The 57671-nt window shown below is 63.9% G+C and carries 46 protein-coding genes and 1 riboswitch (2 of these 47 running past the window's edge); of the genes, 30 read left to right on the forward strand and 16 right to left on the reverse strand.

Translation table 11 applies throughout. The annotated features are described in order from the left end of the window. The 4 genes from rimK to ABB29_RS07740 form a co-directional block, all read left to right on the forward strand. Positions 1-333 carry the final stretch of a 30S ribosomal protein S6--L-glutamate ligase gene (rimK, locus tag ABB29_RS07725; protein ID WP_057658039.1) on the forward strand. It extends 579 nt beyond the left edge of the window, so the window shows 333 of its 912 coding nt (coding positions 580-912); its start codon lies beyond the left edge, outside the window; it ends in the stop codon at positions 331-333. A 310-nt stretch (positions 334-643) separates the two neighbouring features. Then, the gene (locus tag ABB29_RS07730; protein ID WP_157062550.1) at positions 644-1135 is read left to right on the forward strand and encodes a hypothetical protein; all 492 of its coding nucleotides are present in this window, start codon (positions 644-646) and stop codon (positions 1133-1135) included. A gap of 13 nt (positions 1136-1148) precedes the next feature. Next, positions 1149-1832 carry a response regulator transcription factor gene (locus ABB29_RS07735; protein ID WP_057658041.1) on the forward strand — a complete coding sequence of 228 codons (684 nt, stop codon included), beginning with the start codon at positions 1149-1151 and terminating at the stop codon, positions 1830-1832. Continuing rightward, positions 1819-3177, forward strand: a complete 1359-nt coding sequence (locus ABB29_RS07740; protein ID WP_057658042.1) for a sensor histidine kinase — start codon at positions 1819-1821, stop codon at positions 3175-3177. The genes ABB29_RS07735 and ABB29_RS07740 overlap by 14 nt, the downstream gene beginning before the upstream one ends. A 162-nt stretch (positions 3178-3339) precedes the next feature. Here the strand turns inward: ABB29_RS07740 and ABB29_RS07745 are convergent, their stop codons facing one another. Both ABB29_RS07745 and metF read right to left on the reverse strand, forming a co-directional pair. Further along, positions 3340-3936, reverse strand: a complete 597-nt coding sequence (locus ABB29_RS07745) for a hypothetical protein (protein ID WP_083487631.1) — start codon at positions 3934-3936, stop codon at positions 3340-3342. 49 nt (positions 3937-3985) lie between these two features. Beyond that, positions 3986-4813, reverse strand: a complete 828-nt coding sequence (gene metF / locus ABB29_RS07750; RefSeq protein ID WP_057658043.1) for a methylenetetrahydrofolate reductase [NAD(P)H] — start codon at positions 4811-4813, stop codon at positions 3986-3988. 136 nt (positions 4814-4949) lie between these two features. Between metF and ABB29_RS07755 the strand changes: the two genes are divergently transcribed. Next, a complete protein-coding gene (locus ABB29_RS07755) occupies positions 4950-5507 on the forward strand; it encodes a DUF3228 family protein (protein WP_057658044.1) in 558 nt (185 codons plus the stop codon). A gap of 245 nt (positions 5508-5752) precedes the next feature. On the opposite strand, the gene ahcY is transcribed toward ABB29_RS07755, so the two are convergent. Further along, positions 5753-7198 carry an adenosylhomocysteinase gene (gene ahcY, locus ABB29_RS07760; protein WP_057658045.1) on the reverse strand — a complete coding sequence of 482 codons (1446 nt, stop codon included), beginning with the start codon at positions 7196-7198 and terminating at the stop codon, positions 5753-5755. Between the two features lie 51 nt (positions 7199-7249). Then, a riboswitch (S-adenosyl-L-homocysteine riboswitch) is annotated at positions 7250-7347 on the reverse strand. 79 nt (positions 7348-7426) lie between these two features. Here ahcY and ABB29_RS16340 point away from each other — a divergent pair. Beyond that, positions 7427-7585 carry a hypothetical protein gene (locus tag ABB29_RS16340; RefSeq protein WP_157062551.1) on the forward strand — a complete coding sequence of 53 codons (159 nt, stop codon included), beginning with the start codon at positions 7427-7429 and terminating at the stop codon, positions 7583-7585. A gap of 45 nt (positions 7586-7630) precedes the next feature. Next, a complete protein-coding gene (ppc, locus tag ABB29_RS07765) occupies positions 7631-10354 on the forward strand; it encodes a phosphoenolpyruvate carboxylase (protein ID WP_057658046.1) in 2724 nt (907 codons plus the stop codon). Positions 10355-10592: 238 nt separating this feature from the next. On the opposite strand, the gene ABB29_RS07770 is transcribed toward ppc, so the two are convergent. After that, complete coding sequence (locus tag ABB29_RS07770; protein ID WP_057658047.1) at positions 10593-12476, reverse strand: ATP-binding cassette domain-containing protein; 1884 nt, start codon at positions 12474-12476, stop codon at positions 10593-10595. Between the two features lie 153 nt (positions 12477-12629). Continuing rightward, positions 12630-13841: a methionine adenosyltransferase gene (gene metK, locus ABB29_RS07775; RefSeq protein ID WP_057658048.1), complete on the reverse strand. Its 1212-nt coding sequence runs from the start codon at positions 13839-13841 to the stop codon at positions 12630-12632. Positions 13842-14085: 244 nt separating this feature from the next. Between metK and ABB29_RS07780 the strand changes: the two genes are divergently transcribed. Together ABB29_RS07780 and ABB29_RS07785 are read left to right on the forward strand one after the other, a co-directional pair. Further along, a complete protein-coding gene (locus tag ABB29_RS07780; protein WP_057658049.1) occupies positions 14086-14934 on the forward strand; it encodes a UDP-2,3-diacylglucosamine diphosphatase in 849 nt (282 codons plus the stop codon). A 76-nt stretch (positions 14935-15010) separates the two neighbouring features. After that, positions 15011-16120 carry a metal-dependent hydrolase gene (locus ABB29_RS07785; protein ID WP_057658050.1) on the forward strand — a complete coding sequence of 370 codons (1110 nt, stop codon included), beginning with the start codon at positions 15011-15013 and terminating at the stop codon, positions 16118-16120. Here ABB29_RS07785 and dusB read toward each other — a convergent pair. After that, complete coding sequence (gene dusB / locus ABB29_RS07790) at positions 16066-17079, reverse strand: tRNA dihydrouridine synthase DusB (protein WP_057658051.1); 1014 nt, start codon at positions 17077-17079, stop codon at positions 16066-16068. The genes ABB29_RS07785 and dusB overlap by 55 nt on opposite strands. Positions 17080-17206: 127 nt before the next feature. On the opposite strand from dusB, the gene ABB29_RS07795 reads away from it, so the two are divergent. Further along, positions 17207-19483, forward strand: coding sequence for a patatin-like phospholipase family protein (locus ABB29_RS07795; RefSeq protein WP_057658052.1), 2277 nt, complete (start codon positions 17207-17209; stop codon positions 19481-19483). Between the two features lie 18 nt (positions 19484-19501). Here the strand turns inward: ABB29_RS07795 and ABB29_RS07800 are convergent, their stop codons facing one another. The 6 genes from ABB29_RS07800 to ABB29_RS07825 form a co-directional block, all read right to left on the reverse strand. Next, entirely contained in the window at positions 19502-20188 is a 687-nt protein-coding gene (locus tag ABB29_RS07800; protein ID WP_245622567.1) for an MliC family protein, read from the reverse strand. A gap of 101 nt (positions 20189-20289) precedes the next feature. Continuing rightward, on the reverse strand, positions 20290-21369 hold the full coding sequence (locus ABB29_RS07805; RefSeq protein ID WP_057658053.1) for a PepSY-associated TM helix domain-containing protein: 1080 nt from the start codon (positions 21367-21369) through the stop codon (positions 20290-20292). Next, positions 21369-23501, reverse strand: coding sequence for a TonB-dependent receptor (locus ABB29_RS07810; protein WP_157062552.1), 2133 nt, complete (start codon positions 23499-23501; stop codon positions 21369-21371). The genes ABB29_RS07805 and ABB29_RS07810 overlap by 1 nt, the downstream gene beginning before the upstream one ends. A gap of 128 nt (positions 23502-23629) precedes the next feature. After that, positions 23630-24595: a ribokinase gene (locus tag ABB29_RS07815; RefSeq protein ID WP_057658055.1), complete on the reverse strand. Its 966-nt coding sequence runs from the start codon at positions 24593-24595 to the stop codon at positions 23630-23632. A gap of 117 nt (positions 24596-24712) precedes the next feature. After that, positions 24713-26011: a NupC/NupG family nucleoside CNT transporter gene (locus ABB29_RS07820; protein ID WP_057658056.1), complete on the reverse strand. Its 1299-nt coding sequence runs from the start codon at positions 26009-26011 to the stop codon at positions 24713-24715. A 107-nt stretch (positions 26012-26118) separates the two neighbouring features. Then, positions 26119-26691 carry a TMEM165/GDT1 family protein gene (locus ABB29_RS07825; RefSeq protein WP_211260705.1) on the reverse strand — a complete coding sequence of 191 codons (573 nt, stop codon included), beginning with the start codon at positions 26689-26691 and terminating at the stop codon, positions 26119-26121. A 412-nt stretch (positions 26692-27103) separates the two neighbouring features. Here ABB29_RS07825 and hemP point away from each other — a divergent pair, with 412 nt between their 5' ends. The 11 genes from hemP to ABB29_RS07875 all read left to right on the forward strand — a co-directional run bounded on the left by hemP (position 27104) and on the right by ABB29_RS07875 (position 37274). After that, complete coding sequence (hemP, locus tag ABB29_RS16110) at positions 27104-27244, forward strand: hemin uptake protein HemP (RefSeq protein WP_157062566.1); 141 nt, start codon at positions 27104-27106, stop codon at positions 27242-27244. Between the two features lie 142 nt (positions 27245-27386). Continuing rightward, positions 27387-29603: a TonB-dependent hemoglobin/transferrin/lactoferrin family receptor gene (locus tag ABB29_RS07830; RefSeq protein WP_057658057.1), complete on the forward strand. Its 2217-nt coding sequence runs from the start codon at positions 27387-27389 to the stop codon at positions 29601-29603. Between the two features lie 4 nt (positions 29604-29607). Beyond that, the gene (locus ABB29_RS07835) at positions 29608-30249 is read left to right on the forward strand and encodes a hypothetical protein (RefSeq protein WP_083487639.1); all 642 of its coding nucleotides are present in this window, start codon (positions 29608-29610) and stop codon (positions 30247-30249) included. Further along, positions 30246-31238 carry a DUF6607 family protein gene (locus tag ABB29_RS07840; RefSeq protein ID WP_057658059.1) on the forward strand — a complete coding sequence of 331 codons (993 nt, stop codon included), beginning with the start codon at positions 30246-30248 and terminating at the stop codon, positions 31236-31238. The genes ABB29_RS07835 and ABB29_RS07840 overlap by 4 nt, the downstream gene beginning before the upstream one ends. 128 nt (positions 31239-31366) lie before the next feature. Further along, positions 31367-32323, forward strand: a complete 957-nt coding sequence (locus tag ABB29_RS07845) for an SPFH domain-containing protein (protein WP_057658060.1) — start codon at positions 31367-31369, stop codon at positions 32321-32323. Positions 32324-32326: 3 nt separating this feature from the next. Further along, the gene (locus tag ABB29_RS07850) at positions 32327-32761 is read left to right on the forward strand and encodes an NfeD family protein (protein WP_057658061.1); all 435 of its coding nucleotides are present in this window, start codon (positions 32327-32329) and stop codon (positions 32759-32761) included. Between the two features lie 112 nt (positions 32762-32873). After that, positions 32874-33980 carry a glycine cleavage system aminomethyltransferase GcvT gene (gcvT, locus tag ABB29_RS07855; protein WP_057658062.1) on the forward strand — a complete coding sequence of 369 codons (1107 nt, stop codon included), beginning with the start codon at positions 32874-32876 and terminating at the stop codon, positions 33978-33980. A 3-nt stretch (positions 33981-33983) separates the two neighbouring features. Then, positions 33984-34607, forward strand: coding sequence for a 2-hydroxychromene-2-carboxylate isomerase (locus ABB29_RS07860; protein ID WP_057658063.1), 624 nt, complete (start codon positions 33984-33986; stop codon positions 34605-34607). A 74-nt stretch (positions 34608-34681) separates the two neighbouring features. After that, positions 34682-35077 (forward strand): glycine cleavage system protein GcvH, encoded by a 396-nt coding sequence (gcvH, locus tag ABB29_RS07865; RefSeq protein ID WP_057658064.1) that lies wholly within the window; start codon positions 34682-34684, stop codon positions 35075-35077. Positions 35078-35879: 802 nt separating this feature from the next. Then, complete coding sequence (locus tag ABB29_RS07870; protein ID WP_211260706.1) at positions 35880-36533, forward strand: hypothetical protein; 654 nt, start codon at positions 35880-35882, stop codon at positions 36531-36533. A 174-nt stretch (positions 36534-36707) separates the two neighbouring features. After that, a complete protein-coding gene (locus ABB29_RS07875; RefSeq protein ID WP_057658066.1) occupies positions 36708-37274 on the forward strand; it encodes an SRPBCC family protein in 567 nt (188 codons plus the stop codon). An 89-nt stretch (positions 37275-37363) separates the two neighbouring features. Here ABB29_RS07875 and ABB29_RS07880 read toward each other — a convergent pair whose 3' ends face one another. Beyond that, positions 37364-38752, reverse strand: coding sequence for a serine hydrolase (locus tag ABB29_RS07880; RefSeq protein WP_057658067.1), 1389 nt, complete (start codon positions 38750-38752; stop codon positions 37364-37366). 86 nt (positions 38753-38838) lie between these two features. Between ABB29_RS07880 and ABB29_RS07885 the strand changes: the two genes are divergently transcribed. The 4 genes from ABB29_RS07885 (at position 38839) to ABB29_RS07900 (ending at position 43275) form a co-directional block, all read left to right on the forward strand. Next, entirely contained in the window at positions 38839-39435 is a 597-nt protein-coding gene (locus ABB29_RS07885) for a LemA family protein (protein WP_157062568.1), read from the forward strand. 48 nt (positions 39436-39483) lie between these two features. Next, positions 39484-41382 carry a M48 family metallopeptidase gene (locus ABB29_RS07890; RefSeq protein WP_057658069.1) on the forward strand — a complete coding sequence of 633 codons (1899 nt, stop codon included), beginning with the start codon at positions 39484-39486 and terminating at the stop codon, positions 41380-41382. Between the two features lie 96 nt (positions 41383-41478). After that, positions 41479-42831: an NTP/NDP exchange transporter gene (locus ABB29_RS07895; RefSeq protein WP_057658070.1), complete on the forward strand. Its 1353-nt coding sequence runs from the start codon at positions 41479-41481 to the stop codon at positions 42829-42831. A gap of 90 nt (positions 42832-42921) precedes the next feature. Continuing rightward, on the forward strand, positions 42922-43275 hold the full coding sequence (locus tag ABB29_RS07900) for a DUF1304 domain-containing protein (protein ID WP_057658142.1): 354 nt from the start codon (positions 42922-42924) through the stop codon (positions 43273-43275). 34 nt (positions 43276-43309) lie between these two features. On the opposite strand, the gene ABB29_RS07905 is transcribed toward ABB29_RS07900, so the two are convergent. From ABB29_RS07905 to ABB29_RS07915, 3 genes are all read right to left on the reverse strand, one after another. Then, complete coding sequence (locus ABB29_RS07905; RefSeq protein ID WP_057658071.1) at positions 43310-43777, reverse strand: hotdog fold domain-containing protein; 468 nt, start codon at positions 43775-43777, stop codon at positions 43310-43312. 75 nt (positions 43778-43852) lie between these two features. After that, complete coding sequence (locus ABB29_RS07910) at positions 43853-46333, reverse strand: acyl-CoA dehydrogenase (protein WP_057658072.1); 2481 nt, start codon at positions 46331-46333, stop codon at positions 43853-43855. Beyond that, entirely contained in the window at positions 46330-47304 is a 975-nt protein-coding gene (locus ABB29_RS07915) for an alpha/beta fold hydrolase (protein WP_083487641.1), read from the reverse strand. Before ABB29_RS07915 ends, ABB29_RS07910 begins: the two co-directional genes overlap by 4 nt. A gap of 146 nt (positions 47305-47450) precedes the next feature. Here ABB29_RS07915 and ABB29_RS07920 point away from each other — a divergent pair, with 146 nt between their 5' ends. From ABB29_RS07920 to ABB29_RS07940, 5 genes are all read left to right on the forward strand, one after another. Beyond that, positions 47451-48074 (forward strand): TetR/AcrR family transcriptional regulator, encoded by a 624-nt coding sequence (locus tag ABB29_RS07920; protein WP_057658073.1) that lies wholly within the window; start codon positions 47451-47453, stop codon positions 48072-48074. 312 nt (positions 48075-48386) lie between these two features. Beyond that, complete coding sequence (locus ABB29_RS07925) at positions 48387-51374, forward strand: TonB-dependent receptor (RefSeq protein ID WP_083487643.1); 2988 nt, start codon at positions 48387-48389, stop codon at positions 51372-51374. A gap of 379 nt (positions 51375-51753) precedes the next feature. Next, a complete protein-coding gene (locus tag ABB29_RS07930) occupies positions 51754-54753 on the forward strand; it encodes a TonB-dependent receptor (protein WP_057658075.1) in 3000 nt (999 codons plus the stop codon). Between the two features lie 69 nt (positions 54754-54822). Beyond that, complete coding sequence (locus tag ABB29_RS07935; protein ID WP_057658076.1) at positions 54823-56385, forward strand: tetratricopeptide repeat-containing sulfotransferase family protein; 1563 nt, start codon at positions 54823-54825, stop codon at positions 56383-56385. A gap of 75 nt (positions 56386-56460) precedes the next feature. Further along, on the forward strand, positions 56461-57671 hold the 5' portion of the coding sequence (locus tag ABB29_RS07940; RefSeq protein WP_170185856.1) for a tetratricopeptide repeat-containing sulfotransferase family protein. Its footprint extends 361 nt past the window's final position; only the first 1211 of its 1572 coding nucleotides appear in the window; the start codon lies at positions 56461-56463; its stop codon lies off the right edge, out of view.

Here is a 57671-nt window from a genome sequence, read left to right on the forward strand (position 1 = left end):
GGTGATCGGGTGGTCGCGGCGATGCGCCGGCAGGCGCCGGAGGGCGACTTCCGCTCCAACCTGCACCGCGGCGGCAGCGCACTGGCGGCCGAGGCCAATGCCGGGGAGCAGGCGGTGGCGGTCCGCGCCGCGCAGGTGCTGGGGCTGGGCGTGGCCGGGGTCGACCTGATCCGCTCGCAGCGCGGGCCGCTGGTACTGGAAGTCAATTCGACCCCGGGCCTGGAGGGCATCGAGTCTGTCTGCGGGGTCGATATCGCCGGCGCCATCGTCGATCACGTGGCCGCCCACTGCCATCAGCCACGGACCGGGCAGGGCCGGCGCCGCCCAAGCTGAATTTACGAAAATTTAACGCTGGTTTTTAACGATGGTTTAATCGCCACCCGCGTAGCCTTCCCCGAACCGCAGCTCTGCGTTCCTCTCTGTGGAATGGATTCTGGAAGCACAGAATTACGGTAATCGGGGCAATCCTTTGGCCCAGGCCGGCAAGCAGTCGGCCTGGGTTTTTTTGTGGCCCGGCCCATGCTGTGGCTATCACGGCGAGTTATGTAAGAATCGCGAGGCAACTTTCATGCCGTCCCGGGGTCATATGTGGACCGACCCGCCGGACACTTCAACGATTACCACAAAAAACGGGGAATACAGGATGTACAGGAATTTCCATGCATTGGCTCTGGCTCTGGCTCTGGCTCTGGCAATGGTGGCGGGCAGTGCCCATGCCAGTAGCGGATCGACGGTGCTCGACGTGAAAGGCCAGGCCAGCTTCCAGCAGCAGCGTGTGCAGATCGAGAAGGATTTTGCCAGCGGCAACTACAGCGAACTGGCCAGCGAGGACCGGCTCAAGGTCAATGCCGCGCTCGACCGCATTTCTTCCAGCGTGCAGGGCGTCGATGACGTCAGGCAGTTGTCGACCCAGAAAAGCACCGAGGTATTCAACGATCAGGAACTGGTCAACGAGCTGCTGACCCAGGCTGCCGTCGACAGCCGCCTGGTCTGCAAGCGCGAAGCGAAAATAGGCAGCAACATGAAAACCACTACCTGCCTGACCGCGGCCGAGCGTCGCCGGCAGAAGGAAGATGCAGCGTCGCAGTTCACCGAAAATCGCCCCAATCGCGGCCAAGTAGAACTTCTCAATTGAACAAGGCTCCCTGATGCGAATTCTGGTCATAGAAGACAACAGCGACATTGCCGCCAACCTCGGCGACTATCTTGAAGAACGCGGGCATACCGTCGACTTCGCCGCCGACGGCGTCACCGGCCTGCACCTGGCGGTGGTGCATGATTTCGATGCCATCGTGCTGGACCTCAACCTGCCCGGCATGGATGGGCTGGAGGTCTGTCGCAAGCTGCGCAATGAAGCCCGCAAGCAGACGCCGGTGTTGATGCTGACCGCGCGCGATACCCTGGACAACAAGCTGGCCGGGTTTGATTCGGGGGCCGACGACTACCTGATCAAGCCGTTTGCCTTGCAGGAAGTGGAAGTGCGTTTGAACGCACTGTCGCGACGTGGCAAGGGCGTGCAGACCCGGGTGCTGGAAGTCGGCGACATGGAATACAACCTGGATACGCTCGAGGTCCGCCGCGAAGGCAACCTGCTGCAACTCAATCCGACCGCGCTGAAGATCCTGCAGGCGTTGATGGAAGCCTCGCCGGCGGTGGTGACCCGCCAGGAACTGGAAACCCGGGTCTGGGGCGAGGAACTGCCGGACTCCGATTCGCTGCGCGTGCATATCCATGGTCTGCGCGCGGTCGTCGACAAGCCGTTCCCGACCCCGTATATCCAGACCCGCCACGGCATCGGATACCGGATCGCCGCGCCAGATGCCTCCAGCTGAACCGATTCGCCGCACGTCGCGCGCCGTCAAGGTGCGCCGACGCCTGCGCAGCCGCATCATCCTGTCGTTTGCATTGCTCGGCTTCGTGTTGACGCTGCTGCTAGCGTTTTCCGCCAATTGGGTCCGCAACCGGGTTGAAGAAGACATCGTGATAGACGCGATGTCGCGCAACATCAATGAATACCAGCGTCGTTTTTTCGAGTCCAACGGCAAGCAGCGGGACCTGCCGATCCAGCAATGGCGCGCCTTCGTATTCACCCCTGACAAGTTTGACCAGCTGAAAGTCGAAGAACCGGATTGGTGGGATTTGCCGGACGGCCTGCATCGCCTCAACGGTATCGATGAGGATGGAGAACCGTTCAACTACGCACTGACCGTGCGTAAAACGCCGCAAGCCTGGTTCTTCCTTGCATACAACACAACCGAGTCCGCACGCGGCAAGGAAAAGTTCAATAATTCCTTGATCGCGGTGGTGGTGGTCTTCACTGCGCTGTCATTGCTGATCGGCTGGTGGTCGGCCTCGAAAGTCATGAGCCCGGTGTCCGAACTGGCATCACGGCTGCGCGCCTATCGCGGCAGCAGTGATCCACAGCCGCTGGCGCCGCATTTTCCCGAGGACGAAGTGGGTGAGCTGGCGCAGGCGCTGGATGACTACTCCGATCGGCTGACCGATGTGGTCCAGCGCGACCGCGAATTCAATGCCGACGTCAGCCATGAACTGCGCACGCCGCTGGCGGTGATTCGCGGCTCGGTCGAACTGATGCTGTCACGCTCGGATCTGGACGAGAAAACCAAGGCCCGCCTGCAGCGCATCCAGCGTGCCGAGCAGCAGGGTACCGATCTGATCAGCGCGCTGCTGCTGCTGTCGCGCAGCGAACGCGGACATGGCAATACCGACGTCGCCAGGGTAGTTGAACAACTGCTCGAATCGCACCGCGCCCAGCTCGGCAGCAAGGCGCTGGTACTACGGATGGAAGGCAAGTGTGGTCGCGTGGTCGATGCGCCCGAGGCGGCATTGTCAGTGGCACTGGGCAATCTGATCGGCAACGCGGTCAAATACACCAAGCAGGGTGAGGTGGTGGTGCGCCTGCTGGCCGACGGGGTGGAGGTGATCGACTCTGGTCCGGGGCTCAGCGCCGAAGATGCCGCGCGTCTGTTCGAGCGGGGCTACCGTGGCAGCCATGCCGGCCATTCGCAGGGCGGTGGCATCGGCCTGTCAATCGTCAGCCGCCTGTGTGCGCTGTATGGCTGGCAGGTCAACGTCCGGCCCGGCGAGGTCACCGGCGTTATCGCCACGCTCAGTTTCCTGCCGCGCGCGGACACCGACACCGACAGCAGTACGTGATACCTCGCGTAGAGCGGAGCTTGCTCCGCTAAGCCTGGTGCACCTCGTCGCCCCGCGCTGAAAGGCCTCCGTTACATCGCAATCATGGCCAGGCCACAGCGCCGGCTACAGGCACAGCCACGGCCACAGCCAAAGCTTTTCCACAGCGTGCCTGCAAGGTGCCTACAACGTGATCCAGAAGCACTTGTAGCTGCGCCGCAGCTGCAGCACCGTGCTCGACGGGGTCGCGCTGTTGCGCAGGGTCTGCTGCAGGCGCAGCGCCACCGGCCGGTCTCTCTGTGAACTCTGTGGGTAGTAGCCGTCGGCATTGTCGTCGACCACATTGCCGGATGCGTCCAGTATTGGTGGCGGCGCCGGGCGTATCGGGTCGATGCTGATCAACGGTCGTTCCACCACCGCCTCCAGTCGATCCAGGATGCGGTTGGCCGAGGCATTGGAGACACCGCTCCACCAGTAGATGCTGGCCAGCCGGTTGACGTCGCGCGCGTCCGCCGCGGCGGTGATCTGGCGGACCAGATCGCTCAGCGTGCGCGAGCAGCTGTCGCGATACAGGCTGTTGCGCGTCGCGCCGACGGTTGCCGACGGATCCGGCAGGCGATCCATCGCACCCACATCTTCGCAGCGTTTGTCGGTGTAGACCGTCTTGCCGTCCATGCCGGTGCACCGCTGCACGGTCTGTGCCGACAACGGCCAGACGGTGGCGGCGAACGACACGATGGCCAGCAGGGCCAGGCACGACAGGAAAGACAATCGGGGCATCCGCTCAGGGTAGCGGTGAACCGCCGCGCATACCATCGGCGGCGGCGCTTCAGCTGGTCAGGCGAGAGAGGACGTTCTGGGTCGGTCTGGCCAGGTTGAGGGTGTAGAAATGCAGCGCTGGCGCGCCGCCTTCAAGCAGGCGCCGGCACAGCCCAGCGACCACGTCGGCACCGAACTCACGCACGCTCTGGGCGTCGTCGCCGTAGGCCTGCATGCGTTTGCTGATCCAGCGTGGAATCTCGGCGCCGCAGGCCTCGGAAAAGCGCCGCAGCTGGGTGAAGTTGGAGATCGGCATGATCCCCGGGATGATCGGAATGTCGACGCCCAGCCCGCGCACCTCGTCGACGAAGTGGAAATAGGCATCGGCGTTGTAGAAATACTGCGTGATCGCCGCGTCGGCGCCAGCATCGACCTTGGCCTTGAAATAGCGCAGGTCGCGCAGGGCGTCGTCAGCCTGCGGATGGGTTTCCGGATAGGCACCGACTTCAATGCGGAAATGATCGCCATGCTCGGCACGGATGAACTCGATCAGCTCGGAGGCATAGCGCAGGTCGCCAGGATGGCCCATGCCCGAAGGCAGGTCGCCACGCAGGGCGACAATCCGGCGGCAGCCGATGGCGCGGTACAGCTTGAGCAGCTCGCGGATTTCCTCGCGGCTGCCGCCGACACAGGAAAGATGCGGGGCGGCGGCAAAGCCATGTTTCTGGCCCAGATGGCGCACCGTCTCGGAGGTATAACTGAGGGTCGAACCACCGGCACCGAACGTGCACGACACGTACTCCGGCGCATGCACCTTGAGCTTCTCGGCAGTGCGGTCCAGCTGCGCGCGCTGGTCGTCGGTCTTGGGCGGATAGAACTCGAAACTGAGGCTGATCATGGGCGGGCTGCGGGCGGGCGAGTGGTCATCATATCTCTTCATCGCGATGAAATAGAAGTCCTTTGTTCCCGAACTGCGCTGGCCGGCGCCAGCTGGCCCGGCTACGCTGTGGCCAAACGCCCAGCCCGCAGGTTCCATGTCGATCGTCCTCACCCCGTTTGCCCGTACCCGCCTGTTCCCACGCACACCGCGCGGCAACACCATCCAGGACTGCAGCGCCGAGCAGTTTGAAGCCCACCTCAATAGCCACGCCCCGCTACGGGTGCTGGAGGGTTACGCGCCGTTCTGCAAGCTGCATGTGCACCGCAACTGGACCTCGACCCGCTGCCTGACCGTGCCGATTCGTGACGATAACCGGCACCTGCTGCGCAGTGCCTATGAGGCGCGAAGTCGCGAGGAACTGCCGGTGCTGGTGCGCTGGTTCGAAGGCGTGGAGTCCCCGATTGCCGATTACCTGATCGTGATCCTGTACAGCGCCGCGCAGCTGGCGCTCGAAGGCGCACCCATCGACGCCGACTGGGGCGTGGTCGGTTGTCTGTATACCGCCGAGCCGGAAGAGCTGCCGATGGCGCCGATTACGATGATGCGCAATGCGTTGGGAGTGGAGGAGGGTGGTTCCGGCGTGGCCCTGGACCGTGATGCTTATCTGCGTGCGGTGGCATTCTGGGACAACAATGCCAACTGGCGGCCGTGAGGTGACAGCTCAACGCTGAATGCTGGACCCCGGCGTTCGCCGGGGTGACGAATCAAAAAGGGCTGGTTACTCAAAGAGGGCTGGTTACTCAAAGAGGGTTGGCTACAAGAAGACGGCTGTCGTCAGAAGAAGTGTTTTCCACAAAAAAACGGGCACCATTCGGTGCCCGTTTTTTTGCGGTAAGGCTGCCGCGATATAACGTGGCGAGCTTGACGATTAGACGTTGCCGAAAAATGCAGGCCTGATCAATAGCGGTAATGATCCGGCTTGTACGGACCTTCGACCTTGACCCCGAGGTAGTCGGCTTGGGCCGGGGTCAGCCTGGTCAGCTTGACGCCGATCTTTTCCAGATGCAGGCGCGCGACTTCCTCGTCCAGTGCCTTCGGCAGGATGTAGACCTTTTTCTCGTAGCTGTCCTTGTTGGCCCACAGATCAATCTGGGCCAGGGTCTGGTTGGCGAACGAGTTGGACATCACGAAGCTCGGATGGCCGGTGGCGCAGCCGAGGTTGACCAGACGGCCTTCGGCCAGCAGGAAGATCGCATTGCCGTTGGCGAACACGAACTTGTCCACCTGCGGCTTGATGTTGATCCGCTCCACGCCCTTCAGCGCGTACAGCGCATCGACCTGGATCTCGTTGTCGAAGTGGCCGATGTTGCAGACGATGGCCTGATCCTTCATCGCCTGCATATGCTCGACGGTGATGATGTCCTTGTTGCCGGTGGTGGTGACGTAGATGTCGGCGATGCCGAGGCTGTCTTCGACCGTGCCGACCTGGAAACCTTCCATCGCCGCCTGCAACGCGCAGATCGGATCGATTTCGGTGACGATGACGCGGGCGCCATAGGCACGCAGCGAATGCGCCGAACCCTTGCCGACGTCGCCGTAACCGCAGACCACGGCAACCTTGCCGGCCAGCATCACGTCCATCGCCCGCTTCAGGCCATCGGCCAGCGATTCACGGCAGCCGTACAGGTTGTCGAACTTGGACTTGGTCACCGAATCATTGACGTTGATAGCCGGGATCAGCAGCTTGCCGGCCTCGGCGATCTGGTACAGGCGGTGCACACCGGTAGTGGTTTCCTCGGACACGCCCTTCCAGTCCTTGACCACGGTGCCCCAGTAACCGGGACGCTCCTTGGCTACCCGCTTGAGCAGGTTCTTGATCACCTGTTCCTCGTGCGAGGACGCCGGTTCGTCGACCCAGGTCGAACCGTTTTCCAGTTCGTAGCCCTTGTGGATCAGCAGGGTCACGTCACCGCCATCGTCGACCACCAGCTGCGGGCCGAGATAGCCGCCCTTGCCGTCGGGGAAGCTCAGCGCATCCAGCGTGCAGTCCCAGTATTCCTCCAGGGTTTCGCCCTTCCAGGCAAACACCGGGGTGCCGGTGGCGGCGATCGCGGCGGCGGCGTGGTCCTGGGTGCTGAAGATGTTGCACGACGCCCAGCGCACGTCGGCGCCGATGTCCTTCAGGGTTTCGATCAGCACCGCGGTCTGGATGGTCATGTGCAGCGAGCCGGTGACGCGGACGCCATCCAGCGGCCGGTTGGCGGCGTGCTTCTTGCGGATCGACATCAGGCCAGGCATTTCATGCTCGGCGATGTCGATTTCCTTGCGACCCCAGTCGGCCAGGCTGATGTCGGCGATCTTGTAGTCGCCGTCGGTGGAAAAAGTACGGACTTGTGCGTTCATTCGATAGAGCTCCGGTGGTTGGGCGGCAGGCCGGTACAGGCCGCGCGCGAACTTGACCGGGCGCCGTTACACGGAACGTTTCGTCGAGCCTGGCCCGAAAACCGCGATGCAACGCACCGGCGGCCAAGGTCGCAGCGCCCCTCGACGAACAGCCATTATATCGCTTGCTCCGGATACAGCGATAGCTTGTCCAGGCAACGCGGGCGGGGCATTCAGGCGGCTGGCGCGATGGCGCCGGCCACCCGGCCGGTGCTCGCCGGCAGCCGCGATGACGAGGCAATCGTTGCAGATGAAATCAGCGTTTTCACGGTGTTTCCGCGGCTTTTCGCGATCCCGGAGGCGTTGAATTGGTCTTGTGTCGCGTCGCACAAAATCGACGCGAAGTGAGTTAGTGTTCGACGCTGGGTTCAGAAACCGGAATTGCTTCAGCTCATGAATCATCCCCACAGTCTGGAATTCGCCGCACCCGATGTACCGCTGCGCGAGGACGTGCGCCATCTTGGCGCGGTCGTCGGCGAGATGTTGTCCGAACAGGTATCGCCGGCCTTCCTGGCCGAGGTCGAACGCGTCCGCACCACCGCCATTGCCCGCCGCCAGAGCGAACAGCCGCCGCAGTCGTTGGCGGCACTGGTCGGTGGCCTGCAACCGCATGACGCCGAGTCGCTGATCCGTGCTTTCAGCACTTATTTCCAAGTCGTCAACATTGCCGAACGGGTCCACCGCATCCGCCGCCGTCGCGACTACCAGCGCACGGGTGGTGGCACCCCGCAACCGGACGGGTTGCTGGATGCACTGACCCGGTTGAAGGCGCAAGGCGTGGAACTGGATGAACTGGCGCAGTGGCTGCCGCGCATCGACATCGAGCCGGTGTTCACCGCCCATCCGACCGAAGCGGTACGCCGCGCGTTGCTGGAAAAAGAACAGCTGATGGTCGCCAGCCTCATCAGCGGACTGGACGGGCAGCGCACGCCGGGCGAACAGGCATCGGATCAGGCCCGCTTCCGGATGGCGCTGACCTCGGCCTGGCAGACCTCGGATTCATCGCCGGTGCGACCGGGCGTGGATGACGAGCGCGAGCATGTCGGGTTCTATCTGACCGAAGTGCTGTACCGGGTGATGCCGGTGCTCTACGAGACCCTGGAAAGCGCGATCACCGAAGTCTACGGCCCGGCCCCGGAGGTCACCGGCAATCTGCCGCGGCTGCTGCGCTTCGGTACCTGGGTCGGCGGCGACATGGATGGCAATCCGAATGTCGATGCCAACACGATCCGCGAAACCCTGCGTGCGCAGCGCAAGGCGATCCTGTTGCGTTATCTGAAGGAACTGCGCCAGCTGACCACCCTGCTCAGCCAGTCGACCGAAGTGGTCGGCGTGTCCGACGAGGTGCTGGCGCGGGTCGAGGAGTATCGCGCGCTGTTGCCGGAAGCCGCGGCGCGTTCGCGGCCGCGACATGGCGACATGCCGTACCGGCTGTTGAATGACCTGATGCGTGCGCGCTTGCAGGCCACCCTCGATGATCAGCCGCAGGGCTACCAGGGGCCTGATGAATTCTCGCGTGACGTGGCGATGATCCTGCACAGCCTGGAAGCCAACAAGGGCATCCATGCCGGCTGGTTCGCGGTGCGCCGGCTGGCGTTGCGGCTGCGCAGTTTTGGTTTCCACCTGGCGCGGCTGGATGTGCGCCAGGAGTCCAGTGTGCATGCGCGGGCAGTGGCCGAGGCGCTGGGCGACGACGATTGGGAAGGCCATGATGTCGCCGGCCAGGCCGCGATCCTGGCGCCGTTCGCCGGCGGTGAACAAGTCCTGCCCAGCCATGCCGGCGATGCCAACACGCGGCTGGATGCGGTGTTCGCGGCGCTGGCGCAGGCGCGCCAGCAACATGGCACCGATGCACTCGGCGCCTACATCATCAGCATGGCCCACAACCGTGCCGACGTACTGACCGTGCTGGCCCTGGCGCGGCGCGGCGGCCTGGTTGACGCCGATGGCAACGTGCCGCTGGATATCTCGCCGCTGTTCGAAACCGTCGACGACTTGCAGCATGGTCCGGACACCCTGCGCGATCTAATGGCCGACCCGGTCTATCGCCGCCATCTGGCCGCGCGCGGCAACGTGCAGATGGTGATGCTGGGCTACTCGGACAGCGGCAAGGATGGTGGCATTGCCGCATCGCGCTGGGGACTGCAGCGTGGCCAGGTCGAGTTGATGCAGGCGGCCAGCGAGCTGGGCATCAAGCTGACCTTCTTCCACGGCCGTGGCGGTTCGATCAGCCGGGGTGGCGGCAAGACCACGCGTGCGGTCGATGCCTCGCCGCGTGGCAGTGTCGACGGCCGGCTGCGGGTCACCGAGCAGGGCGAAGTCATCCATCGTCGCTATGGCATCCGCGCGCTGGCTTTGCGTTCGCTGGAACAGGCGGTGGGCGCGGTGCTGGTGTCGAGTCTGCGTCCGCGTCCGGCCGAGCCACGCGAAGCGAAGTGGCGGGCGGTGATGGATATCGTCGCCAGCGCCAGCAGCCAGGCCTATCGCGAATTCGTCCAGTCACCACGCTTCATGGATTATTTCCGCAGCGCCACGCCGATCGACGTGATCGAGCGGATGACCTTGGGCTCGCGGCCATCGCGTCGTCTGGGCCAGGACGCGGCGCTGAGCAATCTGCGGGCGATTCCGTGGGTGTTCGCCTGGAGCCAGGCGCGCGCGGTGATCCCCGGCTGGTATGGCGTCGGCACCGGACTGAAGGCGGCGATCGATGCCGGTAAACATGAAACTCTCAAGGAGATGGCCCGCGACTGGGCATTCTTCCGCACCTTCCTCGATGACATTTCGATGGTGCTGGCCAAGGGTGATCTGAGCATCGCCGAGATGTTCTCGCGCGAGTCCGGCGATCTGCATGGATCATTCTTTCCGCGAATCCAGGCCGAACACGCGTTGACCAGGCAGTGGGTGATGCAATTGACCGGTGACGAGTGGCTGCTGCAGCACGATCAGCGGCTGGCGTTGTCGATCCGGCTGCGCAATCCGTACATCGATCCGATCAGCGTGATGCAGCTGGATCTGTTGAAACGCTGGCGTGCCAGCGGCCGTGAGGACGAAAACCTGTTGCGGGTACTGGTCGCCAGCATCAACGGCGTTTCGCAGGGCGTGCAGAACACCGGTTAGGGAGAGTAGCAGTGGGTGAAGGCCGGAAACAGGCATGCCCCCTGTAGAGCGGAGCTTGCTCCGCTGCACGGCATTCCTATTCATCTCCGCTGCACGGCATAGCCATCGATGTCGTTATTGCAGCAAGCTGCACGGTTCAGCGGAGCAGGGTGCGTGATTCAGCGGAGCAGGGTGCATGGTTCAGCGGAGAAAGCTGCGTGATTCAGCGGAGCAAGCTCCGCTCTACGATGGGGATCGCTCAGGCGTCCAGCTCGCTCCAGCGTGCGTAGGCTTGATCCAGTTCGGCCTGCAACGCCGCCAGCTTTTCGTTGGCGGCCAGGATTGCGGCGGCATCCTGCTGATAGAACGCGGGGTCGTTGATCGCCGCGGTGCGTTCGCCAAGCTCGCTCTCCAAGGCCTCGATACGCGCCGGCAGTTGCTCCAGTTCGCGACTTTCCTTGTAGCTCAGCTTGCGCCGGGTTTCGCTCGGCTTGGCTGGCGGCGCGGCAGCGGCGGGTTTGGCCGCGCTGGCTTTGCTGGCGGGTTCCGGTTCGGTGGCGAACAACGCCGCCGGTCGCTGCCGGATCCAGTCGCTGTAGCCACCGACGTAATCGGCCAGGCGGCCGTTGCCTTCCAGGACCAGGGTGCTGGTGACCACGTTGTCAATGAATTCGCGGTCATGGCTGACCAGCAGCAGCGTGCCCTTGTAGTCGGCCAGCAGTTCTTCCAGCAGTTCCAGCGTTTCTACGTCCAGATCGTTGGTCGGTTCGTCCATCACCAGCAGATTGGACGGCTGCGCGAACAACTTGGCCAGCAGCAGCCGGTTGCGTTCACCGCCGGACAGCTTGGTGATCGGCGCGCGCGCTCGCTCGGGTGAGAACAGGAAGTCCTGCAGGTAGCCGACCAGATGCTTGCGGCTGCCATTGATCTCGACGAAATCACTGCCTTCGCCGACGTTTTCCAATGCGGTCAGGCGATCATCCAGGACGCTGCGGTGCTGGTCGAAGTAGGCGATCTGCAGTCCGGTACCCAATTGCACTTCGCCGCTTTGCGGAGCGTTCTCGCCGAGCAGGATCTTGAGCAGGGTGGATTTGCCGGAGCCGTTGGGACCGATGATGCCGACCCGGTCACCGCGCATGATCGTCGCCGACACATTGTCCAGCAGCACGCGGCCGTCGTAGGCTTGGCTGACGTCGGTCATCTCGATGACCTTCTTGCCCGAATTCTGCGCGCTGGAGACTTCCATCCGCACGTTGCCGGTGAGATCGCGGCGCTGGGCACGTTCACGACGCATTGCCTTGAGTGCGGTCACCCGGCCTTCGTTACGGGTGCGGCGCGCCTTGATGCCTTGCCGGATCCATACTTCTTCCTGTGCCAGCAGCTTGTCGAAGCGGGCGTTTTCCTGCGCTTCGGCATGCAGCCGTTCTTCGCGACGGCGCAGATAGTTTTCGTAGTCGCCGGGCCAGCTGCTGACCTGGCCGCGATCGATCTCGACAATCCGGGTCGCCAGCGAACGCAGGAAACTGCGGTCATGGGTGATGAACACGATGCTGCCCTCGAACTGCTTGAGGAAGCCCTCGAGCCAGGCGATTGCATCGATGTCCAGGTGGTTGGTCGGCTCGTCCAGCAGCAGGATGTCCGGCTTGCGCACCAGCGCCTGGGCCAGCAGCACGCGGCGCTTCATGCCGCCGGACAAGGCGGCGAAGTCGGCGTCTTCCGGCAGCTCCAGCTTGGTCAGCACCTGTTGCACGCGCAGATCGAGATCCCAGCCGTGGCGGGCTTCGATCTGTTCCTGGGCCCTGCCCATCGCGTCCATGTCGCCCTCGTGCAGGGCATGGTGGTACTGGGCCAGCAGATGACCCAGATCGCCCAGGCCTTCGGCGACCACGTCGAACACGGTGCCGGTGGTGTCCTGCGGTACTTCCTGCGCCATGCGGGCGATGACCGCGCCGTTCTGCAGGCGGATTTCGCCATCGTCCGGCTTCAGCTCGCCGGCCAGCAGCCGCATCAGGGTGGATTTGCCCGCGCCATTGCGACCGACGATGCAGATGCGCTCGTTGGTTTCAATGGACAGGTCGACGTGTTCGAGTAGCAGCGGGCCGCCGACGCTGAAGTCGACGCGCTGTAATTGCATGAGGGACATATGGCTATTGTAAGCGGGAACATGGCCGGCCAACGGCACCGCCGGTGATCGGCGCGGCTGCGGCTCAGGAAACGCAAACGGGCCGCTTGCGCGACCCGTTTGTACGGCGTGCCGGCAGCCTCGCCCGCGGGCAGGGCTGCGTGGCGCTGGTGCTTATTTCAGTTTGGCGTCCTTGCGCAGGGCGTCGGCGCGGTCGGTCTTTTCCCACGAGAACGCGGTGGCGTTCTGCAGCTTGCCGGCGCCATCGGTGTAGCTGAAGTCCTTCGGCTTGCGGCCGAAGTGGCCGTAGGCGGCGGTCTGCTGGTACATCGGGTGGATCAGGTCCAGCATCTGGATGATGCCGTACGGACGCAGGTCGAAATGCTTGCGGATCAGCTTTTCAATCTGCTCGTCGCTGATCTTGCCGGTGCCGAAGGTGGTGACCGAAATCGAGGTCGGTTCGGCCACGCCGATGGCGTAGGAGACCTGCACTTCGCAACGGTCGGCCAGGCCGGCGGCTACCACGTTCTTGGCCACGTAGCGGGCAGCGTAGGCCGCCGAACGATCGACCTTGGACGGGTCCTTGCCGGAGAACGCGCCACCACCGTGACGGGCCCAGCCGCCGTAGGTGTCGACGATGATCTTGCGTCCGGTCAGGCCGCAATCGCCGACCGGGCCGCCGATTTCGAACTTGCCGGTCGGGTTGATGTGGAACTTGGTGCCCTTGTGCAGCCACTTGGCCGGCAGCACCGGGGTGATGATTTCCTCGCGCACCGCTTCGATCAGGTCTTTCTGCTTGATGCCAGGGGCGTGCTGGGTCGACAGCACCACCGCGTCGATGGCGGCGACCTTGCCGTCTTCATAACGCAGGGTGACCTGGCTCTTGGCGTCCGGACGCAGCCACGACAGCGGCGAGTTCTTCTTCTTGCGGACCTTGGCCTGCTGCTCGACCAGGCGGTGCGACAGATGGATCGCGGCCGGCATGTAGCTGTCGGTCTCATTGGTGGCGTAGCCAAACATCAGGCCCTGGTCGCCGGCGCCCATTTCCTCGGGCTTCTTGCGGTCCACGCCCTGGGCGATGTGCGGGCTCTGCTTGCCGATCAGGTTGAGCACGCCGCAGGTGGCGCCGTCAAAACCCACGTCGGAGCTGTTGTAGCCGATGTCCAGGATGACCTTGCGGGTCAGTGCTTCCAGATCGATCCAGGCGCTGGTGGTGATTTCGCCCGCGACAATTGCCACGCCGGTCTTGACCATGGTCTCGCAGGCCACGCGCGCGCGCTTGTCCTGGCTGAGGATGGCGTCGAGCACGGCATCGGAAATCTGGTCGGCAATCTTGTCCGGATGACCTTCGGAGACCGATTCGGACGTGAACAGATAGCTGGACATTCGGCTTATATCCTTTGATTCGGATGAAAAGATGGGTCGGCATGATACACGGCTGCAGCCGTATGTGCATTGTGCCGGCGCGCGGATTGCGGCGGCGTTAAGCGTCCGTGGCCCTGCCACCGCACCGTTTGCCGGCTAGGTCGGGCAGTCACGCAACTGCCATCCGGCTGCCATGTCCCGGTTGTATTGCCGCGGCAGACTGCGCAGCAGCCGATTCATTCCCCGTGACCCACGGAGCGCATGCATGAACGGACCCCTGAGCGATACCGGCGGCGGCACCAGCATCCGCCGATTGCCCCCGCGGCGACGCGCGGTGTTCATCTCCGACACCCACCTGGGTTCACGTCACTGCCATGCCGCCGAGCTGGCCGATTTCCTGGCTTCGCTGCGCTGCGACCGGCTGTATCTGGTCGGCGATATCGTCGATCTTTGGTGGATGGCCCAGCGTCGCGCGGTCTGGCGCGCGCACCAGCAACGGGTGGTCGAGGCCCTGCACCAGCTGGCGCGTGATGGCACCGCGATCATCTACGTGCCCGGCAACCACGACCGACCGGCGCGCCGCTTCTGCGGACTGGCGCTGCCACGCATGCAGGTACGCCGGCGCGCCATCCACCGGCTGCTGGACGGGCGCCGCCTGCTGGTGACCCATGGCGACGACTACGACGCCATCACCCATTTCGGCGGTCTGAAGGAAAAGCTCGGCGACTGGCTGTATTACCGCATCCTCACCGGCAACCAGTGGTTCAACCATGCCCGGCGCCGGCTGGGACTGCGCTACTGGTCGCTGGCCGAGCACCTGAAAAAGCGCAGCGAAGCGGCCGAACGGTTCATCCAGCGCTTCGTCGATGCCGGTCTGGACGACGCGCGAAGACGCGGGCTGGACGGCATCATCTGCGGCCATATACACCGTCCCGGTCTGTTGCAACGTGATGGCTTGATCTACGCCAATGACGGTGACTGGGTCGAAAGCCTGACCGCGCTGTGCGAAACCGCCGACGGCCGGCTGCAGTTGCTGGCCCACGATGGCCAGTTGCTCAGCGAACTGCCGGCGCTGCCGGTGGCCTGCGCGCCGGGGCTGCCGAAAGTGGCGTGAGGTCCGGGCGGGGCGGCAGCGCGGCGCGACGTTCCAGGGCGCGACCTTCTAGGGCGTGACCTTCTAGAATCGCCGCATGGACTCGATTACCCAGATTGTATTGGGCGCCGCCATTGCTGGCGCCATCGCTCCCCGCCAACATCGTCGCGCCGCGTTGCTGGCCGGCGCCGCACTGGGCACGCTGCCGGATCTGGACAGCCTGCCGCTGGCGCTGCTGACCGACAATCCGGTGGATCTGATGACCCTGCACCGCAGTGCCAGTCACTCGCTGTTCGTGCTGCCGCTGGTCGGGGCGCTGCTGTGGTGGCTGTTCAAGCGCCGGGGCGGGCGGGTGGCGCAGGCGCCGGCGCGCTGGTTCTGGGCGATCCAGCTGGCGCTGATCACGCACCCGCTGCTGGATGGGTTTACCGTCTATGGCACCCAGTTGTGGTGGCCGCTGCAACCACATCCGGCAATGTGGTCGAGCGTCTTCATCATCGATCCCGCCTATACGCTGGGCTTGCTGCTGGCCTGCGTCGTGGCCTGGTGGCTGCCGCAGTCACCGCGTGCGCAGCAGGCATTGCTGGCCGGCCTGTTGGTCAGCAGTGGTTATCTGGGCTGGTCGCTGTGGGCCAAGCATCTGGTCGATGCGCAGGCGGACCGGGATCTGGCGGCGCTTGGCCTGGCGCAGGCGCCGCGATTCTCGGTACCCACGCCGTTCAATACGTTGCTGTGGAAAGTGGTGGCGATGACCCCGCAGGGGTATGTCATCGGCGAGCGCAGTCTGGTGGCCGACCATGGACCGATGCATTTCCGGGGTTACCCATCCAATACCCAGGCACTGGCGGAAGTGTCGGGCTATCCGGCGGTGCGGCAGCTGCGCTGGTTCAATCGCGGTTTCATGCGCGCGCAGGTGGACGACGGCCAACTGGTACTGAGTGACCTGCGGATGGGCATCGAGCCGGATTACAACTTCAGCTTCGTCGTCGCCGAAGGCCGCGATGGCCAGTGGCGGGCGGTCACGCCACGGCAGCCGCAATCAGGCTATCGCGCACCCGTGGCCGAGGGTGACATCGGAAAAGCGCTGGCCGGGATGTGGCAACGGATCTGGCACCAGCCACCGCCGCCGCGCGCCGTTCCGTTGGCTGCCGATCAGGCCGCCGCGGCGACGTCGGGAATCACGCCGGCGATCAGTGCATCGAAGTAGTCGCGGGTCAGCTGCAGTTGCGCCTCGGCGCTTTCGGCGCGGTTGACCACCGCGCGGAATGCGGCCCGCTGTTCTTCCGAATGCTCCGGCCGGTCCTTGGCGTACCAGCCCAGGTGCTTGCGGGCGATGCGTACGCCGGAGGTTTCTCCGTAAAACACGTGCAGATGGCGCAGGTGGCCCAGCAACACGTCACGCACTTCGGCCAGCGACGGCGGCGGCAGCAGTTCGCCGGTCGCCAGGTAATGCGCGACTTCGCGGAAAATCCACGGCCGGCCCTGGGCGGCGCGGCCAATCATCACCGCATCGGCGCCGGTGGCGCGCAGCACCTGTGCGGCCTTCTGCGGTGAGTCGATGTCGCCGTTGGCGATCACCGGAATCGACAGCGCGGCCTTGATGCGGGCAATGGTGTCGTACTCGGCCAGGCCGGTGTAATGCTGGTCGCGGGTGCGCCCATGTACTGCCAGTGCGGCGATGCCGCTGTCCTGCGCGATATCGGCAATCCGTGGTCCGTTGCGATGATCGCCATCCCAGCCGGTGCGGATCTTCAGGGTGACCGGCACGTCCACCGCGCTGACCACCGCCCGCAGGATGCGCGCGACCAGCGCTTCGTCGCGCATCAGCGCCGATCCGGCCCAGGCATTGCAGACTTTCTTGGCCGGGCAGCCCATGTTGATGTCGATGATCTGGGCACCGTGGTCGACGTTGTAACGCGCCGCGTCGGCAAGCTGCGCTGGCTCGGTACCGGCGATCTGTACGCTGATCGGCGCCGGTTCGCCGGCATGGTCCATGCGTCGACGCGATTTTTCGGTAGTCCAGAAGCGCGGGTCGCTGATGGTCATTTCCGATGCGGCAAGGCCGGCCCCCAGTTGCTTGCACAACTGCCGGAACGGCTTGTCGGTGACCCCGGCCATCGGGGCCAGCAGAACCGGCGGATCAATACGGTAGCGACCAATCAACATGTGGCTATTGTAGCGCCGGGCATGGGCGCGGTCGGCGCGGGCTGGCACTATGCGCCGTGGCCCGCGATTTGTCCGGTTGCTGGTGCCCCCCGAACCACTTCAGCCTACGGAGACGCGCGTGCCGGTCATGCACAGCCCATCATTCGGATTCAACCGCTGGACCCTGTTACGTACCTGTGTGCTGGTGCTGGCCGGCTGCGTGGCCCTGCCGGCGCCGGCCCAGCCGCGGGTGGCTGGGCCCGGTGGCGATGCGCCACGTCCACGCACCTGTCTGGTGCTGGGCGGCGGTGGTGCCCGCGGCGCCGCCCATGTCGGCCTGCTGAAGGTGCTCGACCGCGAACACATTGCGGTCGACTGCATCGTCGGAACCTCGATGGGCGCGGTGGTCGGCGGCCTTTACGCGGCTGGCTACAGCGCCGATCAGATTGAGGACATCCTCGACAGCATCGACTGGAACCAGGTGCTGCGCGATCAGTCGCCACGCGACGAGCAGAGCATGCGCCGCAAACAGGAACAGCTTGAGCTGCTGGGCGGGGTGGAACTGGGCATCCACGACGGCAAGATCGCTTTCCCGCGCGGCATCCTGCAGGGCCAGCGGATGGAACTGTTGTTGCGGCGGCTGCTGTTGCCGGCCAGTGGCATCGAGGATTTCGACGATCTGCCGATTCCGTTCCGCGCAGTGGCCACCGATATCGTCAATGGCCAGAAGGTGGTGTTCGAGCGCGGCGACCTGGCCCTGGCGATCCGCGCCAGCATGTCGGTGCCGGCGGCGTTTTCGCCGATCCGGGTCGATGGCCGGCTGCTGGTCGATGGCGGCGTCGTCGACAACGTGCCGATCGATGAAGCCCGCAAGCTCGGTGCGCAGCGGATGATTGTCTCGCAGGTCGGCTCACCGTTGCTGCAGGAAGACCAGTTGACCTCGCCATTGGCGGTCAGCCAGCAGATGGCCAATATCCTGATGCAGGGAAACATCCGCGCCCAGATCGACAGCCTGGGTGCCGACGATCTGTTGATCGTGCCGCAGCTCGGCGATATCGGCAGCCAGGAATTCCAGCGCAGCGACGAGGCCAGGCAGGCCGGCCAGGCGGCCGCCGAACAGGCAGTGGCCAGTCTGCGCCGCTATGCGGGGGATCCGGCGGAGTACGCAAGTTTCCAGCAACGGCACCGGCTGCCCGGCAACGATGTCGAACTGATTTCATTCGTGCGGGTGCTGGATGATCGCACCGGCACCGCCACCTATGTCGAGCAGCGCCTGCAGGACAACGTCGGCAAACCGCTGGACGTGGAGCGTCTGGAAAGCGACATCGCCACCGTGTATGGCGAGGGGCGCTACGAGAAAGTGCAATGGGAGCTTGCCAGCCAGGACGGACGGCAGGGCCTGCAGGTGACTCCGGTCGACAAGGACTGGGGACCGGATTTCCTGCATTTCGGCCTGCGCCTTTCCGATGACTTCGATGGCGGCAGCAACTACCAGTTGCTGGCGCAGTACACCCGGACCGGGCTGGACGAGAAAGGCAGTGAGTTCAAGGCCGGTCTCGGCATCGGCGAAGTGGTCAGTCTGTACGGTCAGTACTTCCGGCCATTCGGCGCGACCGCGCGCCACGGTGTGGTCGCCGGTCTGGACTACCGCGCCACCGAGTTCCCGATTTACGCCACCGACGCCGATGAGCCAATCGCCGAGTTCCGTTATGCGCTCAGCCAGGCATCACTGGCCTGGCGTTTTTCACCCGACCGCAACTGGGCATTCGCATTGGGCGGTGAACTGGGCAAGGAACACATTTCGCAGCAGGTTGGCGACCTCGGAGGCATCGGCGCGCTGCACAACCAGCTCACCAGTGTTTCGCTGTCGGTGAATTACGACTCGCTGGACAGCGTCGGCTTTCCGACCCGCGGCCAGCGCCTGAGCTTCAGCAACACCAATTATTTCGAAGCGTTGGGTGGCGACGCCAACGCGCAGTCGTATCGATTGCAGTGGGACGGCGCCTGGAGCCATGGCCAGAATCACTGGCTGGCGGGCGTCCGCGGTTCTTCTTCAGAAGGCGGCGAAACCCTGCTGGCGACCTATGGCTTCCTGGGCGGACTGGGCAATCTGTCCGGCTATCCTGAGCAGGCGATATTCGCCAGCCAGATCGGCCTGGCCCGGCTGGCGTATTACCATCGGCTGGTCAACAGCACGTCGCTGGTGTCGATGCCGGTGTACTGGGGCGGCACGCTGGAAATGGGCGGCTTCTGGGACAGCCGTGACCAGATCGACAGCAACTCGCTGATTGGCGCCGGCAGTGTATTCCTCGGTGCGGAAACCTTCCTTGGCCCGGTGTTCCTCGGCTATGGGCGGGCCGAGACCGGGCACGATTCGTTCTATCTGACCTTCGGTTCGTTGCTGCGTGGCCGGGACCCGTTCTGATGCTGCCGGCGCCTGCGCTCAAGCGGGTGTCGTGCAGGTCAGCGTGGTGCCATAGAAGTCGACTTTCACCTCGCCCTGGTGTTCCCAGAAATCGACCCCGCTGCGGCCATAGCGGGCACCGCTGGCGGCACGCCGTGGAAACACGATGGTCTGGTCGTCACCCCAGGTCAGCACCGCGGCCTTGGGATCCAGATCGTTGTAGAACACCGCGGTCAGTGGCTTGCTGTTGTCGTCGCAGCGGTACTCGACTGCGGTCGGCACGGTGATGTCGCCATGGTTGATCTGAAGGTCGACCAGCTGCGTCTGGTATGACTCCAACACGCACTGGCGCATGTCGTCGGCTTTCCAGCAATCATCGCGGCCCTTGATCCAGCCGCGTTCGCTGGACATCAGCATGCTCTTGTTGGCACCTGCGCGGGCCAGGGCCGCGCCGTAGCGTTCGGCAAGGCGACGGTCCAGCGTCGCCAGGCCGGCATCATCGCAAATCATTTTTTCCACCTTGCCGTCGGCACGTCCGCAGTCGAACGACGGCGACGTGGCGACACCCTCCTGTGCTGCACTTGAATCTGCATTCGCGGCGGTGTCGACCGCGGTCGCTGCTGTCGGCGCAGCCGCCTTGCCGGCGCCACTGTCGGCAACCGGTGTCGCGGGTTGCTGGCAGGCTGCCAGCGCCAGCAAGAGAAGACAGCAGAAAGAAATCTTCATGAAGTGCTTCATGATCAGTCCAGGTCGATGCGGATGGCATCAGTGGAGCAGCCCGACGGTTAGGGTACCGTCAAGCCTGCCGGCTCGAACAGGCAACCGGCTCAGCGCACACCGCGCCGACGCCGCCAGAACAGGAATCCACTGACCAGCAGGAAGGCTGGCATCAGCCCGGCCAACGCCGTCGCCCAACGCATCCAGGCGCCGCCGACGCTGCCGATATGCAGCGGATAGATGGCGTGATGGATACGACTGCCCAACCGGTGACGGCGGGCGTCGTCGACGATGACCCGCCCATTCCCATCGCCGCCCAACTGGATCTGGCTGCGGCCGACCGGGTGCCACTCACCAGTGCCGCGAGCCCGCAGTGTCACCACGCCGGCTTTGGGCGTGGACACCCGGCTGATGCGGCCATCGGGCCACGCGCGTTGTGCACGCAGCAGTACCGTCGCACCGTCAAAGTCGTTGGCCGACACCCGGGAAGGCGGCAGCTCCACCGCTGCCGGTTCGCCGCCGAACAGGCTGGTCAATACCTGGCGGAAGCCGGCCGAGTAGATCATGCCGGTGCCGGTCAACACCGCCAGCAGCAACAGCGGCAGCAGCAGCACGCCGCTGACCCGGTGCCAGCTGAGCCAACGCCGCGATGGGGGTTGCGTGTGCAGCTTGAAACCGGCCCGCCACTGTCCGCGCCGCGGCCACCACAGGTACAGCCCGCTCAGCAACATGCCCAGTGCAATCCAGCCAACGATGCCCAGCAACTGTTTGCCGGACTCGCCGCCGAGCAGTTCGACGTGCCAGTGATGCAGCCACATCAGTGGATCATTGCCGGTGTCGCGGACCAGCAGCAGATCACCACTTTCCGGCGCGAAGTAGCCACGTGAGCCATCGGCGAAATAGCCCTGCCATACCGGCAGCTCGGCGCGTGGCAGATCCAGCGAGCGCAGCCCGTGCGCGCCCCAGTCGGCCAGGATCGTATCGAGCACATGGCCATCGGCAACGGCCTTGTGTTGCATCAGCGCCGGTTGCAGCTGGCCGAGCAGGGTAGTGTGGAACACCAGCACGCTGCCGGCCAGCGATACCAGCGCCAGCAGCGTGCCGACGCTCAGCCCCAGCCACAGGTGCAGCCAGGCCAAGCCACGACGCAGGCGCTGGCGGAGACTGGCCGGACGTGGTGGGGCGGGCATCAGAAGCGGTTGGACCAGGTCAGGCTCAGCACCCGTCCGCGGCCGGCGACGTAAGTGTCAGGACGGGGCGTGCTCTGCGAGTAGTAAGTGACGTATTGTTGATCGAACAGATTTTCGATGCCGGCGCTGAGCATGCCCACCGGCAGTTGCACCCGGGTCAGCAGATCGACGGTGGCATAGCCGTCGAATGCCGCGGGCAGGCGCTGGCCGCGGTAGTCGAACTGACGATCGAAGGCCTTGCTGGCCTGCAGGCGGATGTTGACCGATGAGGTGAATGGCACGTCCCAGAACGCGGTCAACCGATCCGGGCTGACGTTGATGCCGGGCAGATCGCTGTCGACCCGATCGTCGCCGTCACTGTCGTAGCGACCACGGGTCGCGGCATAGGCCAGGCCGACGCGCATGCCCTGTTCGAAGCGATAGGCCAGGTTGCCTTCGACGCCCTGGATTTCAGTGCGTTCGCGGACCACGTTGTAGGTCTGGGTGATGCTGTCGTAGGCCAGTCGCGAGCCAAGGTCCGAATCAGACCAGAAATAGGCCAGGTGCGCCAGCCAGTGCCCGTTGTCGTAGTCGATGCCGAGCTCGCGGTTGTCGGCCACCACCGGCGACAGATCGACCAGCGAATCAACCCGTTGCCCCGGTTGGTTGATGCCGCGCAGGACACGGCCGATATCGGCCACGGTGTAGCCTTCCGAATACGAGGCATACAGTTTCAGCGCGTCGCTGGCTTCCCAGACCAGGCCGACGTTGGGCAGCACGTCGTTGCTTTCCGGCTTGCCGCCCTCGACGAACTGGCCGCCGTTGTAACTGGGCAGGGTGGTGAAGTCATCGACCTGCAGGGTGCCGTGTTCGTAGCGCAGACCGCCAGTCAACAATACCGATTCGGCCAGCCACCACTCGAACTGGGCAAACGGCGACCACGATTCGTATGTGGTTTCCGGCACCCAGTCCAGGCCCGCTTCGACCAGCGCCTGATGGGTGCTGTCGCGGCCCCAGTCCAGGCCCAGGATCACGCGCAGGTTCTGGTCGAACAGATTGCCGCGCGACCAGCTGAACTTGGCGCCGAGTTTTTCCGAGGCGTTCTGCGACTGATCCCACCAGTGCGGGTCGCGGCCATCGCCCCAGAAATCCTCCCAGTCGCTGCTGCCGTACAGGGCTTCGAAATCCACCCAGTACAACTGCGCCTGCAGATAGCCGCCAGCCAGATCCTTGTCGGTGTAATCCAGGGTTACCGAAGTCGAGCGGTTGCGTGGACCTTGCAATGGCTTGGCGCCGGGTTCGCTGGTCGCCAACTGGCCGCTGGCGGGATCGCCGTTGACGGTGTGGTAGTCGTTGTTGCCCTGCAGCTGGTAACGGTTGCCACTCAACTGCAGGCGCTTGTCCTGATCCGGGCTCCAGCCGCCCTTGGCGAACAGGTTGTAGCTGCGCGACTCCATCAGGTCGCCCTGGATGTCGTTGACCGCGATTGGCTGGCCATTGCCGTCGTAGTAGAGGCCTTCGCTGGCGTAGGAACCGCCGCCGACGAAATCGAACGCACCGTTATGGCTGCCGAACAGATACGAGGCGCGGTAGCCGTTGCTGTCATCGCGGTGGGCCAGCGCGGTGCTGCCGGTGACGCTGACTTCCTGGAACTGGCCATCCTTGCGTGGCGCGCGCTTGGTGATGATGTTGATGATGCCGCCGGACGCACCCAGGCCCTGCAGCGCGTTGGCGCCGTGGATGACCTCGATGCGTTCGATCATCGCCGGATCGATGGTGTGGCCGTCTCGACCGCCGTCGCGCAGCGGGGTGGACTGGGGCACGCCATCGACCAGATACAGCGGCTTGCGACCGCGCAGGGTTTCGCCGCCGTTGGTCAGTTTCTGCCGCGACGGTGCGAATGAGGGAATCAGGTTGGCCAGTACCTGCGAGATGTCCTGGGTCAGCGCCAGCTGCTGATCCAGTTGCTGGCGGTCGATGACGGTAATGGTGTTGGGCAGTGCCGCGGCGGACTCCGGGCCGCGGGTGGTGCTGGCCGATACCGTTACCCGGTCCAGGGTCACGGCGTCATCGGTCGAAGCGCCCTGCGCATTGGCATGGGCAGCCGCCAGCGTGGTCAGGACGGCAAGGCAAAGGCGGGTGTTGCGAAGCATGCGGACATCAACCAGCAGCAAATCGGGGCATGCATGGTAATAGGAATCATTATCAATTGAAACCGCAAGCTTCCGTGCCGCCGGTCAGGCAGTGCCAACTGCTCAAGTGCTGGCGCGGCCGGGTAGCGTCAGTCCGCGAATCGCGCCAGCACCTGTTCGCGTGTTGGCATCGCCAGCGCCGCACCCTCGCGTTCGGTGGACAGGGCGGCGAAGCGGTTGCCGAAGCGGACATGGTCGGCGAACACGCCCTGGCCGGCGGCCGACGCCAGCGAGGCCGCCAGCGCGCCGTTGAAGGCATCGCCGGCGCCAGTGCTGTCGATGGCCTCGACCGCTTCGGCCGACAGCCGGTAGAACGATTTGCCATCGCCGCGCAGGGTATCTTCCGCGTGCGACACGAACACGCCCAGCGAGCCCAGGGTGACGACGACGCTGCCGTGGTGCAGCTCGCGACACAGGTGATGCAGGCGGTTGCCGTCGACTTCGCCGATTTCCTCCGGCTGCAGTCGTTCGCCGACGTGGCGTGCCAGCAGCGCGGCGAATTCGGTCTCGTTGGGTGTCAGCACGTCGGCCAGCGACAGCAGCTCGGCGCTGGTCGGGGCATTGGCCGGCGCGGTATTGAGCAGGGTCAGCGCGCCTTGCTGGCGCGCACGGCGCAACGCTGCCAGCACCGCCTCCAGTGGCGACTCCAGCTGGGCCAGCAGCACGTCACCGTGGCCAAGCTCGGCGCATTGCGCCTGCACGAATGCTTCCGACAACTGCGCATTGGCGCCGGCACCGATGACGATGCTGTTGCGACCACGCGCGTCGACATAGATGCCGGCGGTGCCGGTCGGGACTTCGGTGGCCTGGGCACGCATGTCCAGGCCATCGGCCTTGCCCAGCGACATCGCCAGCGCGCCACCGGCATCGGTCCCCAGCGCGCAGACAAAGCGGGTTGCCGCACCGGCGCGGGCAGCGGCGATAGCCTGGTTGAAACCCTTGCCGCCAGGTCCGGTGGCGTATTGGCCGGCGATGGTGGCACCGGCAGCGGGCAGCGTTTCGCACCGCCACACGTGATCAATGTTGAAGGAACCGACGATGGTCACGTTAGGCATAAACACTCGTTTGCAACTGGAAAAAGGGAGGGCAACGGTGGCCGGCACCGCGCAGGCGCGAAGCGCCGCCGCGGGCCCGGTTGACGACCGCCACTGACAGTGTAGGCGGTGGCCTGCTCAGCTGAAGTGAGTGAGCACGCCGGCGATGGTCGCGGTCATGAAAGTGGCTATCGAACCGCCGAGCACCGCGCGCAGGCCAAACCGTGCCAGGTCTGAACGGCGCTCCGGGGCGAGCCCGCCAATGCCGCCAATCTGGATGGCGATGGAACTGAAATTGGCGAAGCCGCACAGCGCGTAGGTGGCAATCAGCCGGCCTTCCGCACTCAGGCCCACGCCCGGGACCTGGCCGTTGACGATCCGCGAAAGCTCGGAGTAGGCGACAAATTCGTTGATCACGACCTTCTGTCCAATCAGCGAACCGACCGTGGTCGCATCCACCCAGGGGGTGCCGATGACCCAGGCAATCGGCGCCAGTACGTAGCCGAAGATGGTCGACAGGTCGGTCGGCTTGCCGAGCAGGGCCTGCAGGCCGCTGACTTCACCGAACCAGGTCAGCGGGGCATTGATCAGCGCGATCAGGGCGATGAAGGCCAGCAGCATCGCGCCGATGTTCAATGCCAGCCGCAAGCCATCGCCAGCGCCGGCAGCGGCGGCGTCAATCACGTTGCTGGCGGTTTTTTCCACTTCCATCTTGACCGTACCGCGGGTCAGCGGGGTACCGGTCTCGGGAATCAACAGCTTGGCCACCACCAGGGTCGCCGGCGCGGCCATGATCGAAGCCGCCAGCAGGTGCTTGGCGTAGAACGCCTGCTGCGCCGGGTCACTGCCGCCGAGCATGCCGACGTAGGCCGCCAGCACGCCACCGGCGATATGGGCCATGCCGCCGATCATCATCGTGATCAGTTCCGACTCGGTCATCTTGCCGATGTAGGGGCGCACGGTCAGCGGTGCCTCGGTCTGGCCGATGAACACACTGGCGCAGACGCTGGTGGTTTCGGCACCGGACACGCGCATGACCTTGGTGATCGCCCAGGCCATGCCACGCACCACTGCCTGCATCACCCCCAGGTAGTACAGCACGCCCATCAACGACGAGAAGAAGATGATGGTCGGCAGCACCTGGAAGGCGAAGATGAAACCGACCTTGGAGGTGTCCATCAGGCTGCCGAAGATGAAGTTGGAACCTTCGTTGACGAAGCTCAGGATCTTGACGAAGCCGCGACCCAGCCAATCGAACACGTCGCGCCCCCCCGGCACCAGCAGCACCAGCGCGGCGAAGGCGATCTGCAGACTGATGCCGGTGGCCACCAGTTTCCAGTCGATGGCCTTGCGGTTGTTGGAGAACAGCCAGACGATGCCGATCAGCACCGCCAGACCGAACAGACCAAACCCTATCCGCCCCAGAGCTTCCACCATGCAACCCCCAGCCCGACCATCGTGACTTGTTAAAGTGGCGTGCAGTCTAGCAGGCCGACGACCCGAGCCGGGCCGCGGCCAGCATCCCCGTCACCGCGATCACCGCTTCAGCCGACGCCAAACACCGCAACCCACAGCGCCAGTGCCAGGAACACCACCGCGGCGATGGTCCGCGCCAGTTTCAATGGCAGCCGATCGGCAAAGCGATGGCCCAGCCAGACCACCGGCAGGTTGGCTGCCAACATGCCCAGCGTAGTGCCGGTGATGACCTGCCACAGCGGGCTGTACTTGGTCGCCAGCAGTACCGTGGCGACCTGGGTCTTGTCGCCGATTTCGGCCAGGAAGAAGGCGATCAGGGTGGCGATGAAGGCGCCGTGGGCCGGCAGCTTTTCATCGTTCTCATCCAGCTTGTCCGGCTTCAGCGTCCATAGCGCGACCGCCAGGAAGCTGGCAGTCACCACCCAGCGCAGGATTTCCGGCGACAGCCATTGCGACAGTTCGGCGCCGAGCCAGGCCGAGACGGCATGGTTCAACAGGGTCGCGGCAAGAATGCCGAAGGCGATTGGCCACGGCTTGCGGAAACGGGCGGCCAGCAGCAGCGCCAGCAATTGGGTCTTGTCGCCAATCTCGGCGACGGCGACGGTGCCGGTCGATACCAGCAGGGCTTGCAGGGAAGACATCGGAACTCCAGGGCCGGGCAAACAGGAGGACGCAAAGACAAGCACGCGCTGCCCGGCCCGGGCGACGCCATGCCTGCCTTCGGTCTTGCCCGATCCGATGACCCTGGGGTCTTCACGATCCCGCGCACCATGGCTGCTGCCAAGTATGTTGACGCGCGGAGTCCGCCAGCGGCGGACGGGCTACTCCCCGGAGGAAGAGCCGGCATATTGTAAGAGAAAGCTTCGGCCAGGCGCGGAGTAATTCTCATTTGGCGAACGGCAGATTGCGCAGATGCACATCCGTCGCACTTGACTTGCTAATAAGAATCATTATCATTTAAATCCTCTTCCGTCGGGAGCTTCAACGATGATTGCGCCAGCCACTCCGTTGTCCAACGTGCAACCGCTGACCTTGCGCAGAAGCCCACCTGCGATGTCGTCGGCTGCCAATGTCGAAGCGGTCATCGACAGCGACGTCCTGCTGCAGGGCCAGCGCGAAGTGCTGATCCGCCACGGTGATCGCGTCTATCGCCTGCGCCACACCAGCAATGACAAGTTGATCCTGACCAAGTAAAGCGTCTCCGCTGACGTTCGTACTGCCGCGCCGACACCGGCGGCGGCATTCCCGCTCTCTCCCAGGGTGCCAGCTACGGTTCACGCCGCACGCCAGCCTCTTCCCGGGTCTTGTTTTCACCCCTACCGGAAGTGGCTATTTGATGTTGCGCAACTCTGTACTGACCACCTCGTTGTGGCTGGCCCTGGCCAGTCTCGCCCACGCCGCGCCTGAAGCCGCCCCCGGCGGCGACATCGATCGCGAATTCGACCGCGTCCAGGTCACCGCCACCCGCACCGAGCGTGCGGTCATCGACGTGGCCAACACCGTCGACGTGATCACCCGCGAGCAGCTGGACCAGCAGCTCATCCATGACCTCAAGGATCTGGTGCGCTACCAGCCCGGCCTCAGCGTCGGCGCCGGCAGCGGTCGCTTCAGCAACCTCGGCGACATCAACATCCGTGGCCTGGGTGGCAACCGCGTCCTGATCCAGACCGACGGCATCAATGTGTCGGACAGTTTCAGCTTCGGCAGCTACCTCAATGCCAACCGCAACTTCGTCGACCTCGACACACTGAAGCAGGTCGATATCGTTCGCGGCCCGGCCAGCGCCAGCTATGGCTCCGATGCCCTGGGTGGTGTCGTGGCCTTCGTGACCAAGGACCCTTCGGACTATCTGGAGGCGGGCAAGGATGCCTACTTTGGTCTCAACCTTGGATTTGAAAGCGACTGGGACGGGCTGCTCGGCGGCGCCACCATGGCCCTGGGTGGCGAGCGCTGGAGCGGCATGGTGGTGGTCAATCACCGGCAAGGCCAGGAAACCCGCAACCAGGGCGACAACGACAGCGTTGGTCCGCTGCGGACCCGCCCCAATCCGCAGGACATCAGCGGCACCAGCCTGCTGTCAAAGCTGGTCTACGCGCCCAGTGCCAACCAGCGCTTCAAGCTGGTGCTCGATGCCAACGAGGATTACGGACAGATTGACGTGCTTAACGGACTGACCGAGGCCAGTGGCTTCACCAGCGGCATCGACGCGCAGACCGGCAAGGACCACCAGACCCGGGCGCGCGTTTCGTTCGTCCATGAAGTCGATGCGCTGGATAGTGCGATGGCTGACAGCCTCGACTGGCAGTTGTACCGGCAGGACAGCGAAAGCACCCAGCGCACCGACGAACTGCGCAGCAACAACACCCGCCGGCAGATGCAGCACAACTTCGACCAGCGCCTGTATGGCCTGCAGGCCAACCTGTTCAAGTCCTTCGACGGCGACAGCGTCAGCCACGAGTTGAGCTATGGGCTGGATGCCAGCTGGACCGACAGTCATGAAAAACGCGATGGCACTTCAACCAACCTGGCCACCGGCGCGGTCAGCAACCAGGTCGGCCAGGATGTGTTCCCGGTGCGCGACTTCCCGATCAGCCAGACCACCAGGATCGGCTTGTACGCGCAGGATGAAATCCAGCTGGCGGGCGGCAGGCTGAGCCTGATTCCCGGCGTGCGCGTGGACTACTACAAACTGGATCCGACCCTGGACAACATCTTCGCCGAAGACAATCCCGGGGTGCCGGTCGCAGGACTCGAAGAAACCAACGTGTCGCCCAAGTTCGGTGCGATCTGGCGCTTTGCCGACCAGTGGCAGCTGTTTGCCAACTATGCACGCGGCTTTCGCGCGCCGCCCTATGGTGATGTCAATGTCGGTTTCACCAACCTGCAGAGCGGCTATACCGTCATCCCCAATCAGGATCTGAAGCCGGAAACCAGCAACGGTTACGAAGCCGGCCTGCGTTATGACGGCAGCGCGTTCTTCGGTGGCCTGACCGGCTACTACAACGAGTACAGGGATTTCATCGAATCGTTCGTGCTGATCGGCACGCCGCCGCAATATCCATGGCTGACTTTTCAATCGCAGAACGTCGCCGATGCCCGGATCTACGGCGCGGAACTGCGCGGCGGCGTCGACTTCGGTGCGATGAGCCAGGCGCTGGATGGCTGGTCCATGCGATTCGCCGCGGCCTGGTCGCGTGGCGACAACAAGACCGATGACACCCCGTTGAATTCCATCGATCCGCTGCGCGGCACGCTCGGTCTGGCTTACCAGGGGCAGGGCTGGGGCAGTGAACTGGTCGGCAACTTCGCCGGCCGCCAGAAGCGCCCGGCGGACCCGTCGTATTACCAGCCAGCCGGTTACGGCACGCTGGACCTGCTGGCGCACTGGCAGTTCGCGCCTGGCGCCAGGGTTTATGCCGGGGTGTTCAATCTGACCGACAAGAAATACAGCGAATGGGCCGACGTCAATGGTGTTTCCGCCGACAGCCCGGTCCTCGACCGCTACACCCGGCCCGGACGCAGCCTGTCCGTCAACCTCGCTCTGAACTGGTAACGCGATGCCTTCGCTCACGCCCGACATGCCGATGAGTGCCGCCGCGGCGGGCAGCGTGTTGCAGGCGCAACAGTTGGCCGAGCTGGGCGCGGTGCTGTGCCTGTACCGCGCTGACGCGGCCGGCGAACTGCACGGCTGGTCGCAGGCGGTCAGCGTGAGTGGGCAGACCCACCTGGACAGTGACGGCGTCCACGAAAGCCTGCGCTTCGAAGACGCCAGCGGCCAATGCTGCTGGCGGCTGTTCCTGTTGCCGGACAGTGACTTCCTGGCCTGGGAACGACTGCTCGAATGCGTGCCACGCCTGGCTGCCGGCGGCGCTCGTCAGAGTGTTGGCGAACGGCTCTGGCAACAACTGGCCGGTCGTCTGCGCAGTGCTGGCTGGCGTGCCCGTGTGCTGCGCCTGCACGCACTGTCCGGCAATCCAGGCCAGCCGCGGCTGGCGGCAAGCCCGGCGGCCATTTCATCACTGGGTGCGCAGACCGCCCGTCGTATCGCGCAATCGGAAGGCAGCGACATCCAGGTCCGGGTCGATGACTGTTGCTGCGCGCGTGCCGCCGCCTCATTCCGCGCCTCAAACCAACAGGGAGCGGCCGGCGTCGACGACGCCGCCGCATTGATAAAACTCCAATCAAGGAAGCAACCATGAAACTTGCGGTAGCCATCAGCCTGACCTTGCCACTGGCATTGGCCGGCATTCCAGCACATGCGCATTCCATCTCGCCGGCAGCGTCCGCCGATGGGGTGCCGGTGGACGCGGCACGTGACCACGACAGTATCCTCGCCATGCAGGGCGAGTACCTGGTCGATTTCGCCTTCGACGAGACGGTGCTGCTGCAACCCGGGTACGAGCGCCATCCGGCCATGCGCAGCGGCGCCAGCGAGACCGTCATCGTGGTCGAGGACAGCCCGCAGCGGATCGTCCTGCAGCACATCCTGGTTGATGAAAAGAGCGGCCACGTGACCAAGCACTGGCGCCAGGACTGGAGCTACCAGGCCGGCCAGCGATTCGAATTCAGCGATGATCAGACCTGGCAGGTAAGGAATATCCCGGCCAGCGTGAATCAGGGCGCGTGGACCCAATGCGTATATGAAGTCAGCGACGCGCCACGCTATTGCGGCACCGGCCGCTGGGCCTACGAGAACGGCATCGCCACCTGGACCAGCGATCTGAGCTGGCGGCCGCTGCCACGCCGCGAATACAGCAAGCGGGATGATTACAACGCCTTGGCGGTGATCAACCGGCACACGCTGACCCCGCAGGGCTGGACCCACGAGCAGTTCAACACCAAGGTGCGGCGCAACGCCGACGGCAGCCAACTGGAACTGGCGCGCGAGTTCGGCTTCAACGAATACCGGAAGACCACCGACACCGACTTCAAACCTGCCTACGACTACTGGAAAGCGACGCAAGGCTACTGGGCCAGGGTGCGCGCGCAATGGGACCGGTATCTGCTCGACGGTCCCGGCGTGCACCTGAAGACCAAGGTCGACGGGATGGCGATGATCATGCCGCTGTTCGGCTTTGCCAGTGATCTGGAAGAAGGCAGGCAGGTCGACGACAGCGCGATCACCGCGGTGTTCGAGAAGTGGGTCGAACCGGCACCGCTGACAGCCACCGCCACCGCCGGGCGTTGAGCGAACGACCCGGTGATCATTGTGTAACGATTGCGCGGTGGTCGGCTGTGGCCGGGTGGTCGACGGCGTCGGCGGCCACCCGGCCGGTCTATACTCGAACCTGCATCCATGGACACAGGGGTAGAGACATGACGGGTTCCAGCTTGTTGGCGATGGTGGTGTTGTTGGCGGGCATCATCATCCTGTTCAAGACCGTGCGCATCGTGCCGCAGGGTTACGAATGGACGGTCGAGCGCTTTGGCAAGTACACGCACACGCTCAGCCCGGGACTGCACTTCCTGATTCCGATCGTCTACGGGGTCGGGCGCAAGGTCAACGTGATGGAACAGGTGCTGGACGTACCCAGCCAGGACGTGATCACCAAGGACAACGCGGTGGTCAAGGTCGACGGCGTGGTGTTCTTCCAGGTGCTGGAAGCGGCCAAGGCCGCCTATGAAGTGGCCAACCTGGAGCTGGCGACGATTGCACTGGTCCAGACCAACATCCGTACCGTGATCGGCTCGATGGATCTGGACGAATCGCTGAGCAACCGCGAGACCATCAATGCGCAGCTGCTCAACGTGGTCGATCAGGCAACCAATCCCTGGGGCATCAAGGTCAACCGGATCGAGATCCGTGACATCCAGCCACCACGTGACCTGGTGGATGCGATGGCCCGGCAGATGAAGGCCGAGCGCGAGAAGCGTGCACAGATCCTGGAAGCCGAAGGTTCGCGGCAATCGGAAATCCTGCGTGCCGAAGGCGAGAAGCAGTCGGCGGTGCTGGAAGCCGAAGGCCGCAAGGAAGCCGCGTTCCGCGATGCCGAAGCCCGCGAGCGCCTGGCCGAAGCCGAAGCCAAGGCGACCCAGATGGTCAGCGAGGCCATCGCCAAGGGTGACATGCAGGCAATCAACTACTTCGTCGCCCAGAAATATGTCGAAGCATTCAAGGAACTGGCCACCGGTCCCAATGCCAAGTTCGTGCTGATGCCAATGGAAAGCAGCGGCATCATCGGTTCCATCGCCGGCATCGGCGAGTTGGCCAGGGAAGCGCTCGGCAAGCAGCAGGCAACGCCGCCGCGCATGCCACCGCGCATGGGGGGCTGAGCGATGCGCTGGGACGTAGTCGGCTGGGCGGCGATGGCGCTGCTGCTGTTGGCCGCCGAGACCATGGCGCCGGGCGCCTTCATGCTGTGGATGGGGTTTGCCGCCGCCGCGGTGTTCGTGGTCGTGCTGGTAGTGCCGGGCGTGCCGTTGCTGGCCCAGATCGGCTTGTTCGTGGTCCTGAGTTTCGTCGCCATCCAGGTGTACCGCACCTGGTTCCGCGGCCGCGAGCGGCAGAGCGACCGGCCGTTGCTCAATCGCCGTGCCGAGCAACTGGTCGGCCAGGTGGTGGTGCTGGACCAGGCGATTGTCGGTGGCCGCGGACGGGTCCGCATTGATGACGCGTTCTGGGTCGCGCTGGGTCCAGAGCTGGTGGCCGGCACGCGGGTGCGGGTGGTCGCGGCCGAAGGCATGGCGTTGCGGGTGCAGGCGGCCGATTGATGCCAGGTGCTGCGGCGCAGCGCGACCGCAGCGATGAACCGGCATGAATATGGATGGCGCGAGGCTGCCGGTGGTCGTGGGATAATGGCGTTCTTTGCCAGCCGGATTTGCCATGACCCAGAAAACCGTACTCAACGACACCCACCGCGCGCTGGGGGCCAAGATGGTCGACTTCGGCGGCTGGGACATGCCGATCAGCTATGGCTCGCAGATCGAGGAACACCACCAGGTCCGTCGCGACGCGGGCATGTTCGACGTCAGCCACATGACCGTTGTCGACCTGCGGGGTGCGCGCACCCGCGAATTCCTGCGCCACCTGCTGGCCAACTCGGTCGACAAGCTCAAGCTGCCCGGCAAGGCTTTGTATACCTGCATGCTCAACGAGCGGGGCGGAGTCATCGATGATCTGATCGTCTATTTCATGGACGAGGAGTTCTTCCGCCTGGTGGTCAATGCCGCCACCCGCGAAAAAGACCTGGCCTGGATCCAGCAGCAGGCCGCCGCGTTCGACGTGGCCGTCAGCGAGCGTCCGGAGTACGCGATGGTCGCGGTGCAGGGTCCCAGCGCACGGGCGAAAGTGCAGGGCCTGCTGCGCGAGGAAGACCGTGCCGCCGCGCGCAAACTGGGTCGCTTCGCCGCACTGGAAACCCGCACCGAAGCCGGCGTGCCATTGTTCCTGGCCCGCACCGGCTACACCGGTGAGGACGGTTACGAAGTGGTGCTGCCGCAGGAGCATGCCAATGACTTCTGGAATGCGCTGCTGGCGGCCGGGGTCAAGCCGGCCGGTCTTGGTGCGCGTGACACCCTGCGCCTGGAAGCCGGCATGAACCTCTACGGCCAGGACATGGATGAAACCGTCACCCCGTACGAAGCTGCGCTTGCCTGGACCGTGGCGCTGGACGAAGGCCGTGACTTCATCGGCCGTGGCGTACTGGAAGCGCAGAAGGCCAGCGGCGGTGCCCGCCAGATGGTCGGACTGGTGATGGACGAAAAAGGCGTGCTGCGGCATGGGCAGAAAGTGCTGACCGCCAATGGCGAGGGCGAGATCCTGTCCGGCACCTTCTCGCCCAGCCTCGGCAAGGCGATTGCATTCGCGCGCGTGCCGGCTGGCGAACCGGGCCAGGTGCGGGTCGACATCCGCGGCAAGGAAGTGCCGGTGCGGGTGGTCAAGTTTCCGTTCGTGCGCGAAGGCCAGCCACAACCCGGCGTGCTGGACTGAGTGATGAGCATGTCAACGGTCGATTACTTCTTCAGTCTGCTGTCGCCGTGGGCCTATCTCGGCCATCCAACGTTGCTGGAGGTGGCGGCCAGTACCGGCGCAGGTATCCGTTACCGGCCGATGCAGTTCCAGCCAGTGCTGGCGGCGGCCGGAGGCCAGGCATTGAAGGATCGGCCGCTGGCGCGGCAGCACTATCGCCTGATCGAGCTGCAACGCTGGCGCGCGCAGCGCGGTCTGCCGCTGGATCTGCAGCCGCGATTCTTCCCGGTCGATGTATCGCTGGCCGATCGGGTCGTCATCGCGCTGGTGCAGGCGGGCAAGGATCCCGCCGGCTATGTCGGTGACGCTGGCCGCGCGCTGTGGGCCGAACAGGGCGACCTGTCCGACCGCGCGTTGATCGGCGGCCTGCTGGAACGCCACGGCCTACCGGCGAGCGAACTGCTGGCTGCCGCCGATGGCGAGCAGGCCGGCAACGAATACCAGGCCAACACCCAGGCTGCCATCGCCGCCGGTCTGCCGGGGATGCCGGCATACGTTCTCGATGGCGAAGTGTTCTGGGGCCAGGATCGGCTGGACATGCTGCAAGGCGCGCTGCGCAGCCCGCGCCCGCCTTACCGTATTCCCTGAGGCACATTGCTTACCCGGGCGATTAGTTCGCTAAACTACCCGCTGTCCCCGACCACCGAACTTCCGGAGTACCTATGAGCGAGATTCCAGGCGATCTCAAATTCCTCAAATCCCACGAGTGGGCACGCGCCGAAGGCGATGGCCGCGTCACTGTCGGCATTTCCGATCATGCCCAGGGGCTGCTGGGTGACCTGGTCTACGTCGAGCTGCCGAACGTCGGCGACCGCATCCAGGCCGGCAACGCCAGCGCGGTAGTCGAGTCGGTCAAGGCCGCATCGGACGTCTACAGCCCGGTCACCGGCAAGATTGTCGAGGTCAACGAGGCATTGGCCGACAAGCCCGAAACCATCAATGAAGACGCCTACGGCGAAGGCTGGCTGTTCGTCATCGAGATGGAGGATGCGGCTGAACTCAACGCGCTGCTGGGTCCGGACGAGTATGCCGACCAGCTGGATTCGGAAGAACACTGATTCCGGCTTTCAGCGTGACATCGAAACCGGCTGCCTGGCAGCCGGTTTTTTTTTTAGCCGGGCGCCGGTGCCTCATCCGGCTGCACGGACCGCGCTGACCGCGGCCGTGATGATGATGTCGAAGGACCACCTGCATACGTTGCCTGATGAGCAAGGCGGGTGCGCCTGACGTGTTGTTCGGCCGGTGCCTGTGGTCCATCGACGACGCATCGAAAGTCAAAAAAGTTTGCGCAAATCGTCCCGTATCGGACAACCAAGAGCGCAAAAGCCAACGCCGCCAGCAAAAATTTTTAGCCTGCGTTTAGGTCGGGCCGGTGGCGATTGCAGCGCCACGCCCCTTGCCGGCCACACTGCATCGATCATCGCCGTCCGGGCATGACGTTTTAAAAAACACCTTGTTTTCCGCTATCAAATTTCCAAGCGTTGCATGCGACGGTTTGCCGACGGATGCAACGACGGCGACACCGCCGGTCGATGGGTCGCCCATGCGCGTGACCGGCCGTCGACAAACGGCACAATTTTTTTTGCAAAACAGTTGACATGCCGAAAAAGCGTGATTAGGTTTCGCGCAGCAGAGTGTTTCTGCGAATACAGGTGCGTTCGATCAACACGACAGAGCGAGAGACAAAGTGGACCCACGTCCAAGCCGGCGACTCGGCGGACGCAGGCAAGGCTTCCCTCAAAAATCGTGTGCACCGCAATATCACCGACACCCGTGCCGCTGGTTGGCACGGGTGTTCTTGTATGGGTAGGGGACCTCGTTCGACGATGGATGGTCTCCAAGGAATCCGCCTAAGCGCGCATGTCGCGTCGGCGGCAGCTGGCGGGCCGGAGGCCCGCGGCGCTTTTGCAACTGGGCCTGCCTGCGGGCAGTAGTGCTTCAACGGATGTCTCTATCCACAGTCAACAGACGAGGAACCATCACATGGCAATGAAAAAAGCCGCCAAGAAAAAACCGGCCAAGAAAGCCACCAAGAAAGCTGCCAAGAAGGCAGTAGCCAAGAAGACCGCGAAGAAGGCAGCCAAGAAGGTCGCCAAGAAGAAAGTAGCCAAGAAGGTCGCGAAGAAGGCAACCCGCAAGGTCGCCAAGAAAGCCACCAAGAAGGTCGCCAAGAAGCGCGTAGCCAAGGCCGCCAAGAAGAAGGTTGCCAAGAAAGTCGCCAAGAAGGCCACCAAGAAGGTCGCCAAGAAGCGCGTAGCCAAGGCCGCCAAGAAGAAGGTCGCCAAGAAAGTTGCCAAGAAAGCAGCCAAAAAGGTCGCCAAGAAGCGCGTAGCCAAGGTTGCCAAGAAGAAAGTTGCCAAGAAGGTAGCCAAGAAAGCCGTCAAGAAGGCCGCGAAGAAGGCCGTCGCCAAGAAGGCTGGCAAGAAAGCAGCGAAGAAGGCCGTCCGCAAGGTCGCACGCAGGAAGAAAGCGGCCCCGGTCGCGCTGCCGGCAACCCCGGCTCCGCTGATCTAAGCAAACCCCGATTAGCCGTAAACCATCAGACTCCTTCCCGTGCCCAGCGGGAAGGAGTTTTTTTTTTGCGCCGGCTGGTGAGCGTCGGCAACCGGCCGCGAGTCACCAGCTGCTATCCTCTGCCACCTTCAGGCGGCGCCCGGTGGCGCCATCTCGCACGGTGGAGAGCCAAGCATGAAACTCATCAAGTGGGCGCTGGCCCTTGCAGTGTTGCTGGGGGTAGTGATCACAGGCGGCAGCCTGTTGCTGCCGGCCAGTAGCCACGTCGAGCGTTCCGTCATCATCCATCGGTCACCGGCGCAGGTATTCGCGGTGCTCAACTCGTTCGAACAGTTCAACCAGTGGTCGCCATGGGCGGCGCTGGACCCGCAGGCGACCTACCGCTATGCCGGTCCGAGCTCCGGCAAGGGTGCGACGATGAGCTGGAGCGGCACTCCAGCCATCGGCAATGGACGCCAGGAGATCCTGGAAAGCATCCACGATCGCAAGGTGACGGTGGCGCTGGATTTCGAAGGCAACCGTGCCCGCTCGACCTATACCCTGACTCCGCTGGCCGAAGGTACCCGGGTGACCTGGGCATTCGACAGCGACCATGGCTTCAATCCGATGGCACGCTGGTTCGGCCTGCTGTTCGAGCGCATGCTCGGTCCTGATTTCGAGAATGGCCTGCAACGGCTGAAGGCATTGCTGGAGTCTGCCGGGCCTGCGGCGGCTGCCGCATCCAGCGCCGAGTCGCGGTGATCACGCAGGCCGGACAGCGCCCGTCGCAGGCAAAAAAATCCCGCGGGTGATGCCGCGGGATTTTTTGTTCAAGCCGTGGCCAGCCGTTATCAATCCGGTGAAGCGGTGGCTTTGCTGCCGGCACTGCCGGCGGGTTCGCCGGGGTCCTGCTGACTGTCGGCCATCAACAGATCGCTGTCGTCCAGCGAAACGTCGAGCCAATCGCCGGCGGGTACTTCCAGGGCGCGGTCAAGCATGGCCGGCAGCAGTCCGGACGGCACGCTGCTTTCGCCATTCCAGAGTACGGCAATGCCCAGGTCACGCTCCGGCACCAACGCGATCAGGCCGCGATAGCCCTGCACGGCGCCGGCATGGAACACCACTTGATGACCGGCGTAGTCGAACACGCGCCAGCCGATCGCATAACTGGCGGCATCGACCCGTTGCCGGCGCCAGCCGGAACGCATCTGGTCAGGGGTGGAAATGATCGGCGCGTGCAGGGTCGCCAGCAGCGGTGCCGGCAATACGTCCGGCCGGTGCCCGGTCTGTGCGGCCAGCCACTGCGCCATGTCGCTGATGCTGGCATTGACGCCGGCGGCCGGCGCCAACCGATAGTAGGTCGGCTTGGGTGCAATCGATACCCAGCCATTGCGGCTGCGCACATGCGGCCGCGCCCAGCTCGGGCTGGATTCAATCCCGGCCAGGCCCATGCTGGCATCGTTCATGCCGAGCGGCTTGAAGATGCGGCGATCAACGGCCTGCTCGTAGAAACCGCCAGTGGCCGCGAACACCATGTCGCCGACCAGGCTGAAAGCCACGTTCTGGTAGGCGTAGCATTGGCCGGGCTGGCAGCTCAACGGGGCCGACGCCAGGCGATGGGCGACGGTGTAGTACTCGGCATTGCCTTCGATGTCGCGGTCAAACGCGTTGTGCGATTTCAGACCGACCCTGTGGCTGAGCAGATCCGCGACGGTGACCTTGCGTGTCGCGGCCGGATCGCTGAGCTGGAAATCGGGAACGTAATCGCCGACCTTGCTGTCCCAGCGCAGTGAGCCATCCTGCACCAGCAGGCCGGTCAAGGTGCCGGCAAAGGCTTTTGACAACGAAGCCAGCCGGAACACGGTGTGGGCGTTGACCGGTTGCGGCGAGGACACATCGGTGACGCCGTAACCCTTGGCACTGAGCACGCGGCCGTTCTGGACCACCGCCACGGCCAGGCCGGGCACGCGCTGACCGATGGTCATCTGCTCGGCGGCGCGTTCGAAGGCGCTGACGTCGAACGTTGCCGGCAACGGCAGGCTGCCCGGCATCGGCGCGGTGGAGACGGCGGCTGGCGCCGGCGTGCTGGTCCTGGCCGGCAGCGGCTGCGCCGCCGGCGCGGTGTTGCGGGCCAATGGCAGCGGCGTCTGCGCGGTGGATGCCAGCGTCAGCGGAACCAGCAGGCCCAGCAGGCCCCAGCGCATGGAACGGATCGGTCGCCGTTTCAGCATCTCTTTCATCGTCGTTAATGCCTGCGTAAGCTGTGCCTCAGGCGATGATAACGTCGCTTTTCGCCATAGCACAAATAGGGAGAGGTTCGATGTCCATGTGGTTCATCTTGTTGATGATTATCGGGTTGGTCGTCGTCGTCGTGCTGTGGGGCGTGGGCGTCTATAACGGCTTGATTACAGCGAGGAATCAGTTCAAGAACGCGTTCGCGCAGATTGATGTCCAGCTGCAACGCCGCTTCGATCTGATCCCCAATCTGGTCGAGACCGCCAAGGCTTACATGAACCACGAGCGCGAAACCCTCGAAGCCGTGGTCGCGGCGCGCTCGGCGGCACAGGCCGGCCTGGCCGCAGCCAAAGCCAATCCTGGCGACCCCCAGGCGATGGCGCAACTGGCGGCGGCGCAGGGCCAGCTGAATACGGGTCTGGGGCGCCTGTTGGCGGTGGCCGAGGCGTATCCGGAGCTCAAGGCCAACCAGAACATGATGCAGTTGAACGAAGAGCTGACCAGCACTGAAAACAAGGTCGCCTTCGCCCGCCAGGCCTACAACGATGCGGTAATGGCCTACAACATCCGCCGCGAGACATTCCCCGCCAGCGCCATCGCCGGGCATTTCCAGTTCGCGCCGGCCGCGTTGCTGGATATCCCGGACGACAAGCCGCAGGTGCGCGAAGCGCCGAAGGTGCAGTTCTGATGCCGGCGCCGTTCGCGCCGCGGTTGCCGCAGTGAGAGGCCGGCTTCGATGAATTTCTTCGAACACCAGGCCGCCGCGCGACGCGGTTCAGTGCGGATGCTGGTGCTGTTCGCGCTGGCCGTGGTCGGCATCGTGGTCGCGGTCGATATTGCCGCGGCGGTGCTGCTGGCGGGCACCGGCCGACCACTGGCCGGTGGCCTGGCGGTCGCCACGCTGGCAACGCTGGCAGTGATCGGGCTGGGCAGTCTGTATCGCATCGCCAGCCTGCGCGCGGGCGGCGACGCGGTGGCATTGCAACTGGGCGCGACCCCGGTGGCGGAGGACACCCGCGAGCCGTCGCTGCGCAGGCTGCGCAACGTGGTCGAGGAGATTGCCATCGCCTCCGGGGTACCGGTGCCGCGCCTGTACGTACTGGAGCAGGAAGCGGGCATCAATGCGTTCGCCGCCGGCTATTCGACCGCCGATGCGGTGGTGGCGGTGACCCGCGGTGCGCTGGACCGGCTCAATCGCGATGAACTGCAGGGGGTGATCGCGCATGAGTTCAGCCATGTCCTCAACGGCGACATGCGATTGAACCTGCGCCTGATCGGATTGCTGTTCGGGATCATGATGCTGAGCATCATCGGCCAGCGCATCCTGCTGTACGGCCGCTTTGGTCGCAGCCGCGACGGAATGCCCGTGCTGGTGGTGGCGTTGGTGGCGATGCTGGTCGGTGCCATCGGCCTGTTCTTCGGCCGCATGATCAAGGCCGGCGTCAGCCGCCAACGCGAACTGCTGGCCGATGCCTCGGCGGTGCAGTTCACCCGCCAGACCAGCGGGCTGGTCGGAGCACTGAAGAAAATTGGCGGCCTGGAAGCGGGCTCGCAGTTGAGCGACAAGGGCAAGGCCGAAGAGGTCAGCCACATGCTGTTTGGCGAGGGCGCGCATTTCTCGCGCTGGTTCGCCACCCATCCGCCCCTGGCCGAACGGATCCGCCGGCTGGACCCGCTGTTTGATCCACGGCAACTCGAAGCACTGTCGCGGCGCTGGGCCGTCAACCCACCCGATGGCATGCAGGAAGACCTGGCGATGGGCCTGGTGGCGGCATCGCCAGCGCCGTTGCCGGCGGCGACCACGCAGCTGACGGTGACACCGCCGATGGTCGCCTTGCAGGTGGCAACGCCTGCGGCCGACGATTACCAGCGTGCACACGAGTTGGCTCTGAGCCTGGACCCGGAACTGCGCGAACTGGCCAACCAGCGCGATCAGGCGATGCCGCTGCTGCTGGCCTTGTTGCTGGACGATGCAACGGCCATCGCCGCCAGGCAGCGGATCGAAATCACCTCGCGGCTGGGCCAGTCGATGGCCGATCAGGCCGTGCAGCTGAAGTCCGGGCCGTTGCATTCACTGCATCCGATGCTGCGGCTGCCGCTGGCCAGCCTGGTGTTTCCGGTGCTGCGATTGCGCCCGCGTCCGCAGCTGCAGGAATTCATCGATACGGTGGAGGCGATCGTGCACGCGGACGGACAGGTGTCGCTGTTCGAATACTGCCTGGCGCGGCTGCTGCAGGTGCAGCTGCGCGAATCGCTGGATCCGGGCCGGCATACGCGCTTTGGCCGGCGCAAGCCGGGCAGTGTGCGCCAGGAATTCGCGACCTTGCTGGCAGTGGTGGCGCAGGCCGGCAGCGACGACCCGGCGCAGGCCCAGCGCGCCTACCTGATGGGCATGCAACGGGTGCTGCCGCGCGACCATCTCCCTTACGCACCGCCAGCACAGGGCGTGCAGGCGCTGGACGCGGTATGGCAGCCATTGGACATGCTGGACCCGCTGGCCAAGCAGGTGCTGGTGGAGGCGATCACCGACGCGATTTCACATGACGGCCGGGTCACCGTCGCCGAATCGGAACTGCTGCGGACCCTGTGCGGCGTGTTGCACTGTCCGCTGCCGGCGATGCTCGAACGGCGCTGATCCGGCAGGACTGGTGATGTTGCAGCGCATCGGATACCGTGCGCGAAAGCTGGCGCTTGGCGCCGTTGACCTCTCTTATCCGATTGCCCTGTTGCCATGACTGCCGCGACCGCCACACGCTGGGGACGATTCCGCACCAACTTCAGCGAGTCACCACCGCTGGCGTGGGCATTCGTGTATTTTTTCTGCCTGCTCAGCGGCTACTACGTGCTGCGGCCGGTACGCGAGGCGATGGGTGCTTCGTCCGACATCCAGGCGGTGTTCCCGCTGGCGATGATCGACTTCTTCGCGGCCCATGATCTGGACCTGCGTGATTTTGCCTTGCAGGTGTTGTTCACCTGTACGTTCCTGATCATGCTGCTGCTGCAGCCGGTCTACGGCTGGCTGGTCAGCCGTTACCCGCGACGGGTGTTCCTGCCGGTGGTGTACGGGTTCTTCATCGTTACCCTGCTGGGCTTCTACCTGATGTTCCATGCCGGGATACCGGGCCGTGGGATGGCGTTCTTCCTGTGGGTGACGGTATTCAACCTGTTCGCGGTGGCGGTGTTCTGGAGTTTCATGGCCGATGTATTCAGCAACGAGGAAGCGCGCCGCTTGTATGGCTACATCGGCGCTGCCGGCACCATGGGCGCGTTCCTCGGGCCGATCCTGACCCGCAGCCTGGTGGAACGGATCGGGATCGCCAACCTGATGCTGGTGTCGGCCGGTTTCCTGTCGGTCTGCATCCTCTGCCTGCTGCGCCTGCGGCGCTGGGCGGTGCAGCGTGAGCAGGCGCGAGGCCGTAGCAACGGCGAATTGCCGATGGGCGGCAGCATCATGGCCGGCCTGACCCTGGTCGCGCGCGAACCGCTGCTGCGCTGGATGGCGGTGATGGTGGTGTTCGGGGTCGGCATCGGCACGTTGCTGTACAACGAACAGGCCGCCATCGTGCGCCGGTTCTATACCGATGCCGCTGCCAGCACCAGCTACTACGCGACCATCGATCTGGCGGTCAACAGCTTGACCCTGCTGATCCAGTTGTCGCTGACCCGGCTGCTGCTGTCACGCTATGGCATTGCCCCGGCGTTGCTGGTGCCGGCGTTTGCGATAATCCTTGGCTTCTCGGCGCTGGCCGCGTCACCGCTGCCGCTGATGGTGGCGATAGTGCAGGTGATCACCCGCGCCAGTGAGTTTTCGCTGGCCAAGCCGGCGCGCGAAACCATCTATACGCGGGTGCAGCGCGAGTGGCGCTACAAGGCCGGCGCGGCGATCGATACCGTCATCTATCGCGGGGCCGATCTGAGTTTCGTCTGGTTGCACAAGCTGCTGTCCAGCTTCGGTTCGCAGCTGGTGTTTGTTGGGGGGCTTGCGGCTGCCTGCGGCATGACCGTCGGTGCGTGGCGATTGCTGCGCGAGGAAGCCAAGCTGCCGCGCGAGCGGACCACCGGCGCACCGCAGGACGCCGGATAGGCGACTGCTTGTCGACGGTGATGACCGGACGCCACAATGCAGCACGCCGCCGCCGGCCTGGCGCACCCAACCAAGGAGTGAACAATCATGATGATGACGATCGCGGTGCTACTGATTCTGCTGGTGGCTGTGCTGCACCTGTATTTCCTGGTCCTGGAAATGTTCCTGTGGACCCGCCCGATCGGCTTGAAGACCTTCCGCAATACGCTCGAAAAAGCTGAGACCACTCGAGTGCTGGCTGCCAATCAGGGCCTGTACAACGGCTTCCTTGCCGCCGGGCTGCTGTGGGCGCTGCAGACCCAGCAATGGAACGTGGTGCTGTTCTTCCTGGGCTGCGTCATCGTTGCCGCCGGCTACGGCGCATGGAGCGTCAGCCGGCGCATCCTGTACGTGCAGGGTGTGCCAGCGATTGCGGCGATGCTGGCCGTGCTGCTGGCCTCCTGACCCACCGGCAGGCCACGGTGCCGGGCCTGCGAGGTCAGTGCCGCGGCGACACCCACATCGAAATCACCGCGCTGAAGACCACTTCGCCAGCGGTATTGCTGATCTGCACATGGACCGGCAGCGGATAGCCGCTGTCGGCGGCATGGGCGACGAACTCCGGTGAGGCGGTGGCATGCATGTCGCCGACGGCTTTCTTCAGGTACTCGACCTGCATCCCGCGCGGTATCCAGCGCATTCCCGGCGGCATGCTGGCGTCGGTGGTCAGTCCGCCAATGAACTCGGCCAGGTTGCACAGGGCAATGGCGTGAACCGTTCCCAGATGATTGCTGACCGCACGCCGGTGACGGATGCGCGCCTGTCCGCGCTGTGGTGCCAGCTCGATGATGCGCGGGGCGATGCTGCGGAAATACGGAGCTTTCCAGCACACCAGTTGCGAGAACAGCCAGCGGCCGGGGGCCGAGCCGCCCAGCTTCTGATAGAGGGAGAGAACCGATTGGCTCATGGCGATTCCGCGTTTGCTGATGGCAGGAACGACAACGGCGGGTCAGCCCGCCGTTGTCTGGACAAACCGGGGCGGTCAGGCCGCGGCGCGTGAATCACCGCGTTGCGCGGCTGGCAGATCGTAGTAACTGGCGGCACGCAGTTCGTGCGGATCGAAGTCGTCGACGGTGATGGTTTCCAGGGTCAACTCGCGCAGCTCTTCCAGTTGCACGCGTTCTTCCTGGGTGATCCAGCCCTCGCGCACGCCTTCGTCCAGCTGCGAAGCGAAATCCAGGGCCTCGATGTCGCTGTTCTTCAGCGCCTTCAGGAACTTGCGCTCGACCGGCTCGGCCAGGATGGCCTTGGCCAGGTAACTGTTGATGCGGCCACCTGGATTGTTTTCGCAAGGGGTCATGAAGACGCCGCTGGCCAGCCGCTCGCGGGCTTCGTTCGGTGCCATCAGCAGCGCAGCGACGCGATGGCTCAGGCGATCGCCCGGTGCGACCGCACGCCGGCCCCACGGGAAGATCAAAGCCCACATCAACCAGCCGACCGGACGGATCGGGAAGTTGCGCAGCGCCGACGACAACGCCAGTTCAATCTTGTGCACGCTGTCGTGGAAGGCCCAGGCCAGCAGCGGCTGGTCAGCGACCGGCGCGCCTTCGTCGTGGTAACGCTTGATCATCGCGCTGGTCATGTAGATGTGGCTCAGCACATCGCCGAGACGGCCGGACAACGATTCCTTGAACTTGAGCTTGCCACCCAGCATCAGCAGCGAGACGTCGGACATCAGCGCCAGGTTGGCCGAATAGCGATCCAGCTTGCGGAAATAGCGGCGGGTGTAGTCATCGCCCGGCGCGGCACCGATGCGGGCACCGGTCAGGCCAAACCAGAACGAGCGCACCGCGTTGGAGATGGCAAAGCCGATATGACCGAACAGGTTCTTGTCGAATGCATCCAGGCCGGCCTGGTGATCCGGATCCTGTGCCGCTTTCATTTCCTGCATCACCCAGGGATGGCACAGGATCACGCCCTGGCCGAAGATCAGCAGGCTGCGGGTCATGATGTTGGCACCTTCGACGGTGATGCCAATCGGCGCGGCCTGCCAGCCGCGGCCTGCAAAATTGCGTGGGCCGAGGATGATGCCCTTGCCGCCGATGACATCCATCACGTCACTGATGACTTCGCGGCCCATGGTGGTGCAGTGGTACTTGGCGATCGCCGAAGGCACCGAGGGCACGTCGCCGCGGTCCACCGCCGCAGCGGTGGCCTGTGCCAGCGCACTGGCGGCGTAGGCCCTGCCGCCGATGCGGGCAAGTGCTTCCTCGACGCCCTCGAAGCGGCCGACCGAAAGGCCGAACTGCTTGCGGATGCGGGCATAGGCACCCGTCACTACCGCACCGGCCTTGGCGCCGCCACTGGCAGTGGAGGGCAGGGTGATCGAACGACCCACCGCCAGGCATTCGTTGAGCATGTTCCAGCCCTTGCCGACCATGTCGACGCCGCCGATCAGCTGGCTCAGCGGGATGAACACTTCCTTGCCGTGGATCGGGCCGTTCTGGAACGGCGAGTTGAGCGGGAAGTGGCGACGACCGATTTCAACGCCTTCGGTATCGCGCGGCAGCAACGCCAGGGTGATGCCGATGTCGCGGGTTTCGCCCAGCAGGCCATCGGGGTCGTACATGCGGAAGGCCAGGCCGATCAGCGATGCCACCGGCGCCAGGGTGATGTAGCGCTTGTCAAAAGTCAGCTTGACGCCCAGCACGTTGGCGCCATTCCACTCGCCTTTGCAGACAATGCCGAAGTCGGGAATCGAGGTCGCATCGGAACCGGCGAACGGACCGGTCAGGCCGAAGCAGGGGACTTCCTCGCCATTGGCCAGGCGCGGCAGGTAATAGTCCTTCTGCTCCTTGGTGCCGTAGTGAGCCAGCAGCTCGCCCGGCCCCAGTGAGTTGGGCACACCGACGGTGGAGCTGACCACACTGGAAACCGATGCGATCTTCTGGATGACCTTGTGGTGAGCCAGCGCGCTGAAGCCCAGGCCACCGTATTCCTTGGCAATGATCATGCCGAAGAACTTGTTCTTCTTGATGAAGTCCCACACGTGCGGCGGCAGATCCGCATACACATGGGTGATTTCCCAGTCATTGGTCATCCGGCACAGTTCTTCGACCGGGCCATCCAGAAACGCCTGTTCCTCCGCGGTCAGGGTCGGCTTGGGATAGTTGAGCAGGGTCTGCCAGTCCGGGTCGCCGGTGAACAGCTGGCCTTCGAAACCGACCGAACCGGTCTCCAGCGCGATGCGCTCGGTCTGCGACAACGGCGGCAACACCTTGCGGAAGAAGGTCAGCAGCGGCGCGGTCAGCAGTGGCTTGCGGATCGCCGGTACCAGCAGCGGCACCGCGATCAACAGAGTGATGATGCCGACCACGATCGTCGCCGCATGGCTGGCGCCAAGCAGCCAGCAGGCGACCAGCGCGGTGAAAGTGATGGCAACCCAGGTGGCCAGCCGCATGCGGTGGTAGGCAGCAAACGCGCCCGCCAGCAGGAAGGCAAGGAAGGGGACAAGAATGCTCATGCGGTTACTCCGGAAGCGGATGCGGGGGTATGGAAAGAAGCAGGTTCATCGGAACCATCGTCGGCCGACCGCAGCTCGGCCAGATATTGCAACACGTGCGCGGTAAACGTGTCGTTGTCTTCGCCGGCCAGCATGTGGCTGGCGTCAGGCAGTTGCAGGTGTCGGGCGTGCGGGACCAGGCGCAGGAACTCGTCCACCGTTTCCGCCGACACCAGGTCGCTGCGACCTCCACTGATCAACAGGACCGGACAGGTCAGCTTGCCGGCGGCTTCGGCGATCAGATCCTGATGCTGCTCGCTGTCGCGCGCCAACTCGTCGATCAGGCGCGGATCCCAATGCCAGCGCCAGCGTCCATCCTGCCCTTGTCGCAACGAGTCACGCAACTGATCCGGCGTGCGTTGCGATTTGCGATGGGGCAGATAGGCGGCGATGGTATCGGCGGCATCCTGCAGCGATTCGAATCCCTGTGGGAACGCGGTCATGAAACCCAGCACGCGCTCGAGCCCGGCCGATTCCCATCGCGGGGTGATATCGACCAGCACCATGGCCCGGAACAGCCCGGGCCAGCGTGCTTCGGCGACCATCCCGAACAGGCCGCCCATCGAAGCGCCAACCAGCACCGGGGCAGTGGATTGTTCGCCGGCGACGATGATCAGATCGTCGGCGAATTGTTCGCCGGTATAGACCAGATCCGGCGGGTTGCGCGCCGAGTCGCCGTGGCCACGAGCGTCATAGCTGATGCCGGCGTGACCGTGACGGGCAAGCGTGTCCGCGGTCCGGACCCAGGCATGCCGGGTCTGGCCGAAGCCGTGGCAATAGACCACCGGCGTGCCGGCGGCATGGGCGTCGCGCGGGGCGGGGGCGAACCGGCTGACTGCCAAAGTGCTTGCATGCGAGCCAGCCACAGTGCCGATCTCGGAGGACGAGCGACTCGGCGACGACAGACCTTGGACGGGGGCGGGATTAACCATACGGACTAGTATGGACCGCGCCCGGAGGCGTCGTCAATCCGCGCCGGCCGTCATCGCGCGCAATCGCAAGCATTTGATTTCACTGATTTTATGCTGCAGCGCAGCAACGTACTCCAACACACCGCGGCGTATGGTTAAATGGCGGCATGCGCACAACTGACTCCGATGCTGGTTCACATGCAGCCGCCGGCCAGCCGGCCGCGTCACGTCCACGCAATTCACGCCTGAGCGCCGACGACTGGGCGCAGGCGGCGCTGGATCTGATTGCCGAACAGGGCGTGGCGGCGGTGGCGGTGGAACCGCTGGCACGACGACTCGGGGTGACCAAAGGCAGCTTCTACTGGCATTTCCCGTCGCGCGATGCGTTGCTGCAGGCAGCCCTTGAGCGCTGGGAAGTCGTGGAACAGGAAAACGTGTTCGGCAGCCTCGAGCAGGTGCCCGATCCAGGTGAGCGCCTGCGCGCGCTGTTCCAGCTGGTTGGCCACGAAGTCACCCCGCACATCATCTATAGCGAGCTGCTGAAGGCACTTGACCATCCGGCGGTGCAACCGGTGATCAACCGCGTCTCGCAGCGCCGGATGGAATACCTGGTGGCCTCGTTCCGCCAGGCCGGCCTCGGCCGGACCGAGGCCCAGCACCGGGCCCGCCTGACCTACGCCGCCTATGTCGGCTTCCTGCAGCTGTCACTGCAACTGCAGCAACCGAAGATGAGCCACGAAGAGTTCGACGCCTATCTGGAGCATGTGATCACGACGTTGATTCCGGCTTGAGGCATGAGATTCTCCACGCTTCATCTGCGTGGCGCTGAATTCGCTGTTGTTGCCGTGATGTAGTTTCAGCAGTGCGACTGCGTTGAGCAGCCGATGGCGCACTGCAGACGGTCTCGGACCTGCGTATCCATGCCCTCTTCTGGTGCACGTAGCAGCCAAGCAGATTCGAGTCGAACGTAATCGCGGTTATCACCCCCCATGTAAAAACAACGTTACCCTCAATGCTGCAGGTGTCATTTGGCACTTGTTCATTTGGGCTGTGCCGGGGGACGGCATGGCTTTTTCGAATTTCATCGAGAGAGGGTGTGACGAATGACTGTTCAACGAACTGGTCGCCTTCGGCTGGCCAAAGGGATCAAACGTACTGCTCTGAGTCTGGCATTGGGGGCCTGCTTCATCGGCGGCGTGCAGGCGCAATCGAACACGGCGGGTGCGGTATTCGGCCGTGCGGAAGCCGGTGACACCGTCACCATCAGCAATCCGGCCAATGGCTTCAGCCGCACCATCACGGTCGGCAGCGATGGCACGTATCGCGTCGCGCAGCTGCCCAACGGCAAGTATCAGATCAGCCGCAATGGCGCTGAAACCCGCGAAGTCAACATCAGCGTGGGCACCTCCGCCAGCGTCAACTTCGTCGACAGCGATGCCAAGACGCTGGAAGCCGTAACGGTGATCGGCACCGTCGTCAATCCGATCGATGTTTCATCCGTTGAATCGACCGTGGTACTGACCGAAGAACAGATTGACCGGATGCCGATCAGTCGCGACACCACCTCGCTGGCCTTGCTGGCGCCGGGTACCACGCTCGGTGACAGCCGCCTGGGCAGCAACCAGAAACAAGGCGGCAAGCTGGCCTCGTTCGGTGGTTCGTCGGTGGCGGAGAACGTGTACTACATCAACGGTTTCAATGTCACCAACCTGATCAATGGCGTGGCATTCAATGAACTGCCGTTCGAGGCCATTTCCGAGACCCAGATCAAGAACGGTGGCTACGGCGCCGAGTTCGGTCGCTCGCTGGGCGGTGTGGTCAATGTCATCGGCAAGCGCGGCAACAACGAGTGGCATTTCGGCGGCAACGCGATCTACACGCCCAACGACATACTGCGCAGCAGCGAAGTCCGTTACGTCAAGGACCCGAATACAGGGGCATGGACGCAGGTCGACAGGCCAAGCTATGACCAGACACTCAAGTACAACGCCTATGCCAGCGGCCCCATCATCAAGGACAAGTTGTTCTTCTACGTGTTGGGCCAGGGCACCGACAACACCGAAAAAGTCTACGGAAATACCCGGCAGACGCAGGACGACTCGGATGCGCCGCAGTACTACGCCAAGGTGGACTGGCGCATCACCGACAATCACCTGTTGGAAGTGACCGCGTTCAGCGACAAGGAAACGGTGAATACCCGCACCTGGGAGTCGCTGGAAGCTTACGGCCGTGGCCGCGGTGACCAGTTGCTGCCGGACGAGTACGAATATGGTGGCGACAACTACATCGGCAAATGGACCGGCTATTTTGGTGACAACCTGACCCTGTCCGCGCTGTACGGCATTGGCAAGTACAACCACACCTCCCAACTGGGTGCCTTCGATTGCCCGTTCGTCCGCGATTACCGTAACTCGCCCAGCACCGACTACGGTTGCTGGACCGCCTCCAGTGGTGACGACCCGCGTTCCAATGAAGAACGCAAAGCCTATCGCTTCGATGCCGAATGGGTCGTCGGCGACCACACCCTGCGCTTCGGCCTGGACAATGAGGAGTACGACTTCCTCGGCGGTACCGTCTACACCGGTTATGACGGGACCACCCGCCAGATCCGTACGTTGGCCGCAGGTGGACAGTTGCTCAATGCCGGTTACGTCAACAACACCGGTGCACCGATTGACTACGTGCAGATGCGCCACTTCGAGAATGGTGGCCAGTTCACCCTGAAGAATTCGGCCTACTACCTCGAAGACTCGTGGCAGATGACCGACAACTTCGTGGCCTACCTGGGCATCCGCAACGAATCGTTCGAGAATCTGAACGCGGCCGGTAACAGCTTCATCAAGGTCGACAATACCTGGGCACCACGTCTGGGCTTTTCATGGGACGTAAACGGCGACTCCACCTTCAAGTTCTTCGGTAACCTGGGTCGCTACTACATCCCGGTGATGGGTAACACCAACATCCGCCTCGCCGGTCAGGAGCTGGACTACACCGACTACTACGTATTCGACGGAACCTTCAGCAATGATCAGTACGAGGAGCCTGGCCGCGGTGCACAGCTGGGCAGCCGCTTCTACGCGTCCAACGGCGACACCCCGGACCCGCGCACGGTGGTCGACCCCAATATCGAGCCGATGTACCAGGATGAACTGATCCTTGGCTTCCAGTACCAGCTGTCGGAGATGTGGGTGGGCGGCCTGCGCGGCGTGTACCGCAAGCTCAATACGGTCATGGATGATTACTGCTCCTATGAGCAGCCGTACCAGTGGGCGGTCGGCAATGGCTACAGTGCTGACGAAGCCGACATCATCGGCACTGCGGTGGCGCACTGCTTCCTGATGAACGTGGGCGAAGATCTGACCATGAATGCCGATCTCGGCAGTGGCGAGCTGACCTCCATCACCATACCGGCCGATGCGCTGGGTATCCCGGAAGCCAAGCGCAACTACAGCGCGCTGGAAGTGTTCTTCGAACGTGTGTGGGACGGAAAATACTGGGTGCAGGGCTCCTACACCTATTCGCGCAGCATCGGTAACACCGAGGGCTACGTGAAGTCGGACATCGGACAGGACGACGCCGGTATCTCGGCCGGCTTCGATTATCCGGTATTGACCGATGGCGGCTACGGCTACCTGCCCAATGATCGCCGGCATGCTTTCAAGTTGTTTGGTGCGTACCAGATCACCGACCAGTGGTCGGTCGGTGGCAACTTCATCGTCCAGGCCGGCCGACCGTTGAACTGCTTCGGCGCGGTGCCGCAGAACGATGACGGTACCTATGGTGATGGCCACTGGCTGGAGCCGGGCTACGATGGCTATGCCTCGTATTGCAATGGAGAACTGGTGCCGCGTGGTTCGCTTGGCAACCTGGAATGGAACAGTACGTTGAGTTTGAACCTGACCTACACGCCGAGTTGGGCGGAAGGCCTGCGCCTTACCGCTAACGTGTTCAATGTCCTCAACGACCGCAGTGTGCTGAGTGTCAACGAACAATGCGAGTTCGGCCTGGGTAGTACCGAAGCCAACTGCTTCCAGCCCAACGCGACCAACAATGCGCGCCGCGCCAGCTTCACCATCGAGTACGACTTCTAAGCTGCAGTGACGGATACACCACCGACGGCCCCCATTGGGGGCCGTCTTTTTTTGCCCTCCGGCTTTTTGCTGCCCGGCTTCTTTGCCTTATTGACACCAAACTTCGCTGAAGACAGAAGAAGTTCATATTATTCAATGATTTGCGATAGATTGGGGTCGATTGGTTGCGATGTTAACCGTAATTCCGGTTACGGTCCGTAAGGTAAAAGTTCCGTTACTCTCATTCGCAGTCGGCTGACCTGGCCGGCGATGCGTCTGTTCATTTAGCCAAGATTTTCCAATCCAGCTGCATATGAATGAGAGAGATAGCGCAATGACAATTACTAGAAAAAGAAGTCGAATCTCGCAAGGCGTCAAAAAATCCGCACTCAGTCTGGCATTGGCCGCATGCTTCAGCAGCGGCGTTTACGCGCAGTCCAACACCACCGGTGCGATCACCGGCCATGCCGCGGCGGGCGACACCGTCACCCTGGTCAATCCCGCCACCGGTTTCACCCGCACCATCGGCGTCAGCAGCGATGGCAGTTATCGCTTCTCGGCTTTGCCGACCGGTCAGTACACGGTTACCAGCAGTTCTGGCGGCTCGCGCACGGTCAATGTCAGTGTCGGCACCGCTTCCAGCGCCGACTTCGTCAGCAGCAGCGGCGCCACCACGCTGGATGCGGTGCTGGTCACTGGCCAGGGCTTCGTCAATCCGATCGACGTGTCGTCGGTCGAGTCGACCACCATCCTGACCGCCGAACAGATCGCCAAGGTCCCCGTACCACGTGATACCACCAGCGTTGCCCTGCTGGCACCGGGCACCGTGCGCGGCGATGCCGCTTTCGGCAACCTGGCTTCCTTCGGCGGCGCATCGGTGGCGGAAAACCAGTACTTCATCAATGGTTTCAACGTCACCAACTCATTCCGCGGTTTGAATTTCTCACAGGTGCCGTTCGAGGCGGTGGCCGAGCAGCAGGTCAAGACCGGCGGCTACGGTGCCGAGTTCGGCCGTTCGCTGGGCGGTGTGGTCAACCAGATCACCAAGCGCGGCACCAATGAGTTCCATGCTGGCTTCAATATCTTCTGGAGCCCGGAAGACCTCAACGAGCCCTCGAAGAACCAGTACCTCACTGATGGCACGCTGCTGCACGACAATTCCCGCGACAGCACCTGGGACAGCACCGCGTCGGTGTGGGCCAGCGGCGCGCTGATCCAGGACAAGCTGTTTGCCTATGGCTTGATTTCCTACACCAAGAAGGAAACCGACAACTGGGGCGGCCCGGTTGGCAATGCGGCAGCCAACATCCTGCCGACCGCGGCGAACTCCAGCAGCTCCACCGAAACCCCGAGCTGGTTGCTGAAGATGGACTGGTACCTGACCGACAGCAACCTGCTGGAACTGACGGCGTTTTCCGACAGCCAGGATCAGGAAATCGATGTCTACTCCAACACCCTGGGCGAAACCAACCGTACCGACTACCGCGGCACCAACTATATCGAGCAGGGTGGTGACAACGCGGTATTGAAGTACACCGGTTTCTGGACCGATACCTTCACCTTCTCGGCGTTGTACGGCCACGGTGAATTCTCGCGCGGGCAGCACCTGCGTACCGCCGATGGTGAACTGGTCTCGTATTCCGGTGATCTGAACCAGCAGGTGGGTGGCTGTCCGGACATCCAGGACGCCCGCACCGCGACCCGCAAAGGACTGACCGGCGTTTACCAGAGCTCCTGTTCGATCGGCTTTGGCAACCAGTTGCAACGTTCGGACTCCAAGGACACCCGTGACCAGTTCCGTATCGATGCCGAATGGCAGCTTGGCGATCACCTGCTGCGGGCTGGTTTCGATCTGGATGATTACGAGTCAGTGGCCGGGCAGATCCGCGAAGGTGGCCGTTTGTGGCGCTATTCGACGGTCGATCCCACTCCTATCAACCCCAACTCCGGTGACGAGATTGACATCGTTCGCGAGCAGATCACGCGCTCGGGTGCGGAGCTGAAGGTCAAGCAACGCGCCTTCTACATCGAAGACAGCTGGAACATCACCAACAACCTGTTGGCTTATGTCGGCCTGCGTTGGGACAGCTTCGAGAACCTCAATGGTGATGGCCAGAGCTACGTCAAGATCGACAACCAGTTCGGCCCTCGCCTGGGCATGTCCTGGGACGTCAACGGCGACTCCAGCTTCAAGGTCTTCGCCAACGCCGGTCGTTACGCGCTGCCGCTGACGCCAAGCGTGGCCCTGCGTGGCGCCAGTGCCTCGTTCTTCACCCGCCAGAACTACACCTTCACAGGTGTCGATCCGGTGACCGGGGCGCCGACCGGACTGACCCCGCGCAATGCCGCCGGTCCGGCCTTCATCAACGGCGAGGACGGCAACAGCCACAACCCGGACACGATTGCCTCGAAGAACCTGGAACCTCAGTACCAGGACGAATACATCCTCGGCATGCAGGCGGCGTTGACCGACCACATGACCCTGGGTGCACGCGGCATCTACCGTGACCTCAAGCAGGCCATCGATGACAACTGCGATTACACCGCCATCACCGACTACGCCGACGAAAACGGTCTGACCGTCAACATCCCCAACCCCGGATTCCCGTACTGCCGCATGTTCAATCCGGGCCAGGATGCCGTGCTGGTCACCGACATCGAAGGCAATGGCGAGCTGACCACCATCACCGTGCCCGGTGACCGCCTGAGCCCACCGGCCAAGCGTACCTACACCGCGTTGGAGTTCTTCGTCGATGGCAGTTGGGACAAACTGTTCCTGCAGGGTTCCTACACCTTCGCCAAGAGCAAGGGCAACACCGAAGGCGGCGTGAAGTCGGACATCGGCCAGGCCGATACCAACGTCACCCAGGATTTCGATTACATCGAACTCACCGAGAATACCTACGGCTACCTGCCCAACGATCGGCGCCACAGCCTGAAGCTGTTCGGCAACTACGATTTCAGTGAACAGTGGTCGATGGGTGCCAACCTGCTGGTGCAATCGGGACGGCCCAAGAACTGCATCGGCGTGCTGGATCGCGACCCCAATCGTGCGCCGGGCGACGGACCTAGCCTGCCGGTGGCATTGGGCGGTACCTACAATCCGCATCCGTACCAGGCGGCCTTCTTCCGCTGCAACAACATCCCGGTGCCGCGTGGTACGGCCGGGCGGTTGCCGTGGACGACCACGTTGGACCTCAACGTGGCATGGCGTCCTTCGTTCGCCGAGGGCCTCCAGTTCAAGATGGATGTCTTCAATGTGTTCGATACCCAGGAAGTGACCTCGGTCAACGAAATCGCCGAAGACGGATCGACCGGCTTGCCGCAGGCCAACTACCTGGTGCCGACTTCGTACCAGGCCCCGCGCACCTTCCGTTTCATGGTCCAGTACGACTTCTGACAACGCTGGTTCGCGTTATGCTGGAACGGTCGCCATTCGGCGGCCGTTCCTTTTTTTACGGGGCAGGGTGTGCAACAGGCAAGCCACTACTGGCAGCAGGCGGACGCGTTGGACAAGGCCGGCGATCACGCCGCGGCCCGCGATGCGTATGCAGCGGTGTTGGCCGGCGACGCCGACCATGCCGCGGCCTGGTTGCGGCTGGGCCGGTTGGAGCGGATTGCCGACCATTATCGGCAGGCGGTGGACTGCGCGCTGCGGGCCGCCGACGCGGTGCGCAACCGACAGGCCTGGCGTAATCTTTCCTTCGTGACCCTGCGGTTGCTGGAGCTGGACCAGCGCCAGCGGGCGACCGAACTGATCCGGCAGGCCGATTGGCAACAGCCGGCGGTGCTGCAGCAGGCAGCGGTCCTGGCGCAGCACCTGTACCTGGCCGGTGAGTACCAAGTCTCGCTGGCGCTGATCGAGCTGGCGAATCGCCATGTCGGGGCACATCATCTGCTCAGCTACGAACGTGGCAATGCGCTACGCGCCGTGGGCGACATGGATGGCGCCAGCCTGGCCTACGAACAGGCCATCGACCTGCGGCCGGTTCACGCGCTTGCGCACTGGGCCTTGGCCAGCCACCGGCCCGCGCATTCACTGCAACGGATTGAACGGCTGCGGCAGGCATTGGCTGGCACCCCCGAATCCAGCGAGGACAGCGCCTACCTGCAGTACGCGCTGTTCAAGGAATACGATGCCGCGGGCGCCCATGAACCAGCATGGACGGCGCTGGAGGCCGGAGCAGCCATCAAGCACAACCGTTTGATCCGGGACCCGGATCTGGAAGCGCGCAACTGCGAACGGCTGCGGCAGCTTGCATTGCCCGCGACCGACGAAGCGCGGCACACCAACGATCACGCGCTGACGCCAATCTTCATCGTTGGCATGCCGCGTACGGGTACCACCGTGCTTGAGCGCATTCTCGACAACCATCCGGGGGTGGTCAGCGCCGGCGAGCTCAACGATTTCAACTCGGCCGTATCCATGGCCGCGGATCATTTTTTCATCGGCGGTTTGTTGCAGCGCGACTGGCAGGTGCTTGAAACAGTCGATTGGCAACGCGTCGGTGAGCTGTACCTGCAACGCATCGCGCCATGGTCAAAAGCTGCACGCTTCGTGGTCGACAAGCACCCGGCTAACTTCTTCAATGCCGCCTGGATTGCCCGGGCATTGCCGCATGCAAAGATACTGTGCCTGCTGAAAGAGCCGATGGACGCCTGCTTCTCCAATCTCAAGGAGCTGTTTGCCGGAGATGCCTACAGCTATAGCTACGACCAGAGGTCGCTGGCGCAGCACTACCGGCAAGTGCGGACACTGGCTGGCCACTGGCAGCAGCGGATGCCGTCGCGTTTCAAGTGTGTTGGCTACAATGAACTGGTACGCGAACCGGCCACCATGGCGGCGGACATCGCCCGCTTCTGTGGTATTGAATATGACCCCGGCAGCGTGCGCATCGAGCGTAACCACAGCCCGACGGCCACCGCCAGCAACTCACAGGTCAGGACCGCGATACATGATGCAAGCATTGATGCATGGAAAAGCTATGCGCAGCCTTTGCGGCCGCTGCAGACAGCACTGGCCGGAGATTGATGGCGCACCGATGTCTGCATTGAAGCCAGGGCGCGGGCCGCGATGACCCCGGTGGCATCCGATGCCGGTCAATGGATGCGGCAAGCCGAACAGTACGCCAGCCTCCGGCAGTGGCCGGCGGCCATCCAGGCCTATCAGCAGGCGCTGGCGTTGCGTCCCGGTGATGCCAATCTGCATGTGCAGTTGTCGTACGTGCATTCGCTGGCCGGCCATTATCGGCTTGCCCACCAGCATGCACTGGCCGCCCATGCCGCGCGGCCAAGCGAACCGGCGGTGATCCGCGAACTGGTCGCCCGGCTGCGGACCTTCAACCAGCCATGGGCCATCCTGCAGACTCTTGAACGGCTGAAGCCGCTGGATCGCATGCCGATTCCCCTGCTGCTGGCATTCGCGACCCAGTTGAGCAACCTCAACGAGCAGGAACAGGCGCTGGCACTGCTCGATGAAGCCAAGCGCGCGGATCCGCTGTATCCGCCGACCCTGGTCGCGCGGGCACAGGTGCTGGTCTACCTGGGCCGGTTTGCGGCGGCCGAGCAGGATCTGCAGGCCTGCCTGCGGCGTGCCCCGGAAATCGCCCAGGCGTGGTGGCTGATCTCCAAGTTGCGCAGGCAAACGAACGAAGCCAACCACGTTGCCCGGTTGCAGTCGTTGCTGGCCGGCAATCCTGCCCGTCCCGGTGACGTGGAATTCCTGGAATACGCGCTGCACAAGGAGCTGGACGACCTCGGCGACCATGCCGGCGCGGCTGCGGCGCTGGAGCGCGCGTGCGAGGCCAAGCGGGCCCGGCTGGTCTACAGCAGCGAGGAATCACGTGCGCTGGTCGATGCCCTGATACGCATGCCAGCGGGCGACGCGACAGGGGCTGGCGGTGAGGCGCGAGAGGGTGGCGATGGCGCGAAGATCCCGATCTTCATCGTCGGCATGCATCGTTCCGGCACCACCCTGCTGGAGCAGCTGCTGGACGGCCATGACGACATCCGCGGGGTGGGCGAGCTGTACGACTTCACCACCCAGATGCGCTGGGCGACCGACCATCACTGCAAGGGAGTCATCGATGCCACCATCGTTGAGCGCGCAAGCGGCCTCGATTGGCCGGCCGTCGGTAGCGGCTACCTGCAGGGCATGCAGTGGCGGCTGGGTGGCGAACGCTGCTTCACTGACAAACTGCCATCCAACTTCCTCAACATCGGCTTCATCTGCCAGGCCTTGCCGCAGGCCCGTATCCTGCACATGGTGCGCGACCCGGTCGAGGTCGCATTCTCCAATCTGCGCGAATTGTTTTCCGA

This window comes from Pseudoxanthomonas dokdonensis (genome assembly GCF_001431405.1).
GTDB classification, from domain to species: domain Bacteria; phylum Pseudomonadota; class Gammaproteobacteria; order Xanthomonadales; family Xanthomonadaceae; genus Pseudoxanthomonas_A; species Pseudoxanthomonas_A dokdonensis.

Coding starts and splice junctions, on each gene's coding strand:
- ABB29_RS07730 (WP_157062550.1), top strand. CDS start 644: ATGTACAGGAATTTCCATGCATTGGCTCTGGCTCTGGCTCTGGCTCTG.
- ABB29_RS07735 (WP_057658041.1), top strand. CDS start 1,149: ATGCGAATTCTGGTCATAGAAGACAACAGCGACATTGCCGCCAACCTC.
- ABB29_RS07740 (WP_057658042.1), top strand. CDS start 1,819: ATGCCTCCAGCTGAACCGATTCGCCGCACGTCGCGCGCCGTCAAGGTG.
- ABB29_RS07745 (WP_083487631.1), bottom strand. CDS start 3,936: ATGCCCCGATTGTCTTTCCTGTCGTGCCTGGCCCTGCTGGCCATCGTG.
- metF (WP_057658043.1), bottom strand. CDS start 4,813: ATGATCAGCCTCAGTTTCGAGTTCTATCCGCCCAAGACCGACGACCAG.
- ABB29_RS07755 (WP_057658044.1), top strand. CDS start 4,950: ATGTCGATCGTCCTCACCCCGTTTGCCCGTACCCGCCTGTTCCCACGC.
- ahcY (WP_057658045.1), bottom strand. CDS start 7,198: ATGAACGCACAAGTCCGTACTTTTTCCACCGACGGCGACTACAAGATC.
- ABB29_RS16340 (WP_157062551.1), top strand. CDS start 7,427: ATGGCGCCGGCCACCCGGCCGGTGCTCGCCGGCAGCCGCGATGACGAG.
- ppc (WP_057658046.1), top strand. CDS start 7,631: ATGAATCATCCCCACAGTCTGGAATTCGCCGCACCCGATGTACCGCTG.
- ABB29_RS07770 (WP_057658047.1), bottom strand. CDS start 12,476: ATGTCCCTCATGCAATTACAGCGCGTCGACTTCAGCGTCGGCGGCCCG.
- metK (WP_057658048.1), bottom strand. CDS start 13,841: ATGTCCAGCTATCTGTTCACGTCCGAATCGGTCTCCGAAGGTCATCCG.
- ABB29_RS07780 (WP_057658049.1), top strand. CDS start 14,086: ATGAACGGACCCCTGAGCGATACCGGCGGCGGCACCAGCATCCGCCGA.
- ABB29_RS07785 (WP_057658050.1), top strand. CDS start 15,011: ATGGACTCGATTACCCAGATTGTATTGGGCGCCGCCATTGCTGGCGCC.
- dusB (WP_057658051.1), bottom strand. CDS start 17,079: ATGTTGATTGGTCGCTACCGTATTGATCCGCCGGTTCTGCTGGCCCCG.
- ABB29_RS07795 (WP_057658052.1), top strand. CDS start 17,207: ATGCACAGCCCATCATTCGGATTCAACCGCTGGACCCTGTTACGTACC.
- ABB29_RS07800 (WP_245622567.1), bottom strand. CDS start 20,188: ATGAAGATTTCTTTCTGCTGTCTTCTCTTGCTGGCGCTGGCAGCCTGC.
- ABB29_RS07805 (WP_057658053.1), bottom strand. CDS start 21,369: ATGCCCGCCCCACCACGTCCGGCCAGTCTCCGCCAGCGCCTGCGTCGT.
- ABB29_RS07810 (WP_157062552.1), bottom strand. CDS start 23,501: ATGCTTCGCAACACCCGCCTTTGCCTTGCCGTCCTGACCACGCTGGCG.
- ABB29_RS07815 (WP_057658055.1), bottom strand. CDS start 24,595: ATGCCTAACGTGACCATCGTCGGTTCCTTCAACATTGATCACGTGTGG.
- ABB29_RS07820 (WP_057658056.1), bottom strand. CDS start 26,011: ATGGTGGAAGCTCTGGGGCGGATAGGGTTTGGTCTGTTCGGTCTGGCG.
- ABB29_RS07825 (WP_211260705.1), bottom strand. CDS start 26,691: ATGTCTTCCCTGCAAGCCCTGCTGGTATCGACCGGCACCGTCGCCGTC.
- hemP (WP_157062566.1), top strand. CDS start 27,104: ATGTCGTCGGCTGCCAATGTCGAAGCGGTCATCGACAGCGACGTCCTG.
- ABB29_RS07830 (WP_057658057.1), top strand. CDS start 27,387: ATGTTGCGCAACTCTGTACTGACCACCTCGTTGTGGCTGGCCCTGGCC.
- ABB29_RS07835 (WP_083487639.1), top strand. CDS start 29,608: ATGCCTTCGCTCACGCCCGACATGCCGATGAGTGCCGCCGCGGCGGGC.
- ABB29_RS07840 (WP_057658059.1), top strand. CDS start 30,246: ATGAAACTTGCGGTAGCCATCAGCCTGACCTTGCCACTGGCATTGGCC.
- ABB29_RS07845 (WP_057658060.1), top strand. CDS start 31,367: ATGACGGGTTCCAGCTTGTTGGCGATGGTGGTGTTGTTGGCGGGCATC.
- ABB29_RS07850 (WP_057658061.1), top strand. CDS start 32,327: ATGCGCTGGGACGTAGTCGGCTGGGCGGCGATGGCGCTGCTGCTGTTG.
- gcvT (WP_057658062.1), top strand. CDS start 32,874: ATGACCCAGAAAACCGTACTCAACGACACCCACCGCGCGCTGGGGGCC.
- ABB29_RS07860 (WP_057658063.1), top strand. CDS start 33,984: ATGAGCATGTCAACGGTCGATTACTTCTTCAGTCTGCTGTCGCCGTGG.
- gcvH (WP_057658064.1), top strand. CDS start 34,682: ATGAGCGAGATTCCAGGCGATCTCAAATTCCTCAAATCCCACGAGTGG.
- ABB29_RS07870 (WP_211260706.1), top strand. CDS start 35,880: ATGTCGCGTCGGCGGCAGCTGGCGGGCCGGAGGCCCGCGGCGCTTTTG.
- ABB29_RS07875 (WP_057658066.1), top strand. CDS start 36,708: ATGAAACTCATCAAGTGGGCGCTGGCCCTTGCAGTGTTGCTGGGGGTA.
- ABB29_RS07880 (WP_057658067.1), bottom strand. CDS start 38,752: ATGAAAGAGATGCTGAAACGGCGACCGATCCGTTCCATGCGCTGGGGC.
- ABB29_RS07885 (WP_157062568.1), top strand. CDS start 38,839: ATGTGGTTCATCTTGTTGATGATTATCGGGTTGGTCGTCGTCGTCGTG.
- ABB29_RS07890 (WP_057658069.1), top strand. CDS start 39,484: ATGAATTTCTTCGAACACCAGGCCGCCGCGCGACGCGGTTCAGTGCGG.
- ABB29_RS07895 (WP_057658070.1), top strand. CDS start 41,479: ATGACTGCCGCGACCGCCACACGCTGGGGACGATTCCGCACCAACTTC.
- ABB29_RS07900 (WP_057658142.1), top strand. CDS start 42,922: ATGATGACGATCGCGGTGCTACTGATTCTGCTGGTGGCTGTGCTGCAC.
- ABB29_RS07905 (WP_057658071.1), bottom strand. CDS start 43,777: ATGAGCCAATCGGTTCTCTCCCTCTATCAGAAGCTGGGCGGCTCGGCC.
- ABB29_RS07910 (WP_057658072.1), bottom strand. CDS start 46,333: ATGAGCATTCTTGTCCCCTTCCTTGCCTTCCTGCTGGCGGGCGCGTTT.
- ABB29_RS07915 (WP_083487641.1), bottom strand. CDS start 47,304: ATGGTTAATCCCGCCCCCGTCCAAGGTCTGTCGTCGCCGAGTCGCTCG.
- ABB29_RS07920 (WP_057658073.1), top strand. CDS start 47,451: ATGCGCACAACTGACTCCGATGCTGGTTCACATGCAGCCGCCGGCCAG.
- ABB29_RS07925 (WP_083487643.1), top strand. CDS start 48,387: ATGACTGTTCAACGAACTGGTCGCCTTCGGCTGGCCAAAGGGATCAAA.